Annotated in this window: 49 protein-coding genes (1 of these 49 only partly in view); 23 read left to right on the top strand and 26 right to left on the bottom strand. The window is 74.6% G+C overall.

Translation table 11 applies throughout. The features are described 5' to 3' along the window. Positions 1-614, bottom strand: partial view of an ATP-binding cassette domain-containing protein gene (locus tag ACZ4WV_RS11990; protein ID WP_465745431.1) — the start only. Its footprint begins 1,750 nt before the window's first position; 614 of the gene's 2,364 nt are visible here — the first part of the coding sequence; its start codon is at positions 612-614; its stop codon lies beyond the left edge, outside the window. A 122-nt stretch (positions 615-736) separates the two neighbouring features. Further along, positions 737-1,150 (bottom strand): VOC family protein, encoded by a 414-nt coding sequence (locus ACZ4WV_RS11995; RefSeq protein WP_465745433.1) that lies wholly within the window; start codon positions 1,148-1,150, stop codon positions 737-739. A 163-nt stretch (positions 1,151-1,313) separates the two neighbouring features. On the opposite strand from ACZ4WV_RS11995, the gene ACZ4WV_RS12000 reads away from it, so the two are divergent. From ACZ4WV_RS12000 to ACZ4WV_RS12035, 8 genes are all read left to right on the top strand, one after another. Further along, positions 1,314-1,601: a hypothetical protein gene (locus ACZ4WV_RS12000; RefSeq protein ID WP_465745435.1), complete on the top strand. Its 288-nt coding sequence runs from the start codon at positions 1,314-1,316 to the stop codon at positions 1,599-1,601. A gap of 161 nt (positions 1,602-1,762) precedes the next feature. After that, entirely contained in the window at positions 1,763-3,574 is a 1,812-nt protein-coding gene (locus ACZ4WV_RS12005; RefSeq protein ID WP_465745437.1) for an acyclic terpene utilization AtuA family protein, read from the top strand. After that, complete coding sequence (locus ACZ4WV_RS12010; protein WP_465745439.1) at positions 3,571-5,169, top strand: acyl-CoA carboxylase subunit beta; 1,599 nt, start codon at positions 3,571-3,573, stop codon at positions 5,167-5,169. Before ACZ4WV_RS12005 ends, ACZ4WV_RS12010 begins: the two co-directional genes overlap by 4 nt. Before the next feature lie 14 nt (positions 5,170-5,183). Further along, complete coding sequence (locus ACZ4WV_RS12015; RefSeq protein ID WP_465745441.1) at positions 5,184-7,151, top strand: acetyl/propionyl/methylcrotonyl-CoA carboxylase subunit alpha; 1,968 nt, start codon at positions 5,184-5,186, stop codon at positions 7,149-7,151. Between the two features lie 12 nt (positions 7,152-7,163). Beyond that, on the top strand, positions 7,164-8,336 hold the full coding sequence (locus tag ACZ4WV_RS12020; RefSeq protein WP_465745443.1) for an acyl-CoA dehydrogenase family protein: 1,173 nt from the start codon (positions 7,164-7,166) through the stop codon (positions 8,334-8,336). Between the two features lie 299 nt (positions 8,337-8,635). Continuing rightward, positions 8,636-10,234, top strand: a complete 1,599-nt coding sequence (locus ACZ4WV_RS12025) for a 4-coumarate--CoA ligase family protein (RefSeq protein ID WP_465745445.1) — start codon at positions 8,636-8,638, stop codon at positions 10,232-10,234. 90 nt (positions 10,235-10,324) lie between these two features. Next, complete coding sequence (locus ACZ4WV_RS12030) at positions 10,325-10,945, top strand: TetR/AcrR family transcriptional regulator (protein ID WP_465745447.1); 621 nt, start codon at positions 10,325-10,327, stop codon at positions 10,943-10,945. 145 nt (positions 10,946-11,090) lie between these two features. Further along, a complete protein-coding gene (locus tag ACZ4WV_RS12035) occupies positions 11,091-13,556 on the top strand; it encodes a SpoIIE family protein phosphatase (RefSeq protein ID WP_465745449.1) in 2,466 nt (821 codons plus the stop codon). 104 nt (positions 13,557-13,660) lie between these two features. On the opposite strand, the gene ACZ4WV_RS12040 is transcribed toward ACZ4WV_RS12035, so the two are convergent. The 6 genes from ACZ4WV_RS12040 to ACZ4WV_RS12065 all read right to left on the bottom strand — a co-directional run bounded on the left by ACZ4WV_RS12040 (position 13,661) and on the right by ACZ4WV_RS12065 (position 19,428). After that, on the bottom strand, positions 13,661-15,280 hold the full coding sequence (locus ACZ4WV_RS12040; protein ID WP_465745451.1) for an MFS transporter: 1,620 nt from the start codon (positions 15,278-15,280) through the stop codon (positions 13,661-13,663). Continuing rightward, positions 15,277-15,903 (bottom strand): TetR/AcrR family transcriptional regulator, encoded by a 627-nt coding sequence (locus ACZ4WV_RS12045; protein WP_465745453.1) that lies wholly within the window; start codon positions 15,901-15,903, stop codon positions 15,277-15,279. The genes ACZ4WV_RS12040 and ACZ4WV_RS12045 overlap by 4 nt, the downstream gene beginning before the upstream one ends. Positions 15,904-16,085: 182 nt before the next feature. Then, positions 16,086-16,478 carry a cell division protein SepF gene (locus ACZ4WV_RS12050; RefSeq protein WP_465745455.1) on the bottom strand — a complete coding sequence of 131 codons (393 nt, stop codon included), beginning with the start codon at positions 16,476-16,478 and terminating at the stop codon, positions 16,086-16,088. Between the two features lie 270 nt (positions 16,479-16,748). Next, positions 16,749-17,264: a DinB family protein gene (locus ACZ4WV_RS12055; protein WP_465745457.1), complete on the bottom strand. Its 516-nt coding sequence runs from the start codon at positions 17,262-17,264 to the stop codon at positions 16,749-16,751. Between the two features lie 45 nt (positions 17,265-17,309). Continuing rightward, positions 17,310-18,077 (bottom strand): TVP38/TMEM64 family protein, encoded by a 768-nt coding sequence (locus ACZ4WV_RS12060; RefSeq protein ID WP_465745459.1) that lies wholly within the window; start codon positions 18,075-18,077, stop codon positions 17,310-17,312. A gap of 118 nt (positions 18,078-18,195) precedes the next feature. Continuing rightward, positions 18,196-19,428: an MFS transporter gene (locus tag ACZ4WV_RS12065; protein WP_465745461.1), complete on the bottom strand. Its 1,233-nt coding sequence runs from the start codon at positions 19,426-19,428 to the stop codon at positions 18,196-18,198. Between the two features lie 164 nt (positions 19,429-19,592). On the opposite strand from ACZ4WV_RS12065, the gene ACZ4WV_RS12070 reads away from it, so the two are divergent. From ACZ4WV_RS12070 to paaI, 8 genes are all read left to right on the top strand, one after another. Beyond that, positions 19,593-20,777, top strand: coding sequence for an ROK family transcriptional regulator (locus tag ACZ4WV_RS12070; RefSeq protein WP_465745463.1), 1,185 nt, complete (start codon positions 19,593-19,595; stop codon positions 20,775-20,777). A gap of 101 nt (positions 20,778-20,878) precedes the next feature. Next, positions 20,879-21,295 carry a TOBE domain-containing protein gene (locus ACZ4WV_RS12075; protein WP_465745465.1) on the top strand — a complete coding sequence of 139 codons (417 nt, stop codon included), beginning with the start codon at positions 20,879-20,881 and terminating at the stop codon, positions 21,293-21,295. Between the two features lie 73 nt (positions 21,296-21,368). Continuing rightward, positions 21,369-22,124 carry a glycerophosphodiester phosphodiesterase gene (locus ACZ4WV_RS12080; RefSeq protein ID WP_465745467.1) on the top strand — a complete coding sequence of 252 codons (756 nt, stop codon included), beginning with the start codon at positions 21,369-21,371 and terminating at the stop codon, positions 22,122-22,124. Continuing rightward, entirely contained in the window at positions 22,121-23,242 is a 1,122-nt protein-coding gene (locus ACZ4WV_RS12085; RefSeq protein ID WP_465745469.1) for a winged helix DNA-binding domain-containing protein, read from the top strand. Before ACZ4WV_RS12080 ends, ACZ4WV_RS12085 begins: the two co-directional genes overlap by 4 nt. Before the next feature lie 85 nt (positions 23,243-23,327). Next, positions 23,328-24,419 (top strand): AI-2E family transporter, encoded by a 1,092-nt coding sequence (locus tag ACZ4WV_RS12090; RefSeq protein ID WP_465745471.1) that lies wholly within the window; start codon positions 23,328-23,330, stop codon positions 24,417-24,419. Positions 24,420-24,515: 96 nt separating this feature from the next. Continuing rightward, positions 24,516-25,388, top strand: coding sequence for a virginiamycin B lyase family protein (locus tag ACZ4WV_RS12095; protein ID WP_465745473.1), 873 nt, complete (start codon positions 24,516-24,518; stop codon positions 25,386-25,388). Between the two features lie 256 nt (positions 25,389-25,644). After that, positions 25,645-26,367, top strand: coding sequence for a response regulator (locus ACZ4WV_RS12100; protein ID WP_465745475.1), 723 nt, complete (start codon positions 25,645-25,647; stop codon positions 26,365-26,367). Positions 26,368-26,427: 60 nt separating this feature from the next. Next, positions 26,428-26,838, top strand: coding sequence for a hydroxyphenylacetyl-CoA thioesterase PaaI (gene paaI / locus ACZ4WV_RS12105; protein ID WP_465745477.1), 411 nt, complete (start codon positions 26,428-26,430; stop codon positions 26,836-26,838). A gap of 19 nt (positions 26,839-26,857) precedes the next feature. Here paaI and ACZ4WV_RS12110 read toward each other — a convergent pair whose 3' ends face one another. The 10 genes from ACZ4WV_RS12110 to ACZ4WV_RS12155 all read right to left on the bottom strand — a co-directional run bounded on the left by ACZ4WV_RS12110 (position 26,858) and on the right by ACZ4WV_RS12155 (position 39,220). Beyond that, positions 26,858-28,117 carry a phenylacetate--CoA ligase family protein gene (locus ACZ4WV_RS12110; protein WP_465745479.1) on the bottom strand — a complete coding sequence of 420 codons (1,260 nt, stop codon included), beginning with the start codon at positions 28,115-28,117 and terminating at the stop codon, positions 26,858-26,860. Positions 28,118-28,144: 27 nt separating this feature from the next. Next, a complete protein-coding gene (locus tag ACZ4WV_RS12115) occupies positions 28,145-29,056 on the bottom strand; it encodes an SDR family NAD(P)-dependent oxidoreductase (RefSeq protein WP_465745481.1) in 912 nt (303 codons plus the stop codon). After that, complete coding sequence (locus ACZ4WV_RS12120; protein WP_465745483.1) at positions 29,053-30,501, bottom strand: MFS transporter; 1,449 nt, start codon at positions 30,499-30,501, stop codon at positions 29,053-29,055. The genes ACZ4WV_RS12115 and ACZ4WV_RS12120 overlap by 4 nt, the downstream gene beginning before the upstream one ends. Further along, positions 30,498-31,724, bottom strand: a complete 1,227-nt coding sequence (locus ACZ4WV_RS12125; protein ID WP_465745485.1) for a phenylacetate--CoA ligase family protein — start codon at positions 31,722-31,724, stop codon at positions 30,498-30,500. Before ACZ4WV_RS12125 ends, ACZ4WV_RS12120 begins: the two co-directional genes overlap by 4 nt. Continuing rightward, positions 31,721-32,788, bottom strand: a complete 1,068-nt coding sequence (locus ACZ4WV_RS12130) for an ATP-grasp domain-containing protein (RefSeq protein ID WP_465745487.1) — start codon at positions 32,786-32,788, stop codon at positions 31,721-31,723. The genes ACZ4WV_RS12125 and ACZ4WV_RS12130 overlap by 4 nt, the downstream gene beginning before the upstream one ends. After that, positions 32,785-34,236, bottom strand: a complete 1,452-nt coding sequence (locus ACZ4WV_RS12135; protein WP_465745489.1) for a KamA family radical SAM protein — start codon at positions 34,234-34,236, stop codon at positions 32,785-32,787. The genes ACZ4WV_RS12130 and ACZ4WV_RS12135 overlap by 4 nt, the downstream gene beginning before the upstream one ends. Positions 34,237-34,242: 6 nt before the next feature. Continuing rightward, positions 34,243-35,949, bottom strand: a complete 1,707-nt coding sequence (locus tag ACZ4WV_RS12140; protein WP_465745491.1) for a class I adenylate-forming enzyme family protein — start codon at positions 35,947-35,949, stop codon at positions 34,243-34,245. A gap of 124 nt (positions 35,950-36,073) precedes the next feature. Continuing rightward, complete coding sequence (locus ACZ4WV_RS12145) at positions 36,074-37,432, bottom strand: flavin monoamine oxidase family protein (protein WP_465745493.1); 1,359 nt, start codon at positions 37,430-37,432, stop codon at positions 36,074-36,076. Continuing rightward, positions 37,429-37,671, bottom strand: coding sequence for a phosphopantetheine-binding protein (locus tag ACZ4WV_RS12150; RefSeq protein WP_465745495.1), 243 nt, complete (start codon positions 37,669-37,671; stop codon positions 37,429-37,431). Before ACZ4WV_RS12150 ends, ACZ4WV_RS12145 begins: the two co-directional genes overlap by 4 nt. Continuing rightward, the gene (locus ACZ4WV_RS12155; protein WP_465745497.1) at positions 37,661-39,220 is read right to left on the bottom strand and encodes an AMP-binding protein; all 1,560 of its coding nucleotides are present in this window, start codon (positions 39,218-39,220) and stop codon (positions 37,661-37,663) included. The genes ACZ4WV_RS12150 and ACZ4WV_RS12155 overlap by 11 nt, the downstream gene beginning before the upstream one ends. A 311-nt stretch (positions 39,221-39,531) precedes the next feature. Between ACZ4WV_RS12155 and ACZ4WV_RS12160 the strand changes: the two genes are divergently transcribed. Continuing rightward, the gene (locus tag ACZ4WV_RS12160) at positions 39,532-40,263 is read left to right on the top strand and encodes a class I SAM-dependent methyltransferase (protein ID WP_465745499.1); all 732 of its coding nucleotides are present in this window, start codon (positions 39,532-39,534) and stop codon (positions 40,261-40,263) included. 83 nt (positions 40,264-40,346) lie between these two features. On the opposite strand, the gene ACZ4WV_RS12165 is transcribed toward ACZ4WV_RS12160, so the two are convergent. Beyond that, positions 40,347-42,050, bottom strand: a complete 1,704-nt coding sequence (locus tag ACZ4WV_RS12165) for a sensor histidine kinase (protein ID WP_465745605.1) — start codon at positions 42,048-42,050, stop codon at positions 40,347-40,349. 329 nt (positions 42,051-42,379) lie between these two features. Between ACZ4WV_RS12165 and ACZ4WV_RS12170 the strand changes: the two genes are divergently transcribed. After that, the gene (locus ACZ4WV_RS12170; RefSeq protein WP_465745501.1) at positions 42,380-43,237 is read left to right on the top strand and encodes a universal stress protein; all 858 of its coding nucleotides are present in this window, start codon (positions 42,380-42,382) and stop codon (positions 43,235-43,237) included. A gap of 314 nt (positions 43,238-43,551) precedes the next feature. On the opposite strand, the gene ACZ4WV_RS12175 is transcribed toward ACZ4WV_RS12170, so the two are convergent. Genes ACZ4WV_RS12175 through ACZ4WV_RS12185 form a run of 3 tightly spaced genes read right to left on the bottom strand, consistent with a single transcriptional unit; the run spans position 43,552 to position 46,549 of the window. After that, positions 43,552-44,037 (bottom strand): copper chaperone PCu(A)C, encoded by a 486-nt coding sequence (locus tag ACZ4WV_RS12175; protein WP_465745503.1) that lies wholly within the window; start codon positions 44,035-44,037, stop codon positions 43,552-43,554. Further along, on the bottom strand, positions 44,034-46,391 hold the full coding sequence (locus ACZ4WV_RS12180; protein ID WP_465745505.1) for a heavy metal translocating P-type ATPase: 2,358 nt from the start codon (positions 46,389-46,391) through the stop codon (positions 44,034-44,036). The genes ACZ4WV_RS12175 and ACZ4WV_RS12180 overlap by 4 nt, the downstream gene beginning before the upstream one ends. Further along, positions 46,388-46,549 (bottom strand): hypothetical protein, encoded by a 162-nt coding sequence (locus ACZ4WV_RS12185; protein WP_465745507.1) that lies wholly within the window; start codon positions 46,547-46,549, stop codon positions 46,388-46,390. Before ACZ4WV_RS12185 ends, ACZ4WV_RS12180 begins: the two co-directional genes overlap by 4 nt. A 150-nt stretch (positions 46,550-46,699) precedes the next feature. On the opposite strand from ACZ4WV_RS12185, the gene ACZ4WV_RS12190 reads away from it, so the two are divergent. Further along, entirely contained in the window at positions 46,700-47,134 is a 435-nt protein-coding gene (locus ACZ4WV_RS12190) for a hypothetical protein (RefSeq protein WP_465745509.1), read from the top strand. 46 nt (positions 47,135-47,180) lie between these two features. Here ACZ4WV_RS12190 and ACZ4WV_RS12195 read toward each other — a convergent pair whose 3' ends face one another. The 3 genes from ACZ4WV_RS12195 to ACZ4WV_RS12205 form a co-directional block, all read right to left on the bottom strand. Continuing rightward, entirely contained in the window at positions 47,181-47,582 is a 402-nt protein-coding gene (locus ACZ4WV_RS12195; protein WP_465745511.1) for an NTP pyrophosphohydrolase, read from the bottom strand. A gap of 65 nt (positions 47,583-47,647) precedes the next feature. After that, entirely contained in the window at positions 47,648-48,058 is a 411-nt protein-coding gene (locus tag ACZ4WV_RS12200; protein ID WP_465745513.1) for a PPOX class F420-dependent oxidoreductase, read from the bottom strand. Between the two features lie 29 nt (positions 48,059-48,087). After that, entirely contained in the window at positions 48,088-49,458 is a 1,371-nt protein-coding gene (locus ACZ4WV_RS12205; protein ID WP_465745515.1) for a D-alanyl-D-alanine carboxypeptidase family protein, read from the bottom strand. A 161-nt stretch (positions 49,459-49,619) separates the two neighbouring features. Between ACZ4WV_RS12205 and ACZ4WV_RS12210 the strand changes: the two genes are divergently transcribed. Beyond that, positions 49,620-49,817, top strand: a complete 198-nt coding sequence (locus ACZ4WV_RS12210; protein ID WP_465745518.1) for a hypothetical protein — start codon at positions 49,620-49,622, stop codon at positions 49,815-49,817. Positions 49,818-49,833: 16 nt separating this feature from the next. Here ACZ4WV_RS12210 and ACZ4WV_RS12215 read toward each other — a convergent pair whose 3' ends face one another. Further along, complete coding sequence (locus ACZ4WV_RS12215) at positions 49,834-50,592, bottom strand: TetR/AcrR family transcriptional regulator (RefSeq protein ID WP_465745520.1); 759 nt, start codon at positions 50,590-50,592, stop codon at positions 49,834-49,836. A gap of 79 nt (positions 50,593-50,671) precedes the next feature. Here ACZ4WV_RS12215 and ACZ4WV_RS12220 point away from each other — a divergent pair, with 79 nt between their 5' ends. From ACZ4WV_RS12220 to ACZ4WV_RS12230, 3 genes are all read left to right on the top strand, one after another. After that, a complete protein-coding gene (locus tag ACZ4WV_RS12220; protein ID WP_465745522.1) occupies positions 50,672-51,526 on the top strand; it encodes a siderophore-interacting protein in 855 nt (284 codons plus the stop codon). A 456-nt stretch (positions 51,527-51,982) separates the two neighbouring features. Next, the gene (locus ACZ4WV_RS12225) at positions 51,983-55,414 is read left to right on the top strand and encodes a S8 family serine peptidase (RefSeq protein ID WP_465745524.1); all 3,432 of its coding nucleotides are present in this window, start codon (positions 51,983-51,985) and stop codon (positions 55,412-55,414) included. A 157-nt stretch (positions 55,415-55,571) separates the two neighbouring features. Further along, positions 55,572-56,537: an alpha/beta fold hydrolase gene (locus tag ACZ4WV_RS12230; RefSeq protein ID WP_465745526.1), complete on the top strand. Its 966-nt coding sequence runs from the start codon at positions 55,572-55,574 to the stop codon at positions 56,535-56,537. Positions 56,538-56,569: the final 32 nt, after the last annotated feature.

Here is a 56,569-nt window from a genome sequence, read left to right on the forward strand (position 1 = left end):
TTCCAGCCGGGGATCGTGATCGCGCCCTCGGCGAGCGACTTGCTGTCGTCGTAGAGCTGGGTGAGGTCGATGTCGGAGACGCTGCCGCGGCCCTCGCAGCGCGGGCACATGCCCCCGGTGATGCTGAAGCTGCGCCGCTCCTTGACCGTACGGCCGCCGCGCTCGAAGCTGACCGCGCCGGCGCCGCTGACCGAGGGGACGTTGAAGGAGTAGGCCTTGGGGGAGCCGATGTGCGGCTTGCCGAGCCGGCTGAACAGGATGCGCAGCATCGCATTGGCGTCGGTGGCGGTGCCGACGGTGGAGCGCGGGTCGGCACCCATCCGCTGCTGGTCGACGATGATCGCGGTGGTCAGCCCCTCCAGGACGTCCACGTCCGGGCGGGCCAGGGTGGGCATGAAGCCCTGCACGAAGGCGCTGTAGGTCTCGTTGATCAGCCGCTGGGACTCGGCGGCGATGGTGTCGAAGACCAGGGAGCTCTTGCCGGAGCCGGAGACGCCGGTGAACACGGTCAGGCGGCGCTTGGGGATGTCGACGCTGACGTCCTTGAGGTTGTTCTCGCGTGCACCGTGCACGCGGATCAGGTCGTGGCTGTCGGCGACGTGCGGCTCGGCCATCGTGGTCTTCGCTCCCTGGCTGTCGGGCGGGCTCGGCGGATGAGCGGGTCGGGGGACAAGTGTGTCTTGGGACGAGTGGGTCGGGCCCGCCCCGCGAGGGTGCTCCCGGGGCGGGCGGAGGTTCAGCGCACCTCGTTGAAGCGGATCATGTTGCCCGCGGGGTCGCGGAAGGCGCAGTCGCGGATGCCGTAGGGCTGCTGGGTCGGCTCCTGCACGAGCTCGGCGCCGCCCGACTTCAGCCGGTCGAACACCCCGTCCAGGTCGGCGGTGGCGAGCACCAGCCGCGCGTACGTCCCCTTGGCCATCATCTCCGTGATCGTACGCCGCTCGTCCTCGGTGACGCCCGGGTCGGCGGCCGGCGGTTCCAGCACCACCGAGACGTCCGGCTGGTCGGCGGGGCCGACGGTGATCCACCGCATCGGGCCGCCGCCGACGTCGTTGCGCACCTCGAAGCCCAGCAGGTCGCGGTAGAACGCGAGCGAGGCCTCGGGATCGGTGTGGGGGAGGAAGGTCCAGTGAATGGTGATGTCGTTCATGACGGCAACGCTAGGCGCGCCCCCGGCCGGGGTGCTTCTCGAATCCTGATCGGTCCGTCCGTCCGGGCTCGGGGAGCCTGCGGGTTTCGACCACCGGCGAGCCGGTTAAGCGCGAAAGGCGGGGCCCGGCCCGCGTGCCCGGAACGGAGAAAGCGACAGAACCATGACCGCCGACATCCAGATCGAACCCCTGGGCGACCACGAGTACCTCGTGAGCTTCCCGACCGCCGGCGAAGCCGTCCGCTCCCGCTTCCAGGCGAGCGAGGCCACCGTGAACCAGCTGCGCCTGCCCCGTACGGACGAGGAGCGGATCGTGGCCGAAACCGCCGCCTTCCTGGTCGAACGCCAGTCCACGGCCGATCTCCCGCCGATGATCGACCTCGCCGACGTCGCCGCCGCCTACGGTGACGACTACCTGGAGGAAGTCGGCCGCCGCCTCGGCTCCCCCTGACGGCCGCCGCTGAGCGCCGGGGCGGTCGCCCGCCCGACGCCGTTCAGTGCGCGGGGCACCAAAACAAGCAGGCATGATTGCTTTTTTCGCCGGCCGGTGCCACGCTGCTGCCCGGCGGCGCTCGTACCGAATGGCGCCAACCCACCGGCAGGGGAGGCGCATTGGCGCGCGCACGCTCGGTACTGCGGATCGGCAACGCCTCGGGGTTCTACGGGGACCGCTTCGCGGCGGTGCGGGAGATGCTCACGGACGGGCCGCTGGACGTGCTCACCGGGGACTACCTCGCCGAGCTGACCATGCTGATCCTCGCCCGGGACCGGCTGAAGGAGCCGTCCCTCGGGTACGCCCGGACGTTCCTGCGCCAGATGGAGGAGTGCCTCGGCCTGGCGCGCGAGCGGGACGTGAAGATCGTGGTCAACGCGGGCGGCCTCAACCCGGCCCGACTCGCCGCCGAGTTAGGGGAGTTGGCGCAGCGCCTGGGCGTCCGGACGGCCGTGGCGCACGTCGAGGGCGACGATCTGCTGCCCCGTCGGGCGGAACTCGGCCTGCCCGAGCGCGCGTTGGCTGCCAACGCCTACCTGGGCGGCTTCGGCATCGCCGCCTGCCTGGCCGAGGGCGCGGACGTGGTGGTCACCGGGCGGGTGACCGACGCCGCGCTGGTCGCCGGGCCCGCGATCGCCCACTTCGGCTGGACGGCCGCCGACCTGGACCCCCTCGCCGGGGCCGTGATGGCCGGGCACGTCCTGGAGTGCGGGGCGCAGGCGACCGGCGGCAACTATGCCTTCTTCCGCGAGCACGACGTGACCCGCCCCGGCTTCCCGCTCGCCGAACTGCACGCCGACGGCTCCAGCGTGATCACCAAGCACCCAGGCACCGGCGGCGCCGTCACCGTCGAGACCGTCACCGCCCAACTGCTGTACGAGACCGGCGGACCGCACTACCCGGGCCCGGACGTCACCGCCCGGCTGGACACCGTCCGGCTCACCGGGGACGGCCCGGACCGGGTGCGGATCGACGGCGTGCGCGGCGAGGCCCCGCCGCCCACCCTGAAGGTCGGCGTCAACCGCCTCGGCGGCCACCGCAACGAGGTGGTCTTCGTGCTCACCGGCCTGGACATCGAGGCCAAGGCCGAGCTGGTGCGACGGCAGTTCGCCGCCGCCCTGCCGCCGGAAGCCCGCCCGGCCGAACTGCGCTGGACCCTCGCCCGCACCGACCACCCGGACGCCGCCACCGAGGAGACCGCCTCCGCCCTGCTGCGGCTCACCGCCCGGGACCTGGACCCGGCCAAGGTCGGACGCGAACTCGGGCGGGCGGCCGTGGAATTGGGGCTCGCCGGCTATCCCGGCTTCCACCTCACCGCCCCGCCCGGCCCGGGCGCGCCGTACGGGGTGTTCACCGCCGCGTACGTGGACGCCAAGGCGGTCGAGCACACCGCCGTACTGCCGGACGGGCGCCGGATCGCCGTCCCGCCCGCGCCGGTCAGCTCCCGACCCGAGGCGGTCGAAGCGCGGTTGCCCGAGCCGCCGCCGCCCGGCCCGACCCGCCGGGCCCCGCTCGGCCTGGTGGCCGGCGCCCGCAGCGGCGACAAGGGCGGCGATGCCAACGTGGGCGTCTGGGCCCGCAGCGAGCAGGGCTGGCGCTGGCTGGCGCACACCCTCACCGTCGAGCGGTTGCGTGAACTGCTGCCGGAAACCGCCGAGTTGCCCGTCACCCGGCACCTGCTGCCGAACCTCAGGGCGGTCAACTTCACCGTCACCGGCCTGCTCGGCGAGGGCGTCGCCGCCCAGCACCGCTTCGACCCCCAGGCCAAGGCCCTCGGGGAGTGGCTGCGCTCCCGCCACCTCGACGTCCCGACCGCCCTACTCGGCAGCCCGACCGTGCGCCCGGACAGCCCGAGCACCCACCCGGACAGCCCGACCGCCCAACGCGACGTTCCGCCCGCCCGCCTCGACAGCCCGGAGGCCCCGCTGTGACCGTCCTGACCACCCGCGTCGACCCGGCCGGGCCCGAGTACGCCGAGCACCGCACCGCGATGCTCGCCAAGCTCGCCGAACTCGACGCCGAGCACGCCAAGGCGCTGTCCGGCGGCGGCCCCGGTTACGTGGAGCGCCACCGCAAGCGCGGCAAGCTGCTGGCCCGCGAGCGGATCGAGCTGCTGGTCGACCCGGACTCGGCGTTCCTGGAGCTGTCCCCGCTGGCCGCCTGGGGCAGCGACCACCCGGTGGGGGCGGCGCTGGTCACCGGCATCGGCGTGGTCGAGGGCGTCGAATGCGTGATCACCGCCAACGACCCGACGGTGCGCGGTGGCGCCAGCAACCCGTGGACCCTCCGAAAGGCCCTGCGGGCCAACGAGATCGCGCTGAACAACCGCCTCCCGCTGGTGAACCTGGTCGAGTCCGGCGGTGCCGACCTGCCCAGTCAGAAGGAGATCTTCATCCCCGGCGGCGCCCTCTTCCGTGACCTCACCCGGCTCTCCGCCGCCCGGATCCCCACCGTGGCCGTGGTGTTCGGCAACTCGACGGCCGGCGGCGCCTACGTGCCGGGCATGTCCGACCACACCGTGCTGGTCAAGGAGCGCGCCAAGGTGTTCCTCGGCGGGCCGCCGCTGGTGAAGATGGCCACCGGCGAGGAGGCCGACGACGAGTCGCTGGGCGGCGCCGAGATGCACGCCCGGATCTCCGGGCTGGCCGACCACTTCGCGGTGGACGAGGCGGACGCGCTGCGGATCGCCCGCCGGATCGTCGCCCGGCTCGGCCACCGCAAGCCGGGACCGGACCCGGACCGGTTCGCCGAGCCGCCGAGGTACGACGAGGAGGACCTGCTCGGCATCGTCCCCGGTGACCTCAAGGTGCCCTTCGACCCGCGCGAGGTGATCGCCCGGATCGTCGACGGCTCCGACTTCGACGAGTTCAAGCCGCTCTACGGCACCAGCCTGGCCACCGGCTGGGCCCGGCTGCACGGCTACCCGGTCGGCATCCTGGCCAACGCCCAGGGCGTGCTGTTCAGCGCGGAGTCCCAGAAGGCCGCCCAGTTCATCCAGTTGGCGAACCAGCGCGACACCCCGCTGCTGTTCCTGCACAACACCACCGGCTACATGGTCGGCAAGGACTACGAGCAGGGCGGCATCATCAAGCACGGCGCGATGATGATCAACGCCGTCGCCAACTCCACGGTGCCGCACCTGTCCGTGCTGATGGGCGCCTCCTACGGCGCCGGCCACTACGGCATGTGCGGCCGGGCGTACGAGCCGCGCTTCCTGTTCTCCTGGCCGAGCGCCAAGTCCGCCGTGATGGGCCCCCAGCAGCTCGCCGGGGTGCTGTCGATCGTCGCCCGGCAGTCGGCCGCCGCGAAGGGCCGGCCGTACGACGAGGACGCGGACGCGGCGGTCCGGGCGATGGTCGAGCAGCAGATCGAGGCCGAGTCGCTGCCGGTGTTCCTGTCCGGCCGCCTCTACGACGACGGCGTGATCGACCCGCGCGACACCCGCACGGTGCTCGGCCTGTGCCTGTCCGCGATCCACAACGCGCCGGTCGAGGGCGCGCGCGGCTACGGCGTCTTCCGGATGTGAGAGGGCTACCCACGATGACTTCCAGGACTCCGATCGGCAATCTGCTGGTCGCCAACCGGGGCGAGATCGCCCGCCGGGTGTTCCGGACCTGCCGGGAGCTCGGCATCGCGACCACCGCCGTCCACTCCGACCCGGACGCCGCCGCCCCGCACGTGCGGGAGGCCGACACGGCCGTCCGGCTGCCGGGCGCCGCGCCCGCCGACACCTACCTGCGCGGCGAACTGATCGTGCGGGCCGCGCTGGCCGCGGGCGCCGACGCCGTCCACCCCGGGTACGGGTTCCTCTCCGAGGACGCCGGATTCGCCCAGGCCGTGCTGGACGCCGGCCTGGTGTGGGTCGGGCCGCCGCCGGCCGCGATCGCCGCGATGGGCTCCAAGACCGCGGCCAAGCGCCTGATGGCGGAGGCCGGGGTGCCCGTCCTGGAGGCGCTGGCCGAGCCGACCGAGGCCGATCTGCCGGTGCTGGTCAAGGCCGCAGCGGGCGGCGGCGGCCGCGGCATGCGGGTGGTGCGCCGACTGGCCGACCTGCCGGCCGAGCTGGCCGCCGCCCGCGCCGAGGCGGCGAAGGCCTTCGGCTCGGACGAGGTGTTCTGCGAGCGCTACCTGCCCACCGGCCGGCACGTCGAGGTGCAGTTGCTGGCCGACGCGCACGGCACCGTCTGGGCGGTCGGCGACCGCGACTGCTCGCTGCAGCGGCGCCACCAGAAGGTGGTCGAGGAGGCCCCGGCCCCCGGTCTGCCGGCGGCCCTGCGGGCCGAGCTGCACGCGGCGGCGGTGAGCGCCGCCCGGGCGATCGGCTACGTCGGCGCCGGCACGGCCGAGTTCCTGCTCGCCGAGGACGGGCGGTTCCACTTCCTGGAGATGAACACCCGCCTCCAGGTCGAGCACCCCGTCACCGAGGCGGTCACCGGACTCGACCTGGTCGCGCTGCAACTCGCCGTCGCCGAAGGACAGGAGCTGCCGGGGCCCACGCCGCCGCCGACCACCGGCCACGCGATCGAGGCCCGGCTGTACGCGGAGGACCCGGCCAAGGACTGGCAGCCCGCCACCGGCACCCTGCACAACATCGAACTAACCTGTGACCACCAGGAGTTCGCGGGACCGGGGCTCCGGCTGGACTCGGGCGTGGAGCCCGGCAGCGAGATCACCCCGTACTACGACCCGATGCTCGCCAAGGTGATCGCCTGGGCACCCACCCGGGCCGCCGCCGCCCGCCGGCTGGCCGACGCCCTCGCCCGCGCGAGGATCCACGGCCCGGCCACCAACCGGGAGTTGCTGGTCCGCGCGGTGCGGCATCCGGCCTTCCTGGCCGAACGCCTGCACACCGGCTTCCTGGCCGAGCACGCGGCGGAGCTGACCGCGCCGGACACCAAGGGCGCCGAACTCGCCGCGCTGGCCGCCGCCCTCGCCGACGCCGCCGCCCGCTCCACCGCGCTGCCCTCCGGCTGGCGCAACCTGCCCTCCCAACCCCAGCTCAAGCGCTACCGGACCACCGACGGCCGGGAGTTGGAGGTTCGCTACCGCCACACCCGCTCCGGCCTGCTGGCCGACGGCCACCCGGACGTCGAACTCGTCGAAGCCGGCGCCGACCACGTCGTGCTGCGCGAGGGCGGCGTCCGGCGCCCCTACCGCGTCGCCCGCTACGGCGACCGGGCCGGCCGGGTGTACGTCGACACTCCGACCGGCGGCACCGTGCTCACCGCGCTGCCGCGCTTCCCCGACCCCACCGTCCACACCGACCCCGGCGCCCTGCTCGCCCCGATGCCCGGCACGGTGCTGCGCACCACCGCCGCCGTGGGGGACGCCGTCACCGCCGGACAGCCGCTGCTGGTGCTGGAGGCGATGAAGATGGAGCACCGCGTCACCGCCCCCGCCGACGGCGTGCTCGTCGAACTCCTCGCCACCCCCGGCCGGCAGGTCGAACTCGGCACCCTGCTCGCCGTCGTCCGGACCACCGAAGCGCAGCCCGTCCAAGAGGCCTGAGGAAGGACCCGCATGTCCGCGATCGGCAGTCAGCTCCTCGAAACCCCCGAACGCAAGGCCCTGCGCCAGGCCGTCGGCGACCTCGGCCGCCGCTACGGCTCCGCCTACTACCTCGCCAAGGCCCGGGCCGGCGAGCCCGCCGCGGAACTGTGGGCGGACGCCGGGAAGGCCGGCTACCTCGGCGTGAACCTCCCCGCCGAGTACGGCGGCGGAGGCGGCGGCATCACCGACCTCGCCATCGTGCTGGAGGAACTCGGCACCGCCGGCTGCCCGCTGCTGCTGCTGATCGTCTCCCCGGCGATCTGCGGCACCGTGATAGCCCGCTTCGGCGCCGAGGAGCAGAAGCGGAGCTGGCTTCCCGGACTCGCCGACGGCAGCCGCACGATGGCCTTCGGCATCACCGAACCCGACGCCGGCTCCAACTCGCACCGGATCTCCACCGTCGCCCGCCGGGACGGCGCGGACTGGCTGCTGACCGGCCGCAAGGTGTTCGTCTCCGGCATCGACCACTGCGACGCGGTGCTGTTCGTCGCCCGGACGGAGGACGCGCGCACCGGCAAGCTCAAGCCCTGCCTGTTCGTCGTCCCGCGCGACACCCCCGGCTTCGAGTACCGGGCGATCCCGATGGAACTCATCGCCCCCGAGAAGCAGTTCCAGGTCTTCCTGGACGACGTCCGGTTGCCCGCCGACGCCCTGGTCGGCGACGAGAACGCCGGGCTGCTCCAGCTGTTCGCGGGCCTCAACCCCGAGCGGATCCTCACCGCCGCCTTCTCGCTCGGCCTGGCCCGCCAGGCCCTCGGCAAGGCCGTCGAGTATGCCAGGACCCGCACCGTCTGGTCCACCCCGATCGGGGCCCACCAGGGGCTGGCCCACCCGCTCGCCCAGTGCGCGGTGGAGATCGAACTGGCCCGGCTGATGACCCAGAAGGCCGGGCTGCTCTACGACGCGGGCGAGGACGTGGCCGCCGGGGAGGCCGCCAACATGGCCAAGTACGCCGCCGGGGAGGCCGCCGCCCGTACCGTCGACCAGGCGGTGCAGACCCTCGGCGGCAACGGCCTCACCCAGGAGTACGGGCTGGGCGCGCTGCTGGCGGCCACCCGGGTCGGCCGGGTCGCCCCGGTCAGCCGTGAGATGGTGCTCAACTACGTCGCCCAGCACACCCTGGGCCTGCCCAAGTCGTACTGACCGGTCACCGGCGCGGCCGGCGCCCGGGGGGCGCCCCGCGGGGGCTGAGCGCGGTCGGGGATGCTCCGGGGCCCGGGACAGCGCCCGGGGCTGGGACGGCGCCGGGGGGCGGGCGGTCGTGGTGCAACACCGAACGGGCGAGCGCCCCCGGGGCGCACCTGTGCGGCGCGGGCACCGTGCCCGGTTCGCGGCAATGGCGCAGCGATCGCCCTGCCTGTCCGTATGCTCCTGAGCGCGCCCCGCACCGGCCCGCGTCACCGGTTTTGTTGCAGCATCGACTTCACTGCTGGAGGCATGCCTTGGTGTTCCGAAGCGACTTCCCCGACGTGCCCGTGATCGACCTGCCGATCCACGAAGCGGTGCTCGGCGGCGCCGCCGAGTACGGCGACCGGCCGGCCCTGATCGACGGCCTCACCGGGGAGCAGGTCAGCTACGCTCGGCTCGCCGCCTCCGTCGAACGGGTCGCCGCCGGCCTGGCCGAGGCAGGGGTGCGCAAGGGCGACGTGGTGGCCCTGTTCAGCCCCAACTCGATCACCTACCCGATGGCCTGCTACGGCGCCACCCGGGCCGGCGCCACCGTGACCACGGTGTCCTCGCTCTCCACCCCCACCGAGCTGGCCGGCCAGCTCCGCGACAGCGGCGCCCGCCGGCTGATCACCGTCTCCGCCTTCCTGCCGACCGCCCGCGCGGCCGCCGAACAGCTCGCTGCCGACGGCCGCCCGCTGGCCGAGACCATCGTGCTAGACGGCGCCGAGGGCCACCGCTCCCTCGCCGACCTGCTGGCCGCCACCGCCCCCGCCCCCGAGCCCGCGTTCGACCCGGCCGAGGACATCGCCGTCCTGCCCTACTCCAGCGGCACCACCGGCCTGCCCAAGGGCGTGATGCTCACCCATCGCTCGATCGCCACCAACCTGGCCCAGACCGACGCGCTCTACCGCCCCGCTGTCGGTGAACGGGTGCTGGCCGTCCTCCCGTTCTTCCACATCTACGGGCTCGCGGCCCTGCTCAACCAGCCGCTGCGGTGCGGCGCCACCGTCGTCGTGCTGCCCCGCTTCGACCTGGAACAGTACTGCCGCGCGATCGAACAGCACCGGGTGCAGGCCCTGGTGGTGGCCCCGCCGATCGCCCTCGCCCTGGCCAAGCACCCGGTCGTCTCCCGCTTCGACCTCTCCTCCGTCGAGTACCTGCTGTGCGCGGCCGCCCCGCTGGACCCGGACCTCGCCGCGGCCTGCGCCCGGCGCCTGGGCCTGCCGCACCTGCTCCAGGGCTACGGCATGACCGAACTGTCCCCCGTCACCCACGTCATGTCCCCGACCGAGCGCGACCCGTCCCCGGGCTCGGTCGGCCGGATGGTCCCCTCCACCGAACTGCGGGTCACCGCCCTGGACGGCAGCGGCGACCTGGGGACCGGCGAGCGCGGCGAGCTGCTGATCCGCGGCCCGCAGGTGATGAAGGGCTACTTCGGCCGCCCGTCCGACACCGCCGCCGTGATCGACGCCGAGGGCTGGCTGCACACCGGCGACGTCGGCTACGTGGACGGGCGCGGCTACCTGCACATCGTCGACCGGGTCAAGGAACTGATCAAGTACAAGGGCTACCAGGTCGCCCCCGCCGAACTGGAGGCCGTGCTGCTCGGCCATCCGGAGATCGGCGACGCCGCGGTGATCGGCGTCCCGGACGCCGACGGCACCGAGTGCCCCAAGGCCTTCGTGGTACGCGCCCCCGGTAGCACCCTGACCGCCGAGGAGGTCACCGGCTACGTGGCCGGGCAGGTCGCCCCGTACAAGAAGGTGCGCGCCGTGGAGTTCGTCGACGCCATCCCGAAGTCCGCGGCCGGCAAGATCCTCCGCCGCGAACTTCGCGCCCGCGAGGCCGCCCGGGCCGCGGCCACGGCCTGAATGGTCGCCGACCCCGCCGGGCCAAGACCGCGGCCCGTCTGTGAGGATCGACCCGTCGCGCACCGACCGGAACAGGAACCGCCGCCCGCCATGACCAGCCACGCCGTCGCCCGTACCCCCCAGCAGGACCGCAGCCGCGCGACCCGCGCCCGGCTGCTCGCGGCCGCCGTGGACTGCCTGGCCGAACTCGGCTGGCAGGGCTCCACCGTCGCCGTGGTGGCCGAGCGGGCCGGCGTCTCCCGGGGCGCGGCCCAGCACCACTTCCCCACCCGGGAGGACCTCTTCACCGCGGCCGTCGAGTACGTCACCACCGAGCGGCTGGCGGCCGTCCGCGCCCACGCGGACGAACTGCCGGCCGCCGGCCCCGACCGCACCCGGGCCGTGGTCGACATGATCGTGCGCCTCTACACCGGCCCGGACTTCCGCGCCGCCCTGCACCTGTGGACGGCCGCCGCCACCGAGGAAGCCCTCCGGGAGCGCATCGTCGCCCTGGAGGGAAGGGTCGGCCGGGAGGCCCACCGGGCCGCCGTGGAGTTCCTCGGCGCCGACGAGACCCGCCCGGGCGTGCGCGAATCGGTGCAGGCCACCCTCGACCTCGCGCGCGGGCTCGGCCTGGCCAACCTGCTGACCGACGACAGTGTTCGACGATCCCGGGTGATCGGGCAGTGGGCGGGCCTTCTGGAGAGTACGCTGCGCCCGGTACGCCCATGACGCCCGTACAACCGGAGCGGCCGGACGCCCCTGACCAAGGGGTCGCCGGGCGGCCGATGTCCGTGCAGTCTGGAGAAGAAACCCGGCCGGCACCTACCGCGAGGCCCACCCGGTCGGGCACGAGCCGAACCGGGGTGCTGCCTGAATGCACGGACACGAGTGGGACGCGACCGACGCCGCCGGCCTCGCGCAGGGCGGCGCCTCCGCGCGTCCGGACGGCCACCGCCTGGTCCCGCTCGCGACGGCCCTGCTCCAGTCCGACGGCCTGATCCTCCACTGGAGTGAGGACGCCGAGGTCCTGCTCGGCTACACCACCGAGGAAGCCGTGGGCAGCTACGCCGCCCAGCTGCTCACCGACGAGGCCGACCGCCCGGACGTCCTCGACCTCTTCCGGCGGATCATGAGCGGTACCGGCCGGTCCTTCGTCTTCCCCGTCCGCCACCGCGACGGCCACCGGGTCGAGCTGGAGTTCCGCACCTACCCGATCACCGGCCCGAACGGCACCCTGCTGCTGCTCGCCACCGCCTCCGACACCCAGGCGCTGCACGAGGTCGAGGCCGACCTCGCCGTGCTGGACGGCATCTTCGGCCGCTCGCCGATCGGCATGGCCGTCTACGACACCCAGCTGCGCTACGTCCGGATCAACGAGGCGCTCGCCCGGATGAACGGCGTCCCGGCGGCCGCCCACCTCGGACGCCGGATATCCGCCGTTCTGCCCGGCATCAACACCGTCGAGATCGAACAGACCATGAGACAGGTCCTCAGGAGCGGCAAGCCCGTCGTCGACGCCCGCTCGCACGGCCGCGTCCCGGGCGACCCGAAACGGGACCGCGCCTGGTCCGCCTCCTACTTCCGGCTGGAGGACTCCACCGGCCGGGTCTTCGGCGTCGCCTCCTCGATCATCGACGTCACCGAGCGCTTCCAGGCCGAGGCCCGCGCCGCCCGCGCCCAGGAACGGCTGGCCACCATCGCCGAGGCCACCGCCCGGATCGGCACCACCCTCGACCTGCAGCGCACCGCCGAGGAGCTGATCGAGGCGGTCGTGCCCCGGTTCGCCGACTTCGCCACCGTCGACCTGCTGGAACCCGTCCTGCGCGGCGCCGAACCCACCCCGATCCCCGCCGACCGGGCGGTCACCCTGCGCGCCGTCGCCGTCGGGGAGAGCTACGAGACCGGCCTGGCCCACGCCGTGGACGTCGTCGGCGAGGTCTCCGAGTACGCCCCCGACCGCAGCTACACCCAGTGCCTGCGCAGCGGCCGGCCGCTGGTGCGCGCCCACGTCGACGAGGAGGTGCTGCGCGGACTGGTGTCCAGCGAGGACCGGGTCGCCCCCGGGATGGCGGCCGGCATCCACTCCTACCTGATGGTGCCGATCACCGCCCGGGGCATGGTGCTCGGCGGCTCCGAGTTCATCCGGATGCGCAACTCCGAGCCCTTCACCGACGCCGACGTCGCGCTCGCCGAGGAACTGGTCGCCCGGACGGCGCTGGCCCTCGACAACGCCCGGCTCTACCGGCGCGAGCGGGAGACCGCCCTCACCCTGCAGCGCAGCCTGCTGCCGCAGGAGATCCACCGCACCCTCGGCCTGGAGATCGCCTACCGCTACCTGCCCAGCAGCGTGGTCAGCGAGGTCGGCGGCGACTGGTTCGACGTGGTGCCGCTGTCCTGCGGGCGGGTCGCCCTGGTCGTCGGCGACGTCATGGGTCACGGCATCCGGGCCGCCGCCACCATGGGCCAGCTGCGCACCGTCGCCCGCACCCTGGCCACCCTGGACATGCCGCCGGAGCAGGTCCTCACCCGACTGGACGAGACCGCCTCGGGCATCGGCGAGGGCCAGTTCGCCACCTGCATCTGCGCCGTCTACGACCCGCTGGAGCGCACCGTCCAGGTCGCCTCGGCCGGGCACCTGCCGCCGGTGTGGGTGGGCACCGACGGTACCGCCCGCAAGATCGACGTGCCGCCGGGCGTGCCGCTGGGCGTCGGCGGGGTCGGCTTCGAGTCGATCGAGTTCATCCTGCCCGAGGGCGGCACGCTCGCCCTCTACACCGACGGCCTGGTCGAGCGGCGCGGCCAGGACCTGGACGACGGCATCGACCTGCTCGCCCGCACGCTCGCCCGGACCGGCCGGACGCTGGAGGAGAGCTGCGACGCCGTGCTCGGCGCACTGGTCACCGACGGCACCGAGGACGACATCGCGATGATCATGGGCCGGGCGCTGCCGCTGCCCGCCGACCGCGTCGCCGAACTCCCGCTCACCGGCGGCGGCAAGCTGCCCGGCAAGGCCCGCCGGTTCACCCGCGCCACCCTGGAGGCCTGGGGCCTGAACGCGCTCTCCGACTACGCCGAACTGCTGGTCAGCGAGCTGGTCACGAATGCCCTGCTGCACGCCGAGGCACCGCGCCGACTGCGGCTGTTCCGCGACCGGGTGCTCACCGTCGAGGTCTCCGACGCCGGCGGCCAGACGCCGCAGCTGCGGCCCTTCGCCGAGCAGGACGAGGGCGGACGCGGGATGTTCCTGGTCAGCGAGCTGGCTCAGCGCTGGGGCAGCCGGCTCACCCGGGACGGCAAAGTGGTCTGGGCGGAGCTGGAGCTGCCCTTCGGCGTGTCGTAGGCCTCGGGAGCCGGGGGCCGGGGCCACGGCCTTTCGGCAGGCCGAGAACGGCCGCTCCGGAAGGGAACGGCCGTCCTCGGGAGGAGTCCCGCGCGTCGGAGCCGTCAGGCGTCGAGCTTCTGCGGCTCGACCGGCTCGACCGACCGGACTGGCTGGACCGGCTGTCGCGGCTCCACTGGCTGCGCCGCTTCGGCGGCCGTCGGGGCGGAGAGTCCGCGCAGCAGCCGCCAGGCCAGCGCGGCGGCAGCGACCAGCAGCACCCCGGCGAGCAGCCCGGCACTGTTCATGCCGTGCAGGAAGGCGTCCTTGGCACTGGTCAGCAGCGGCTCGGCCACCGCCGACGGCAGTTCGTGCGCCGCCTCCACGGCCGAGCCGAGCGACTCGCCAGCCCGGGCGGCGGTCTCCGGGGAGGCCCCGGCCGGGACGGTCAGCCCGTTCGCGTAGATCGAGCCGACCACCGAGCCGACCAGCGCGATGCCGAGCGCGGTGCCCAGTTCGTACGCCGTCTCGGACACCGCCGAGGCGGCGCCGGCCCTGTCGGCGGGCGCGGCGCCCAGCACCAGGTCGGCGCCGAGCGTGTACACCACGCCCTCGGCCGTGCCGGTCAGCAGGAAGGAGACGGCCAGCAGCAGGTAGGCGGTGTCCTGCTGGAGCCAACCCAGCACGCCCGCGGCGAGGCCCATGGCGAGCAGGCTGACGGCCAGCGCCTTGCGAGCGCCGAAGCGCCGCGCGATGCGGGCGGTCAGCAGGCCGCCGACCACCGAGCCGGCGAAGGCCGGCAGCTCCGCCAGGCCCGCCTGGAGCGGTTCGTAGCCGCGGACCAGCTGGAGGTACTGCGAGACCACGAAGATCACGCCGCTCAGGCCCACCAGCGAGATCAGCGAGGCCGTGACGGCGGCGGTGAACCGCCGGTCGCGGAACAGCCGCACGTCCAGCAGCGGGTTCTCCAGCTGCAGCTGGCGCCGGACGAAGGCGGTCAGCGCGGCGGCGCCCAGCGCGAAGGTGACCGGGACGTCCCAGCGGGCCACGCCGTGCGCGGCCGCCTCCTTCACCGCGTAGACCACGCCGATCACGCCGGCCATCGACAGCGCGACGCTCAGCACGTCCCAGCGGCCGGGAGCAGGGTCCCTGGACTCCGGCAGCAGCCAGGCGCCGAGCACCAGCAGCAGGAGCAGGATCGGGATGTTCAGCAGGAACACCGAACCCCACCAGAAGTGCTCCAGCAGCAGCCCGCCGACCACCGGTCCGAGCGCGGCGCCGGCGGTGGCGGCCGCGCCCCAGATGCCGATCGCGGTGGCCCGCTCCCGGTCGTCCGGGAACAGGCTGCGGATCAGCGACAGCGTGGAGGGCATGATCGTCGCGCCGGCGACGCCGAGCAGCGCGCGGGCCAGGATCAGCCAGCCCGGGCCCGGTGCGTAGGCGGCGAGCAGCGAGGCGGCGCCGAAGCCGGTGGCACCGCAGAGCAGCAGCCTCTTGCGGCCGATCCGGTCACTCAGCGCGCCCATGCTGACCAGCAGGCCGGCCAGCACGAAGGAGTAGGAGTCGCCGATCCAGAGCAGCTGGGTCCCGCTGGGGCGCAGCGTCTCGCTGATGGACGGGATGGCGAGGGACAGCACGGTCGCGTCCAGGGCGACCACGGTCACGGCCAGCACCAGGACGGCGAGGCCGGTCCAGCGCTGGCGGTCGGTCGGGGTGGTCAGGGGGTGCCGAGCCGTCAAGCTCATGGAGTATCGGTTTCCGGTTTCCGGTCCGAGGTGCGGTGGGTGGGGTCGGGGGGCGGGGTGGCAGAGGTGGCAGGGCTGACCGGTCGGCGCAGCGCGCCGCCGAGGAACAGCTCGGCGAGCGAGAAGGCCGCCTCGCGCGGGGCGAGCCGGCCGTCCTGGATGGCCCAGCCGATGCCGGCGACGAGATCGAAGAAGGCCTCGCTCAGCCAGGCGGCGCTCAGCTCGATCCGGAAGACGCCCTCCTGCTGGCCGCGCAGGAAGAGGGCGTGCAGCCGGGCGATCTGGACGTCCCAGAGGTCGTTGATGTCGTCGTCCTCGTAGAGCTGGTTCTCGCCGGCCAGGAAGGCGCAGAGCATGGCGTCCGGGACGGCGGCGTCGACCAGCCGGCGCAGGGCCGCCTCGGCGTCGCCCTGCTCGGTCGCGGCGGTGTCCAGGGCGGCGGCGAAGCGCTCCAGGCCGAGCCGGCCGACCTCGCGGATCAGTGCCTCACGGCCCGGGAACAGCCGGTGCAGGGTGGCCCGGCTGATCCCCGCCGCGCGGGCGATCTCGTCCATGTGGGCGGTGGGACGGCGGGACAGCACGCCGACGGCGGCTTCGAGGACGGTGTCGCGGTCGGTGGCCATGAACCAAGCCTAGCCCAACTGAGACATTAGTGTCTCAAAATTTCTTTGTGAGTCTCAAATGCTTCGATCGGGGCTTCTCGGCCGGCCGGCAGAGGCGCTCCGCGGCCGGGCAGCAAAAAACCGGGGACGGCGGGTGTGCCGTCCCCGGTCAGGGGCGCTGGAGGGCCGGGCGGGCGGCCGACTCAGCTCTGGTTGTAGAACCCGGTCTCGTCGAGCGGGCGGTCGATCACCATGACCTCGACGTCGGCCGGGGTGAGCAGGAAGACCCGGCGGGCGATCCGCTCGATGCCCCCCCGGGTGCCGAAGATCAGACCGGAGGCGAAGTCGACCATGCGCTTGGCCTCAGCCTCCTCCATCTCGGTGAGGTCCATGACCACCGGGGTGCTCGCCCGGATGTGCTCGCCGACCGTGCGCGCCGCCTCGAAGCCCGTCGGCCGCAGGGAGACGATCTTCGTGGGCGCGGGGACCGCGGGCACCGTCTCCTGATCGACCCACTCGTCGTCGTACACGGCGGCCGGGTAGTTCCCCGAGGGCATCAGCCACCCGTTGTGGTGCTCGTCGCGAAGTGCTCCCATGCCGCGCCTCCCTGCCTCGTCCCGTCCTGGTCCCCCGGGGGCGCGTGTCTTTTTTGACACGGCATCCACTCGTCGGAACTGTCCGAGTATCGCACTGTTCACCGGTCCCGCGCCCGCTCGCGACCCCCGTACGAGTCGTGCCGCGCCGAAAGCCCGGGCGGACCCGGACAAAGGAAGCGACGCGGTGGCCTGCCGTGCGGTTGCGCGCGTAGACCATATCGGTAGCGGTCACCGCGTAATTGACCTTCTGTCAACAATGCGGAAACGATTTCACTCGCCGGTGGAGCCGTCGATGAGTTCGCGCAGGAGGTCGGCGTGGCCGTTGTGCCGCGCGTACTCCTCGATCATGTGGACGAGGATCCAGCGGAGCGTCACCTCCTGGCCGCGGCGCGGCCGCTTGCCGACGGTGTCCAGCGGCAGGCCCGCCGCGGCCTCCCGGGCGGCCTGGATCTCAGCGCGCCAGGTGGCGAAGTCGGCGGCGACATCGGCGGTGTCGACGTGGTCGAAGTCGCCGTCCTCGTCGTCCTCGGTCCAGTAGTGGCCGGTGGTGATCTCCTCGCCGCGCAGGATGCCCTGGAACCAGTGCCGTTCGACCTCGGCCATGTGCCGGACCAGGCCGAGCAGGGACAGCGTGGACGGCGGGACGGAACGCAGCCGCAGTTGGTCGTCCGTCAGGCCCTCGCACTTCAGGGCGAGGGTGCTGCGGTGGAAGTCGAGCCAGGCGGTGAGCATGGCGGCCTCGTCGGCGGCCATCGGCGGGTCCACCCGCGGGTTCGGTTCGGTCATGGTCACCATCGTCGCGCCCGACGGCCCGGTGGCGCGAGCGGTTTGTCAGCGGGCCCGCGCCCGGCGGCGGGCGGCGGCCGCGCGTCCCAGGCCCACCAGGCTGCCGAGCACCAGCAGGGCGATCACCCCGGCCGAGACCAGGAACGCCGCCGAGCCGGGCTGGTCCGCGCTGGCGGCGGCGGTGACGTAGACCGCGGTGGTCGGTACCACGCCGATCGCGGTGGCGAGGAGGAAGGGGAGGAAGCGGACCCCGGAGAAGGCGGCGCCGTAGTTGCCGGCCTGGAAGGGCAGGCCGGGCAGCAGCCGCAGCACCAGGACGCTGCGGAACCCCTGTTCGGTGAAGCGCTGGTCGAGGGCGCCGAGCACCTTGCCGCGCAGGTAGGGCTTCAGGGCCTCCCGGCCGAGGCCTCGGCCGAGGGCGAAGGCCACGGCCGCGCCCAGGGTGGTGCCGAGCACGGCCAGCAGCACCCCCTGCTGGATGCCCAGCAGCAGCCCGGCGGCCGCGTTGAGCGCGGGGCGCGGGACGAAGGCGAGGGTGCCGACGGCGTAGACGACGGTGAACAGCGGGGCGAACCAGTAGCCGGGCATCCGGTCCGCGAGGCCGCCGGAGAGTAGGTCCGTCGGGCTCCACAGCAGCAGCGACCCGGCGCAGGCCCCCAGCAGCAGCACCAGCAGGCCGAACCGCCACCAGGGCGACCCGGCCCGCCGCCCGGCGGCGCTCACGAGGTCGCTGTCGAGGGCGGTCTCGGCGGAGCTCACGGTGGCGTTCTCGGCGACGCTCGGCACCGGGGAGGTGGTCAGGGCTTCGGGCACCGCCCGAGCGTAACCGGTTGTCGGGCAGCGCCGGCGCGCCGGTCCTGGGGCTGCGGGCGGCCGTCCGGCGGTCGGCGGTGGAGGCATGGGTCCGCGTAACGGGCCGGGGAGCGGGCCGTCACAGGGCGGAGAGGTCCTTGCCGGGGGTGTGGTCCGGCGGTTTCGGGGTCGTCCTCGCGGCGGGGAAGTCCGGCTCGGCCCGGCGCAGTGCCCCGGCGCTCAGCAGGAGGGCGAAGGCCAGCAGGGTGACCAGGCCGAAGGAGACGGTCAGCGAGGTGGCCTGGGCGAGGGCGCCGATCACGGCGGGGGCGACCAGGCCGGAGGTGTAGGTGACGGTGGCGACGCCGGCGATGGCCTGGCTGGGGTTGTTGCCGATCCGCCCGGCGGCCGCGAAGGCCAGCGGGACGATCACCGCGATGCCGACGCCGATCAGCGCGAAGCCCGGGATGGCCAGCGCCGGGTGGTCGGCGGCCACCACCAGCAGCCCGCCGACGGTGGCGACCGCTCCGCCCAGCCGGGTGGTGCGGACGGCGCCCAGGCGGCGGATCACCGCGTCCCCGGCGAGCCGGCTGACGGCCATGGTCAGCGAGAAGGCGGTGTAGGAGGCGGCGGCGACGGTGGCCGAGGCGCCGGTGATGTCGCGCAGGTAGACACCGCTCCAGTCCATCGAGGCACCCTCGCCGAACACCGCGCAGAAGCCGACCAGTCCGATCACCAGTGAGCTGCGCGGCGGCAGGGCGAAGTGCGGCGGCGCCTGCGCCTCCTCGGGCGCCCGCAGCTCGGGCAGCCCCCGGCAGATCGGCTGGGCGAGCGCGAGCAGGACCAGCGCGGTGACGGCCAGCTGGAGCCGGGCGTCGAGGTCGAGGTGGGCGGCCAGGATGCCGAAGCCGGAGGCCAGCAGGCCGCCCGCGCTCCACATCCCGTGCAGCCCGGACATGATCGAGCGGCCGAGCCGCTCCTCGATCTCCACCCCCTGGGCGTTCATCGCGACGTCCGCCATGCCCGCCGTGGCGCCGTACAGCAGCAGCAGTGCGCACAGCACCGGCAGGGACGGGGCGAGCGCGGGCAGCGCGAGGGCCAGGCACCAGAGCGCGATCAGCCCGCGCACCGCCGCCCGGCCGCCGTAGCGGTGGACGAAGCGCCCGGCCAGCGGCATCGCGAGGGAGGAGCCGATGGCGGGCATGACGAGGGCCAGGCCGAGTTGGCCGGGGGAGAGGTCCAGGCGGTCCTGGATCCACGGGATGCGGGTGACGAAGCTGCCGCTGACGGCGCCGTGCACGCCGAAGACCAGGGCGATGCTCGTCCGGGCCCGGCGTGGGGCGGTGAGTGGTTCGGGTGTCGTCATGGTCATCCGGCATTCCCTCCCGGTCGCGCGCGGTGGGGCGCGACGGTGCCCTGTGGGTGGTCTACGTGCCGCCCGGGCGGTCCGCGCGGTGGGCGCGGCCGTCCGGCCGACGGTTCGATAAACTATCAGGAAGGGACCCTGATAGAAACACTCTGGAAGGATGAGCGGCCATGACCACCGCGCGTACGGCCACGCCGAGCACCGCCCGGGCGATCAACGACCGGCTGGCGCTCAACCTCCTGCTCGAACAGGGCCCCCTCACCGCGACCGAGCTGCGCGACCTCACCGGCCTGTCCCGGCCGACCGTCGCCGACCTGCTCGACCGCCTGCAGCGCACCGGCCTGGTCGCCGTCGTCGGCGAACGCGGCGAGCAGCGGCGCGGCCCCAACGCCAGGGTCTACGCGCTGGTCGCCTCCCGCGCCCACATCGCCGCCTTCGACGTCCGCTCCGGCGGCGCGAGCCTGGTCGTCGCCGACCTCGCCGGGCGCACCCTCGCCACCGCCGAGGTCCCGGTTGAGGGCGACGGCGCACCCGACACCGCCGAGGCCATCGTCGCCACCCTGCTGGAGACCGCCCGCGGCGCCGGCGTCGGCCGGCTGCACACCGTCGCGGTCGGCGCCCCCGGGCTGGTCGACCCCGCCACCGGGCGCCTGCACAGCACCGGCAAGCTCCCCCGCTGGCACGCCGAACTGCTCGCCGCCCTGCGGGAGCTGCCCGACACCGAGGTGATCCTGGAGAACGAGGTCAACCTGGCCGGCCGGGCCGAGTACCGGGTCGGCGCGGCCCGCGACCGCGACACCTTCGTCCTGATGTGGCTCGGCCACAGCGTCGGCGCCGCCGTCATCCTGGACGGGCGGCTGCGCCGTGGCTTCTCCGGCGGCACCGGCGAGATCTGCTTCCTGCCCGTCCCCGGCACCGCCGGGCTGCCCAGCGCCGACAGCTGCGAGGGCGGCTTCCACGGCCTGGTCGGCAGCGCGGCGATCTGCGCACTCGCCCGCGCCCACGGGCTGCCCGCCGACCCGGCCGGGGACGCGGCCGCCGCCGAGGCCGTGGTGCGCGCCGCGCCCGCCGCCGGGGCCCGGGGCGAAGCGTTCCTGGACGAGCTGGCCGAGCGGATCGCGCTCGGTGCGGCCGCCGTCTGCGTGGTGCTCGACCCCGGCTGCGTGGTGCTCGGCGGCGAGGTCGGCCGGGCCGGCGGTGCCGGACTCGCCGGGCGGGTCGAACGGCGCCTCGCCGGCTTCTCCCCGCTGCACACCGAGGTGCGGGCCGGTACGGCGGGTGGCGGCGCGGTGCTCGCCGGCGCCGTCCTCACCGCGGGGGACGCGGTCCGGCGGGACCTGTTCGGCGAACCGTAGGGGCGTTTCCGGTCGGTGTCCCCGGTGCGGCAGGATGGCGGCGGGGGCGCGTGGCCCCCCCCCACGTCCACCGCATCCCGAACCATCGTCAGGAGTCGCACATGGGCCAGCCCGGGCCGCCGGTCAACCCGTACCGCATCGGCGAGGCGGCGGCGCTGCTCGGCGTCAGCGCGGACACCATGCGGCGCTGGGTCGACGCGGGGAAGGTCGCCGCCGTGCGGGACGAGCACGGGCACCGGATCATCGCCGGCGCCGAGCTGGCCGCCTTCGCCCGCGAACTGGCCCGGCCGGAGGTCGCCGAGGCCGAGGGGCGGCCGTCCTCCGCCCGCAACCGGTTCCCCGGGATCGTCACCGACGTGGTGCTCGGCGACGTGGCCGCCCAGGTGGAGGTGCAGGCCGGGCCGTTCCGGGTGGTGTCGCTGATCAGCCGGGAGTCGGCGGAGGAGCTGAACCTGGTCCCGGGCGCACCGGCCACCGCGGTCATCAAGTCGACCAACGTGATGATCGAACGGCGCTAGCCTCTGCCTGCCGAGCCCCACCCTGCCCGGCGAGAACCTCCGCCACCGACCCCGGCCCTCCTGGACTGATGTGATGAGCCCCGCCCGTACCGCCTCCGCCTCCGCCCCCGCCTCCGCCTCCGTGCCCGCCGACCGCCGCCCGGTGCTCGCCGTCGCCCACCGCGGCGACCCGTACCGGTACCGCGAGAACACCATCCCCTCGATCGAGTCCGCGCTCGCCGCCGGGGCCGACGCCGTCGAGGTGGACGTCCAGCTCAGCCGCGACCAGGTGCCCGTGCTGCTCCACGACCGCACCCTGGAGCGGCTCTGGGGCGACCAGCGCGCCGTCGACCGGCTCACCGTCGAGCAGCTGGACGAGCTGCGCCAGGGCGAGCTGGCGATCCCCACCCTCGCCGAGGCGATCAAGAGCGTCGCGGCCGCGAACGGCCCCCGGCTGCTGATCGACCTGGACGAACCCGGGCCGGCCGCCGCCACCTGGTCCGTCGTCACCGGGCTCGGCGCGGAGCCGCTGGTCGCCTTCTGCGGCCACGTCACCGCCATGCTCGCCGTGCGCGAACTCTCCCCCGACGCCTCGATCGCGCTCACCTGGAAGCAGCCCCGGCTGCCCGCCCCCGCCCTGCTGGCCGACCTGCGCCCGGCCTTCCTCAACCCGCCGTTCGGGCTCGTCACCCCCGACTTCGTGGCCGCCGCGGCGGACGCCGGCCTCGCCGTCTCCACCTGGACGGCCGACCTGCGGCGCACCATGCGCCGGCTGCGCGACACCGGGGTCGACTCCATCACCACCAACCGGGTCTCCCTGCTGCGCACGGTGCTGGACGGCCGCCGGTGACGGTCCTCGGCAACCGGGCGCTCGGCCGGGCCCTACTCGCCCGTCAGCACCTGCTCGCCCGCACCGCCGCGGAGCCCGTCGAGCTGATCCACCACCTCGGCGGACTCCAGGCCCAGGCCGTGCCGCAGCCGCCCTACCTCGGGCTGCTCTCCCGGCTGGACGGCTTCGCGGCGGCGGACCTGAGCGCGCTGATCGAGCAGCGGGCGGTGGTCCGGATCGCCCTCCAGCGCGGCACCATCCACCTGGTCACCGCCGAGGACTGCCGCACCCTGCGCCCGCTGCTCCAGCCCGTCCTGGACCAGGCGCTGCGCACCACCTTCGGCAAACAGCTGGCCGGGCTGGACCTCGGGGTGCTGGCCGCCGAGGCCCGGGACTTGGTCGAGGAGGAGCCGCGCACCTTCCAACAGCTCGGCGCCCTGCTGGCCGCGAGCCGGCCGGATCGCGACCCGGCCGCGCTGGCCCAGGCGGCGCGGTGCCTGCTGCCGCTGGTCCAGGTGCCGCCGCGCGGCCTGTGGGGGCGCAGCGGACCGGCCGCGCACACCACCGCCGAGGCCTGGCTCGGCCGCCCGATGGACCCGGCGCCCGCGCCGGACGACCTGGTGCTGCGCTACCTGGCGGCCTACGGCCCGGCCGGCGCCGCGGACCTGAAGAAGTGGTGCGGCCTCGCCGGGCTCGGCCCGGTGCTGCGGCGGCTCGCGCCGGGGCTGCTGACCTTCCGGGACGAGCAGGGCCGGGTGCTGTACGACCTGCCGGACGCGCCCCGGCCGGAGCCGGACGTGCCGGCGCCGGTGCGGCTGGTCGCGCCCTTCGACAACCTGCTGCTCTCGCACGCCGACCGCGGCCGGGTGCTGCCGGAGGAGTACCGGGCGCGGGTGATGAGCAGGAACGGCCTCGTGCCCGGCACCCTGCTGGTGGACGGGCTGGTCGCCGGGGTCTGGCGGCTGACGGGGGAGCGGGAGGTCGTCGTCCAGCCCTTCGTACGGTTGGCGCGGGCCGACCGGGAGGCGGCGGAGGCGGAGGCACGGCGGGTGCTGGCCTTCGCGGACCAGGATCGGAACAGGAACGCGGGCGGGGGGACGGGCGGGGATGCGGTGGTGCGGATCGAGGCGGCGGAGTAGCCGGTCCGCAAAACGGGCAGATCGTCACGTTCTCTGCTGAGATGGGTCGGTTCGGACTCAACGACGACCCCCGGCGGAGGTGGCCGTGTCCCCGGAGCGCCCGCCCGGTGCCCGACCCGACCACCGTCGGCCGTACCTGATGCTGCCGCCGGCGGTGCGGCGGGCGGCGGCCTGGTCGGTGGCGGTGATCCTGCTGATCACCGTCGGTTCGCTGGCGGTGTTCGCGCTGGTCGAGCTGCGGGCGGCGACCGTGCCGTTCATCCTGGCGCTGCTCGGGACCTCGCTGCTGTACCCCGTGGTGCCCTGGCTGGTCCGGCGGGGCGTCAGCCGCGGCCTGGCGGCCGGGCTGACCTGCGTGGTGCTGGTCGCCGCGGTGGCCGGGGTGATCGTGCTGCTGGTCAACTCCCTGGTGCACAGCGCCCCGCAGATCGCCACCTCGCTCCCGGCGGCGGGCAGGCGGCTGGCCGACTGGCTGGGCCCGTTCGGGCAGAAGGTCCAGCACGCCCTGAGCAACGCCAAGGGCGAGACCAACTCGCTGGTCTCCACCCTCACCGGCAGCGTGCTCTCCGGCCTGGGCCTGCTCACCCAGCTGATCACCGGCGGGGTGCTGGCCCTGGCCCTGGTCTTCTTCTTCCTCCGGGACGGCCACCGCACCGGTGACGCCATCCGTTCCCACCTGCCCGGGCGCGGCGCCGAGACGGTGGTCGCCTGTGCCGAGCGCGCCTTCGAGGCGATGGCCGGCTTCATGCGCGGCACCTCGCTGATCGCCCTGATCGACGCCGGCTTCATCACCGTCGGCCTGGTCGCCCTCGGCGTGCCCGGCGCCCCGGGGCTGGGCGCGCTGGTCTTCCTGGGCGCGTACATCCCGTTCGTCGGGGCCTTCCTGTCCGGCACGGTGGCCGTCCTGGTCGCCCTCGCCGACGGCGGTCTCGGTACGGCGCTGTGGGCGCTCGGCGTGGTGCTGACGGTCCAGATGATCGAGGGCAACATCCTGCAGCCCGTCATCCAGAGCCGCACGGTCGAGCTCCACCCGGCGACGATCATGGTCGCCGTGGTGGCCGGCTCCGGCATCGCGGGCATCATCGGTGCCCTGCTCGCCGTCCCGGTCTGCGCGGCGGCCACGGGTGTCGTCTCGGTCCTGCGGGGGCTGGCGCAGCCGGCGGAGCAGGGGGAGTAGTGGGCCCGGGGGTGGCCCATCCGGTTGCCGGCGGGTCGGGGGGCGTGGCAGGATCTCTAACGCGACGGAGGTCGCAATAGTGTCCGAGGGGTGTGGATGGAACTGTTCGAGGTGGCGGAAGCCGGGGCCGGGCCGTACGGGGTGGCCGTGGGCCCCGACGGGGGTGTGTGGTTCACGCTGGTGCACGCCGGGGAGATCGGGCGGCTGTCCGGGGACGGGGAGGTCCGGCGGTTCACGCTGGGAGCGCCGGGGTGCGGGCCTTCGGTGCTGACCGTGGGGCCGGACGGGGCGCTCTGGTTCAGCCGGATGCGGGACCACCGGATCGGGCGGATCACCGTGGACGGGGAGGTGGCCTCGTACGGGGTGGCGACCGAGAACGCCGGACCGTACGGGATCGCGTCCGGGCCCGACGGGGCACTCTGGTTCACCGAGCTGAACGTCGACCGGATCGGGCGGATCACCGTGGACGGGGAGGTGACGGACCACCCGCTGCCGCTGGCCGGGGCGTTCCCCTCACTGATCACCGCCGGGGCGGACGGCGCGCTGTGGTGCACGCTCAACCAGGCGGACGCCGTCGCCCGGGTGGACGTCGACGGCGCGGTGACCGTCCACCGGCTGCCGACCGAGGGCACCGCGCCGGTCGGGATCACGGCCGGGGCGGACGGCGCGCTCTGGTACGTGGGCATCGGCGGCGGCCTGGTCGGGCGGATCACCGTGGACGGGCGGGTGACGGAGTACCCGCTGGCCGACCGGGCCGCCAAGCCGCACGCGATCGCCGCCGACCCGGCCGGGCGGCTGTGGTTCACCGAGTGGGGCGCGGGCCGGATCGGGGTGCTGGCCCCGGACGGACGGCTGGACGGGTACCAGATCCCCGGCCCGGGCGCCGAGCCGCACGGCATCGCCGTCGGCCCGGACGGCGCGGTGTACGCGGCCCTGGAACGCGGCCAGATCGCCCGGCTGGCCGGCTGAGCGCCGGCTGACGGGCTGAGCGCCGGGGCCGCCGGGCATGGGCCGGTTCGGCCCGGCCGGCGGGGCGGCGGTGGCACTGGTGTTCCTGCTGCTGGGACTGCGGAAGGTGCGGCGCTGGGGTCGCTGACGCGCCCGAGGGGGCGTCAGCGCCGACCGCGGATGGGGTCGTTCGGCCCTGGGCGCCCGCCCGGGGGCGGGAGATGATGCCCTGGGCCCCGCTGGGAGCGTGCGGGGGTGACGAAGGTGGAGCCGAACGATGGCGACCAAGGCGGCGGGTACCGAGGACTCGGCACCGGTCCGGGTGTTCCTGCTGGACGACCACGAGGTGGTGCGTCGCGGGGTGCACGACCTGCTGGACGGCGAACCGGACCTGGAGGTGGTCGGTGAGGCGGCGACCGCCGAGCAGGCGCTGGCGCGGGTGCCGGCGCTGCGGCCCGACGTCGCCGTGCTGGACGTCCGCCTGGGCGACGGGGACGGGGTGACGGTCTGCCGTGAGCTGCGCTCGCGGCTGCCCGGCCTGGCCTGTCTGATGCTGACCTCCTTCGACGACGAGGAGGCGCTGCTGGACGCCGTGATGGCGGGCGCCGCCGGGTACGTGCTGAAGCAGATCAGCGGCACCGACCTGGTCGCCGCCGTCCGCACCGTCGCCTCCGGCCGCTCGATGCTCGACCCCGGTGCGGCCACCCGACTGCTCAACCGCCTGCGCAGTGACGCCGAACCCGCCCCGGCGGCCCCCGTCGGGCCGGGGCTGACGGCACGCGAGCAGGAGGTGCTGGCGTTGATCGGGGAGGGCCTGACCAATCGGCAGATCGGCGCGCGGCTCTACCTCGCCGAGAAGACGGTGAAGAACCACGTCTCCCGGCTGCTCGCCAAGCTCGGCGTGGAGCGCCGGGTGCAGGCGGCGCTGATCGCCACCGAACGGCGTCAGGCCGCCACCGCGCAGCCGTCCGTGCTGCGGTCGGCCCCGTCCGGCCGGTGACCGGAGGCGGCCCGTCCCCTACGCTGGGCCGGACACCGCCGACGGAGGGACCGCGACGCCATGTTCGACCCCGTGATCGCCGCGCTGTACGAGCGCGACGAGACCAGCCGGACGCTGGGCATCGCCCTGGAGGAGGCGTCCGCCGGACGCGCGGTGATGCGGATGACGGTGGCCGCGACGATGGTCAACGGGCACGGCACGGCGCACGGCGGCTTCCTCTTCCTGCTGGCCGACGCCGCGTTCTCGTACGCCTGCAACAGCCACGGCCCGGTGACCGTCGCCCAGGCGGCGCAGGTGGCCTTCCTGGCCCCGGCGGCCGTCGGGGACGAGCTGGTCGCCGAGGCGGTGGAGCGCTCGCGGGCCGGGCGCAGCGGGATCTACGACGTGACGGTGCGCCGGGCGGACGGCCGGGTGATCGCCGAGTTCCGCGGGCAGAGCGTCGTCATCGGGGGCCGGCCGCAGGCCGGTTGAGCGGCCGGCCCCGCCCGGCTCATTCCCGCGGACGCTCGTCCAGGACCTGCTGGAGCTTGCCGGTGCGCGGGTTGGTCACCAGCTGCGAGCGCGGCACCCACTCCACCGTGAGGGGGTGGATGCTGCCGAGGGCGGCCTCGGACGGGTAGAGCGGCAGGGCCGTGTACACCGCGTCGACGAGCCGGCCGGCGAGGTCGGCGGGCGGCGGCTGCTCGACGTAGCCGAGCCGCAGGACCAGGCCGTCCCGGCCGTCCCAGCGCCGCTGCACCAGCTGCATCCCGGCGATGTGCCGGCCCGGGTCGGCGGCGATCAGCACGGCCCGCACCTCCTCGGTGGGCAGGGCGACGGTGCCGACCCGGGCGCCCTCGCTGGAGCGGCCGAGCAGGCGGAAGCGGCGGCGCTCGCCGTCCACCCACTCGGCGCGGTCGCCGGTCGGGTAGCGCAGGATCGGCATCAGGGTGCGGAACAGGTTGGTGACCACCACGCGGCCGGGCGTGCCGGGGGCGGTGACGACCTCGCCGGTCACCTCGTCGAGCAGTTCCACCACCGTGCGGTCGGCGAAGGCCTCGTGGACCCGGACGTCGCCGCCGGGGACGGGCGCGCCCACCAGCCCGGCGTCGTTGGAGGCGTAGCCGACCGAGGCGACGGCCGCCTTCGGGAAGGCCCGGGCGAGCAGCGGGCGCAGGTCGGCGAAGAGCAGGTCGCCGCCGAACAGCAGCAGCTCCACCCCGTCGGCGCGCTCGCCGCGGGCGATCAGGCACTCGGCGACGGCGCTGAGCTTCATCGGCTCGCCGGCCAGGACGTGCACGCCGAAACCGGCGATCAGGTCGGCGATGTACCCGTTCGGGGCGGCGCCGCCGACGGCGAGGCGGACGTTGTCCACCGGTGCGTGGTGCAGGGCGTTCTCGATGTAGAGGAAGCCGCCGTAGAGTTCGCCGGCCGTGAAGAGGTTGGCCACCCGGTGCCCGGGCCGCAGACCGGCCCGGACGAGCCCGGCGCCGAAGGCGGTCACCGAGTCGGCGTGTTCGGTGCGGGTCCAGGGCGAGAACTTGGGGACGCCGGTGGTGCCGCCGGTCCGGTAGACGCCGGCGTCGGTGAGCGGGCCGGTCAGCACCCGGTTGTCGGGCCAGGTGTTGGCGGCCCAGAACGCGGTCTGGTCGATCACGGGGAGCTGTTCGAGCCGGTCGACGGCGGACGGCAGGTCCCGGTAGAGCTCGGCGTAGAACGGCGAGTTGGCGCGGGCGAACCGGATCAGCTCGGCCAGGGGCTTGGTGGGCATGGGGGGCTCCGTGGGTCGGGAGGCGGTTCAGGGGGCGGGACGGGAGGTGGGTGCGGCCGCCCCGAGCCAGGTCCGGGCGAGGGCCTGGACGGCGGAGCCGTCGGGGTCGGCGAGCTTGGCGGCCAGGTAGTCGGCGGCCCACGCGTTGGCGGGCACCCGGAACGGCGGCCGCCGCTCGCGCAGGGTCCGCACCACGACCTCGGCGACCTCCCGGGCCGGCTGGCCGGCCGACTCCCAGCCCTGGCCGCCGACCCAGTCCAGGTAGCCGGCGAAGGTCGGCGCGTACGGGCCGGAGGCGGCCTGGATGGTGGTCCGGTCGATGTCGGGGAAGACCCCGAACTCGGTGTCGGGGACGAAGCCCGGCACCACCACCGAGACCCGGACACCGTGCGCCGCGGCGACCGGGGCGAGCGCCTCCATGAACCCCTCGACGGCGAACTTGGCGGCGCAGTAGGCCTCGTTGAACGGCTGGCCGATCACGCCGTGCACGCTGCCGACGGTAAGCAGCCGGCCGCCGGCGGCGCGCAGCAGCGGCATCGCGGCCCGGCTGACCGTGACGACGCCGAAGAAGTTGACGTCCAGGTTGGCGCGCAGCGCCGCGTCGGTGGACATCTCCAGGGTGGGGTCGGAGTTGGAGACGCCCGCGTTGTTGACGACGGCGTCCAGTCGCCCGTACGTCCACCGCACGGCGTCCAGGCAGTCGGTGACCGACTCGGCGTCGGTGACGTCCAGTCGGCGGACGTCCACGGCGGTCCCGGCCGCCCCGGCGGCGCTGCGCAGCGCCCCGGCCCGGGCGGGGTCGCGCATCGTGGCGACCGTGGTGTACCCGGCCCGGGCCGCGGCGACGGCGGTGGCGAGGCCGATGCCGGAGGAGGTGCCGGTGATCAGCAGGACCCGTCCGACCGGGTCGGTGAGCTGGTGTCGGCCGGGGTCGTTCACTCGGCGTCCTCCGTGAGCGGTTCGGGGCCGGCGCCGTCGTGCCCGGCGCCGTCGTGCCCGGTGGCGGCCCCGGTGGCGGCCTCGTCGCGCGCGGCGGCGTCCAGCAGCGGCTGGAGGCCGAGGGCGGGGAGGAAGGAGCAGGCGGCGAGCAGGGTGCCGCCGGCCATCACCGCCCGGGCGGCGTCCAGGATGCCGAGCGGTCCGGTGAGCAGGGAGACGGCCAGGCCGCCGACCAGCGCGGCCAGCGGGATCACCCCCCAGGTGACGGTCCGGAAGGCGGCGTGCATCACCCCCTGGTTGCGCGCGGACATCCGGGACTGCCGGGTGGGTGCGCTGCACACGTTGATACAGGACATGAAGAAGCCGTAGCAGCCCATGGTCACCGCGATCACCGGCCCGGCCGGCAGCGCGGGGGCGGCGAGCACGCCGAGGCCGACCAGGCAGTGCAGCAGCAGCGACCAGGCCATCGTCCGGCCCGGGCCGAACCGCCCGGCGAGCCGGGGCGCGACCACGGCCCCGGCCAGGGCGCCGAGCGCGGCGACCGACATGGCCGCGCCGAAGACGCCGACCTCCACCCCCAGGCCGCGGTAGGCGAGGACGGGCAGCACGGTGACGAAGACCGGCCCGCCGCAGTTGAGGGTCACGGCCGCCAGCACCACCCGGCGCAGCACCGGGTCGGCCCAGTTGAGCCGGAAGCCGCGGGTCAGCCGCTCCCGGATCGAGCCCTCCTCGACCGTCGGCTCGCCCCAGGGCCGCATCCAGCGGAAGCAGACCGCCGAGACCAGGTAGCTGGCGGCGTCGACCAGCAGGGCCGCCACGCCGAGCGCGCTGTACAGGGCGGCGGCGATGGACGGCCCGGCGACCTCGGAGACCGAACCGCTGCCCTCCAGCCGCGAATAGGCGCGGACCATGCCGTCCGGCGGCACCACGGCGGGGACGGCGACCAGGTAGCCGACGTTGAAGAAGATCGTCGCGCCGCTGATGACGGCCACGCAGCCGAACAGCAGCGGGGTGGAGAGGACGCCCAGCGCGTACGCGAACGGGATCGCCGCGACCGCGGCCAGCCGGACCAGGTCGCAGGCGAGCATCGTGCGGCGCTTGTCCCAGCGGTCGACCAGCACCCCGGCGATCGGCCCGAGCAGCGGGATGCCGAGGTACTGGGCCATCGCGACCACGCCCACCTGGAGGGCGGAGGCGTGCAGCACGAAGATCATCAGGGTCGGGACGACGAACACGGTGACCTTGTCGCCGACCAGGCTGACGGTCTGTCCGGCCCAGAAGAGGGAGAAGCTGCGGCCGAGCGGGGCGGGGCGCGCCGGGCCCTCGGCGTCGGTCTTCGTCGGGTCAGGCTTCGTCAGGTCGGCCGTCGGCAGGCCGGCCTTCGTCGGGTCGGGCTGCGCCGGGTGGTCCTTCGTGGGGCCGGCCTGGGCGGAGTCCGCCGTCATGACTCCTCCCGGCGGACCAGGGCGGCGGTCTTGCCGGTGCGCCCGTTGCTGACCAGCTCGTCCACCGGGCGCACCCGGAAGGACCGGGGGTCGTGCTGGAAGGCGGTGCTGAGGGTGAAGGTGGCCGTGAACAGTTCCTTGCGCAGCCGCTCGACGTCCGGCGCCGCGTCGGGGCCGGCGGCCAGCACCAGCAGGTCGAGGCCGGTGGCCCGGCCGCCCCGTTCGGTGAGCACCACCTGCGCCCGGGCCACCCCCGGCTCGCGCTCCGCCCGGGCGATCAGCTCGTCCACGTCCAGCCCGAGGCCGCGCACCTGGACGACGCTGTCGCGCCGGCCCAGGACGCGCATCGCCGGCTCCGGCCGCCCGCACGGGCAGGGGGCCAACTCGCCCGCGTCGCCGGTGCGGTAGCGCAGCACCGGGTTGAGCATCTCGGGGTTGAGGGTGGTGAAGTCCAGCAGGCCGTCGGCGTCGGCGTGCACCAGCTGGTCGGGCAGCGGGTGGAAGACGTCCGCCGGGCACTGCGGAGTGTTGGTGCCCACCACCCAGGTCTCGGTGCTGCCGAACATGCCCCAGCGCCGGGCCTGCGGCGCCACTGCGGCCAGATCCTCCTCCAGTTGGGGCTGCCAGGCCTCGCCGAGCCACAACACCTTGCGCAGCGACGGCAGTTCGACCCCGGTGGCGCGGGCGTGCGCGAACCAGAGCCGCAGCACGCTGGGGGTGCCGCCGATGGCCGTCACCCGGCGTGCGGCCAGGAAGGCCAGCCAGTCCCCGTACTCCTCCTTGGCGACCGAGCCGAGCGCGATGATCCGGCAGCCGGACAGGTCGGCGAGTGCGGCGGCGAGGAAGTGCGCGCCCCACATCCGGCCGGCGCCCCAGGCGTTGACGAAGACGTCGGTGCGGTCGAGCGGCTGCCAGTGGGCGTGCACGCCCGCCATGTAGAAGCCGCTGGGGGCGTAGCCGACCTTCGGGGCGCCGGTGCTGCCGCCGCTCTGGAACAGCCAGGTGGCGGACTGCTCGGCGGCCGGTTCCAGGTGGGCGAGGGCGGTGTTGAGGTCGTCCTTGGCCAGCGGCGGGAGTTCGGCGAGCCGGTCGAGGGATTCGGCGCCGAGGTGGTCCGGGTAGCGCGGGGCGAGGCCGGGGACGGACCGCAGCCGCTCCAGGGTGCGCCGGGCCGCGTGCAGCCGGGGCGCGGCGGCCTCGGGGGCGAGTGAGAAGGCGGTCATCGGGGGTCCGTCCGGTGGTCGGAGCTGAGGGCGGCAGCGGCGCGGGGGCCGAGGTCGAGGGTGAGCGGGCGGCCGCCGTCGGCCAGCCACTTGGCGTGGCCGTCCCGGTAGGCGGCGAAGCGGGCGCGGGTGACGTCGCGCTGGAGGGCGCGGTCCGGGTCGGCGAGGTCCGGGGCGATCACGCCGTCCGGTTCCAGCTCGGAGAACCAGTACCGTTCGCCGTCGTACAGGAAGTCGACGCAGAAGAACGGGATCGGCAGCCGTTCCGCGAACCAGGCGGTGGCGGCGGCGAGTTCGGGCGGCACCGGGGGGAACTCCATGGTGCCGCCGCGGCTGGCGTTGGCGACCGGCGAGCCGGGCTCGGGGGTGCGCTTCATCACCGCGTACGGCCGGCCGTCGACCACGTACACCCGGTAGTCGATGGTGCCGTCGCCCAGGTAGGGCTGGATCACCAGGGTGGTGTCGCCGCCCTGGGCGAGGCTGGCCAGGCCCCGGACGTCCTCGGGGCCGCGGGCCAGGTTGATCCCGCCACCGCCGCACCAGCCGGCCGGTTTGACGATCGCCGGGTAGGTCATGGACCCGAGCGCGACCTCGTAGACGTGCTTGCTGATGTCCCGGCCCGTGCCGATCCGCACGGTCGGGACGGTGGGCACCGGGGAGCCGGCCAGGAACAGCAGGGTGGCCAGCTTGTCGTTGCCGATCAGCGACACCTGCGGAGGGAACGGCAGGTAGAAGCCGGCCTGTTCGAGCACCGCGTAGAGCGCGTACTGGTTGAAGACGTCCATCGACTGGTACGGCAGCGAGTAGAGCGCGGTGATGAACAGGGTGTCCTCAGGGGTCACCGGCTCCTCGTCCACGTACACCCGGGGGCGGCCGGGGGCGGTGGCGTCCACGGTGACCGCGTCCGGGGCGTGCCGGCTCCAGCGCAGGCCGAGGTCGGCGGCGCTCTCGGCGTACAGGTCCCAGAAGAAGCCGTGCCACATCTCGGCCATCCGGGAGGACTCCCGGTCGGGGAAGATCCAGCACAGCCGGCGCAGTCCGCCGGCCGGGTCGGGGGTGCTCATCGGGCTCCTCGCGGTGCGGGTGCGGCGGACGATCCGGCCCACCAGCGGCGGCCGGCCTCGGGGAGGGTGTCCACCGGGTCGTAGTAGGGGTGGCGCCGGGCGAGCGCGGCCTGCGGGCCGCCGTCGCCGGCCGCGGCGGCCTCGCAGGCCTCGCCGGTCTCATCGGCTTCGGTGGTCTCGCCGGCGTCCAAGCTGGTGCGGTAGTTCTTGGTCCAGTACGAGATGCCGCGCTCGCGGTCGTACTCCACCGCCTGGTGCACCCAGCGCTTGCCGACGCGCGGGACGTCGCAGACCAGGCGGGGCGTCGCATAGCCGGGCAGGTAGCCCATGATCGCCTCCTGGAGGTACTGCGCCCGGTGCAGCGGGGTGCGCCAGTGCTCGGCGCCCGGCACGACATCGCAGAGGTAGAAGTAGTACGGCAGGACGTTCGCCTCGCCCTGGAGCGCGAAGCACAGGTCCAGCAGGTCCACCGGGGTGTCGTTGACGCCGCGCATCAGCACGCCCTGGTTGCGCACGTCGCGCACGCCCGCGTCCAGCAGCGCCCGCGCCGCCTCGGCCACCAGCGGGGTGACCGACCGGACGTGGTTGGCGTGGGTGTGCACCGCGAGGTTGACGGCGCGGCGGGCGGCGATCCCGGCGACCCTCGCCACGCCCTCCAGGACCGTGGGCTGGAGCCAGTGCTGTGGCAGGCCCACCACGGCCTTGCTGGCCAGCCGGATGTCGCGCACCGTGCCGAGGTCCAGCAGCCGCAGCAGGAAGGACTCCAGGCGCGGCCAGGGCACGTTGGCGAGGTCGCCGCCGGAGACCACCACGTCGCGCACCGAGGGGGTCCGCTTGAGGTAGTCGAGCATCTGCTCCTGCCGGTCGGCGGGGCGCAGCAGCAGCCGGGTCTTGGCCACCTGCGGGGTGGAGGTGCCGACCAGGTCCATCCGGGTGCACTGGCCGCAGTACTGCGGGCAGGTGGCGGTCAGTTCGGCCAGCACCTTGGTGGGGTAGCGGTGGGTCAGGCCCTCGACCGCCCACATGTCCGCCTCGTGCAGCGAGTCTCGTTCGGCCAGCGGGTGGCTGGGCCAGCGCGGGTGGCGGTCGCTGCGCACCGGCAGCATGTAGCGGCGCACCGGGTCGGCGAGGAAGGCCTCGGTGAAGGCCTGCGGTTCGGCCGGGGCGTCGGCGGCCATGGTGTTCAGCACCTGCGGTGGCAGCAGTATCGGCATGGTGGCGAACTGGGCCTGGTCGGCGGCGAGTTCGTCGTAGAATCGGTCGGTGAGCAGGGAACCGACGACCGCCCGCAGCTGGCGGGCGCCCTGGACGGAGTGGGCGCGCTGCCACTGGGCGTCGCGCCACTGCGCCTCGGTGACCTGCCGCCAGCCGGGCAGTCGGCGCCAGTCCGGTTCGATCAGCGCCGTCCGCACGTACTGGTACGGCTGGCGGAGCACGGTGCGGGCCACGGCGTGCTACTGGCCGGTGAGGAGGCCGGCGTGGCGGGTGCGCAGCTCGCGTTTGAGCACCTTGCCGGTCGGTCCCAGGGGGAAGTCCTCCGGGGTCCGGGCGATCCGGACGGCGGCGAGGGGGGCCAGGCCGGCCGCAGCCAGCGCCGCGTTGGCGGCGGCCCGTACCTGCTCCGCCTCGGTCTCGGCCGCGTTTGTCTGCAACTGCACGACACCGATCGGGACTTGGCCGAGCCCCGGGCCGGCCGGGACGCCGACCACCGAACAGTCCCGGACGAGGTCCGCGCAGTCGGCCAGCAGCACCTCCTCGATCGGCAGGCTGTAGACCGGGCCGCCGGCGGTGTCGATGACGTCCACCGTGCGGTCGAGGTGGTAGTAGCGGCCGTCGGCGTCGCGGCGGGCGACGTCGCCGGTGAGCCAGTAGCCGGCCAGCTCGAAGCCCGCGGTCAGCCGCTCGTCGTTCCAGTAGCCCGGGGTCAGCGAGGGGGAGTCCACGGCCAGCAATCCGACGGTTCCGTCCGGGAGTTCGGTGCCGTCGTGGTCCAGTACGGCGGCCCGGCGGACGACCTCCAGCGGCTTGCCGACGCAGCGGTCGTCGCGCGCGCTCTCCGGGGTGGTGACCTGGCCGAAGAGCGCCATGCCCATCTCGGAGGAGCCCAGCCCGTCGATGAACTGCGAACCGGGCAGGGCGGGTTGCTCCTCCTTCTGCTGCGGCAGCAGCCAGGGCCGGATCAGCCCGGCGGGCCGCTCCCCGAGGGTGACCAGCCGGCGGACGTGCCCGTGATGGGCGCTGTCACCGGTGTTGAACCAGGAGTGCACCCGGGCCGCGCCGCGCACCGGCAGCTCGCCGGTGGCGAGTTCGACGAGGGTGCGCGGGAAGGAGGCGACCATGGTCGGCTGGAAGGCCTCCATCACCGGCTCGACCACGGCGCGCCGCCAGTCGGACATCACCACGGTCGGCAGCCCGAGCAGCACGGCGGTGAGGAAGTAGCTGAGGCCGCCCGCGTGGGTGTGCGGCATCAGTGACATCAGCCGGTCGTACGGCTCGGCGGGGAAGCGCACCATCCGCGGCTGCTTGCCGTCCCAGAAGCCTCGGTGTGCCAGCATCGTGGACTTGGGGGTGCCGGTCGTGCCGGAGGAGTGGATCAGTGCCACCACGTCGTCGGGGTCGTGCCGGTACGGGTAGTCGGCGGGCAGCTCGACGGCGTCGGCGTCGAAGGCCCGCACCTCGGCGGCGAGGGCGAGAAAGCGCGGGCGCCGCTGCGGGTCCCGGCGGTAGGCGGCGGCCAGCCGGGTGGTGTCGTCGGCGACGGCGCCGACCACGCCGACGTGGTCGAGGTAGCGCACCATGACGTCGTGCCGCATGGCGTCGTTGACCAGCGCGGGGACGGCGCCGAGCGCGGTCAGTGCGAGGAAGTGCAGCAGCGGCTCCAGGCCCTCGCCGACCACGACGGCGACCGGCTCGCCGGGGCGCACCCCGTTGGCGTGGTACCAGGTGGCGTAGCGGTCGCGCAGGGCGGCGAGGTCGAGCAGGCTGTGGCCGCGCAGCAGGATCTCGCCGCGGTGGTCGGTGCGGTGGGTGAAGACGACGGGGGCGGAGCGGTGGGGGTTCGCCGCGACCGCGTGGTCGAGGAAGTTGCCCGCTCCGAGGTTCGGCTCGGTCATCAGCCGTTCTCTGGCGGCGAGGGGCGCGATGGAACTGTGATCGCTCATGGCGGTCTCCGGACGTGGGTGCCGGGCGCGGGTTCTCGTGGAACCGGCGTCCGGGAGCGGTGAGGGGCGCCCGCGGGCCTGTCGGCGCGGGCGGGGCAGAGCGGGAGAAGAGAGGGGGCTCGGGCTAGGCGCGGTCGAGGATCTCGGCGACCACCCGGTGGCCGGAGCGGACGGCGCCCTCCATCAGGCCGAAGAACGCGGTGCTGGTCTCGGTGCCGGCCCAGTGCACCCGCCGGTGCGGCTCGGTCAGCGTCGGGCCGAGCCGCGTCCAGTCGCCCGGCCCCATGAGGGCGGCGTAACAGCCCCGGCTGAACGGGTCGTCGAGCCAGTCGGTGACGTGGAAGCCGGACGGTTCGGGGAGCATCGGGAACAGCCGCGCGGCCTGGGCGAGGGCCTCGGCGCGCTGCTGACGCGGGGTGAGCGCGCCGAAGCGGTGGGCCTCGGCGCCGGTGACGAATCCGGTGAGGACGCCGATCCCGGCCGTGGGGGAGTCGTCCACGGTGGAGAGCAGCGGGCCCCGGGCGTTGACGGACCAGCCGGAGAGGCCGTGGTCGCGCCAGAGCGGCGCGGGGTAGACCAGGTGGACCTTGACGGCGCAGCCGCGGGCGGTGTGCTCGCCGGCCCGGGGCGTCGGCAGGGCGGGCTCGTACGCGATCGCGTCGGCGAGCAGCGGGGGCAGGGCCATGACCGCGACGTCCGCCCGGTACGCGCCCCGGTCGGTGTGGGCGGTGACCGACCGGTCGTCCTGGTGGACGGCCCGGACCTGCTCGCCCAGCCGGACCCGGCCGCCCAGCCGTTCGGCCAGCCGCTCGCACAGCTGGTGGGCGCCACCGTCGACGCGGTCCTGCTGGGCGCCGCCGGCGAAGGCGTTGAGATAGCGCAGCCCGCCGCCGGAGCGCAGGTAGAAGGCGAGGTGCAGGACGGAGATGTCGGCGGGGTCGGCGGCACACATCTCGCCGAGGAAGAGCGGGAAGAAGAGCCGGGCGTCCGGGTGGGTGAGGTGCCGGTCGGCCCACCCGGCGGCGGTCAGGGTGTCCAGCCGTTCGGCGTCCGGTGTGAGCCAGGGGGCCTCCGGCCGTACGGCGGCGGTGAGTTCGGCGAGCCGATCGAACAGGTCGCCGAGGGCGACGGCGTTGAGCGGGGGGAACCGGCCGTCCCGGGTGGCGGCCTCCTCCCCCTCGCCGGCCGGCGCTCCGGTGTGCAGGGCGAAGCGGCTGGCCCCGAGCATCGTGGTGGGGGTGGTCTTGAGGCCTGATTCGGCTAGCAGGAAGGCGAGTTCGGTGTGCTGGTCGCCGAGGTAGGCGGCGCCGGCGTCGACCCAGGAGCCGGGGGCGGCCTCGATGCCGTGGGTGCGTCCGCCGACCCGGTCGCGGGCCTCCAGGACGGTGACGCCGTATCCCCGGGCCGCCAGTCCGGTCGCCGTGGTGAGCCCGGCCAGGCCGGCGCCGACCACGAGCGCGGTGGATCTGTGGTCCTCGCTCATGCGGCGGCCGTGATGCGCTGTGCGAGGCCGGCCGGGGTGGGCGCGAGCAGGAAGTCGTCGAAGGTCAGCTCGACGCCGTGGGTGCGGGCGACGGCGCTCAGCACCCGGGTGGCGAGCAGGGAGTCGCCGCCGAGGTCGAAGAAGTCGGCGTCGTCGGTGATGTCCTCGCGCTCCAGGACGCGCCGGAAGACGGCGACCATGGCCTGGGCCGTGGCGGGGGTGGTGAGGTCAGTGCTCAAGGGAGGTCTCCTTCGACCTGTCGGGGGCGGGCGCCGCGTAGCGCAGGTGGCAGCCGGCCCGGTCGATCTTTCCGCTCGGGGTGTGCACCAGCCTGGGCACGACGGTGATCCGGCCGGGCACCAGGTGGCCGGGGACCCGGGCCCGCAGGTAGGCCAGCAGGTCGCGGTCCAACTGCCGGGCCGGCTGGTGGGGGCGCGCCACCACGTACGCGACCAGGGTCGTGCGGCCGGCCGCGGTGGTGCCGGTGACGGCGGCCGCGGTGACGTCCGGGTGGCCGGTGAGGTGCGCCTCGACCTCGGCCGGGTCCACCCGGATGCCGCGTACCTTCAACTCGCCGTCCAGGCGGCCCCGGTGGGTGAGCAGCCCGTCCGGATCGCGGCTCATCCGGTCGCCGGTGCGGAAGTACCGGCCGCCGTCCAGGGTGACGAACCGCGCCGCCGTCGCCTCGGGCAGGCCGAGGTAGCCGAGCGCGAGGGCCGGGCCGCCGATCAGCAACTCGCCGCTGTCGTCGAGGCGTTCGACGATGTGCGGCAGGGCCCGTCCGATCGGGGCGCGAGCGGTGCCGTCCCAGGTCCGCCCGGACGCGAGCGGACCGGCGAGGTCCACGGCGTGGGTGATCTGGGTGGTCTCGGTGCAGCCGTAGGTGTTCAGCAGCCGGATGCCCCCGGTCGGCAGCCGGGCCCAGTCGGCCAGCCGGGCCGGGCCGGCCGCCTCCCCGCCGATCACCAGCAGGCGCAGGCAGGAGGGGAGCCGGTCCCCCGATTCGACCAGGTGGTGGACCAGTTCGTGCCAGAAGGCGGTCGGCAGGTCCAGCACGGTGATCCGCTCGCGTTCCACCAGCCGCAGGAAGCGGGGGAAGGAGCCGCTGTGCGCGTCCCGGTCCATGACCAGGGTCGCGCCCGTGGTGAGCGTCGGAAGGATCTCCTCGAAGCAGGTGTCCCAGTTGAGCGAGGCGAACTGGAGCACCCGGTCCTCGGGGGTGAGGTCGAACAGTCCGCCCAGCTCGTGCGCGGTGGCCGAGACGGCCCGGCGGGGCGTCACGACGGGTTTCGGCTGCCCGGTCGAACCCGACGTGAAGAGAATGTAGGCCGGTCGTTCCGGGATCGCCCCGGCCGGGTTCCTGGGGGGACTTCCCGGGGGGCCGTCGGAGAATTCCGTCGGCCCCGGTAACTCCACGGAGCGGGCGTTCAATTGGAGCACGTCGCCGGACCTTCCGGACAACGCGGTGCGGCACTGCGCGGCCCCCGCCATGGCTTGTCGGCGGGCCGCGGGGAATACCGGGTCGACGGGGCAGTAGATGCCGCCGGCGGTCAGCACGCCGAGGAGTGCGACCACCGTTTCCGGCGTGTGGACCGCCGGTACGGCGACCGTGCCGGGCTCCGGACCCAGGCGCGTGGCCAGGGCGTTCGCCGACTCCTGGAGCCGGCGGTAACTCAGGGCGTGTCCGTTGTGGACGATCGCCGGACGACGGGGATTTCGACGTGCGATATCACTGAACACGTCAAGTAGGTCGGGAGCGACCCGAAGGGAACGGTGATTGTTTGACATGCTCGCCCCAAATGGCGCCGAGAGCGCCGAGAACTGCTCATCCGTGCTCGGCGAACGGCGACTCTACCTTCGAACATGCGTGGCGACAATGGATGTTGAGGGCGTTCTTCCAAGAGGCCGTGGCGGAACTGTGAACCGCGCCCGCCGCTCCGGTCGTTCGAGTAGGGACGGTGCGCGCACGGTGATGTGATGAGGAGTCAGTGGCGTTCGACACGGCGGCCGAGCCGGCCCTTTCCGCGGCGATCCGCGCCGAACACTTGCCCGACCGCCCGGCGGTTCGCTTGACTACCCGTCGGACCAGGGGAGGGCGGATGCTCGACTACGACGCCGAGGCGCTGGAGTACGACGCCTCGCGCGGGGGTGAACCACGAGCGGAGGCCGCCGCGGAGGCCGTCGAGCGGCTGCTTCCGGCGGAAACCGGCACGGTGGTGGACGTCGCGTGCGGAACGGGCATCGTGACCGCGCGGCTGCTCCGGCCGGGCCGGGCGGTCCTCGGCGTCGACCGCTCGCCGGGCATGCTGCGCCTCGCGGCGCGGCGCCTCCCGGGCGCGGTGGCCCGCGGTGACGCCGCCCGCCTGCCGGTCCGGACCGGCAGCGTGGACGCGGTACTGCTGGTCTGGCTGCTCCACCTGCTGCCGGAGGCCGCCCCTGTCCTGGCCGAGGCCCGCCGGGTGCTGCGCCCGGGCGGGGTGCTGATCACCACCGTGGACAAGAACGACGCCTACTTCACCGAGCCGAGCGACCTCGCCGAACTCACGGCGCCGCTGCGTCGGAGCCACGCGCCGCAGGTGCCGGACGGCGCCGAGCGGCTGACCGGGCAGGCGGCCGCCCTCGGCCTCCGCCCAGCGGGCTCCACGGCCTTCCCCGGCACCGGGCAGGGCCGCAGCCCGCGCGCCTGGCGGCAGGCCGTCGAACGGGGGCGTATCCCGTGGTGCGCCGACCCGGCCGACGCGGCCGCCACCGTACGGGCCCTGGCGGGCCTGCCCGACCAGGACCGGCCGCGCCCGGACCCGCGCTACCGCGTGCTGGCCTTCCGGGCCTGAGCGGGCGTCAGCGTCCCGACGGCGGCCGGCGGCCCGGGCTTGGGCGGCCGTCCGGGCCGTAGGTGGCTGTCCGGGGCGGCCGCTCAGGAACCGAGCGGCGCCTCCCAGACCAGCCGGGTCCCGCCGCCCCCGCCGTCCGCCGGGCCGAGGGCGAACGCGCCGCCGACGCGCTCGGCGCGCTCGGCGAGGTTGCGCAGCCCGCTGCGCCGGCCGCCCTCCCGTACGCCCACCCCGTCGTCGGTCACCGTGAGCACCACCCGCCCGGCCAGGGCGCGCAGGGTCACCTCGACCCGGGTGGCGCGGGCGTGCCGGGCGGCGTTGCTGAGCGCCTCGGCGAGCACGGCCACCACGTGCTCGGCCAGCTCCTGCGGGACGTCGGTGTCGAGCAGGCCCTCCATGCTCAGCCGGGGCGCGAAGCCGAGCGGCCCCTGCGCCTCGGTGACGACCCGGGTGGCGCGGGCGCGCAGGCCGCGGTCGGGCTCGCTGTGGGCGCGCAGCCCGAAGATCGTCGAGCGGATGATCTTGATGGTCTCGTCCAGGTCCGCCACCGCCCGGGCCACCCGGTCCGCGGCGGCCGGGCTGTCGATCAGCCGGCCCGCGCTCTGCAGTGTCATCCCAGTGGCGAACAGCCGCTGGATGGCCAGGTCGTGCAGGTCCCGGGCGATCCGGTCGCGGTCCTCCAGCAGGGTCAACTGCTCGGCGTCCCGCCGCCGTTCGGCCAGCTCCAGGGCCAGCGCCGCCTGATCGGCGAAGCCCAGCAGCGGGCCGGTCTCCTCCGGCCCGAAGGGCGGCCGCCCCTGCGCCCGGGCCAGCAGCAGCACGCCGCGCCCGTACCCGGAACCGGTGCCCAGCGGCACCGCGACGGCCGGGCCCAGCCCGTCGAAGCGGCCCGCCGGCCCGGCCGGGAAGCGGGCGTCGCCGGCCAGTTCGTCACTGGTCACCGGCGAGCCCGAGAGGTACGCGGCCCCGGACAGCGTGCCGTCCACCGGCACCGTCACACCCAGCCGGGCGTCCGGTGCGCCGCCGAGCGCTACCTCGACCGTCAGCTCCTCGGCCCGCTCCTGCGGGCCGGCCAACGCCACCGAGACGTCCGCCAGCTCGGCGCCCGCGATCTCCCGGGCCCGCCGGGCGATCAGCTCGACCACCTCCAGCCGCGGCGCGCCCGACAGCAGGCTGCGAGTGATCTCGGTGCTGGCCCGCAGCCAGCGCTGGCGCAACTGCGCCTCCTCGTACAGCCGGGCGTTGTCGATCGCCACCCCGGCCGCGACCGCCAGGGTGGCGATCACCGCCTCGTCGTCCTCGTCGAAGTCCAGCCCGCCGCGCTTGTCGGTCAGGTAGAGGTGGCCGAACACCTCGCCGCGCACCCGCACCGGCACCCCCAGGAAGGTGTGCATCGGCGGGTGGTTCGCCGGGAAGCCGACCGAGGCCGGGTGGTCGGACAGCACCGGGCAGCGCAGCGGCTGCGGCCGGTGGATCAGCTCGCCGAGGATGCCCCGGCCGGACGGTGGCGGGCCGATCTCGGTGATCTGCGCCTCGGTCAGACCCACCGTCAGGAACTGCGACAGCGAGTGCCCGTCCGGGCCGATCACCCCCAGCGCGCCGTAGCGGGCGTCCACCAGGTCGGCGGCGGCCGCCACGATCCGGTGCAGCGCCTGGGCGAGGTCCAGCTCACGGCCGACCGCGAGCACCGCCTCCAGCAGGCTGTGCACCCGGTCCTGCGTCCCGCGCGCCGCGTCGATCCGCCACTGGAGTTCCTCCAGCAGCTCGTCCAGGCGCAGTCGGGGCATCCGCGCCCCGCCGCCCACCGCCCCGCCGTCCGCTCCGCTCACCGCTGTCCTCCTCGTTCCCGCCCGACCGCCCGACCGCCCGCCGCTGTCGGCCGGTCGGATCCGGCGCCGTCCGACCAGCGGCGATGCCCGGCTCCCACGCTAGTGCCCGCGTGTCGGCCGGTCAGCGGGCGGGGTCGCGTAGGGTTCGACCCGGACGGGTCTTTCGTCCCGCGAGCGGGGGGCTTGCGGCCTCTGGTCGAGCGCGGGCCCGAACCACAGGGTGGGGAGCAGGAGCGGACGGGCCGTCAGGGCGCGACGGTCCCGCCGCCGACACGATGGAGGAACACATGACGTCAACCGTTGCGGCCGGGATCGACGGCTCGCCCACCAGCACGGCCGCAGCCCATTGGGCCGCCGAGGAGGCCGTACGGCGCGGGGCGTCGCTGCGGCTGGTGCACGCCTGGCCGTGGCTGACCGACGGGGTGGCCTCCTTCGCCGAGCCGGACGACCTTCCCGAGGCCGCCCAGCGCACCCTGGCCGCGGCCGCCGAGGGGATCCGCGCGCGCCACCCGGAGCTGACCGTGCACACCGACGCCGTCCTGGACGCACCCGTGGACGGGCTGGTGGCCGCCGCCGAGGACGCCGACCTGCTGGTGCTCGGCTCGCGCGGCCTCGGCGGCTTCGCCGGGCTGCTGCTCGGCTCGGTGAGCATGGCCGTGGCCGGGCGCAGCGCGACGCCCGTCGTGGTGGTGCGGGAGCCCGCTACGGAACAGCCGGCCTCCGGCGAGGTGGTGGTCGGCGTGGACGCCCACGGCCCCGAGGAGGAGGTGCTGGCCTTCGCCTTCCGCGAGGCGGCGCTGCGCGGCGCCCGGCTGCGGGCGGTGCACGGCTGGGACCTCCCGCCGCTGTTCGGCTACGCCGGCGGCGCCGTTCCGGCGGCGGAGGTCGCCCAGCTGGAGGCGCTGGAGGCCAAGCTGCTGTCGCTCGCGCTGGCCGGTCAGCGCGAGCAGCACCCCGAGGTCGAGGTGGTCGAGGACGTCCGGCTGGGCGCGGCTCGCGGCCTGGTGGAGACCTCCGCCGGGGCCGCCCTGGTCGTGGTCGGCCGGCGCGGGCGCGCCGTCGAGCTCGGCCCCCGGCTCGGCCGGACCGCGCACGCGGCGCTGCACCACGCCGAGGCGCCGGTCGCGGTCGTTCCGCACGGCTGACGCATGACTGACGCACGGCTGACGCACGGCTGACGCAGCGCGGCGGTGACGACCGGTCGGCGGTGGCGGGACCTTGAGCCCTGCTGCCTGCCCGGTCGTCTGCCTCCTTCGGCCCGTGGTCGGTGCTGCGGGCGGGCCGCGGGCCGCCCGCAGCCGCCATGCCCGGCGGTCGGTCGAGGACGCGCTCGACGGGGGCGGCCGGCAGCCCGCCCGCGTGAAGTGGTGTGCGGCCGCGCCCCACACGGGCCGCCCACCACTCACCTCAACGTGCGCCGGCACCGCCGGGGTTCATCCGGGTCCTCGCGCGCGGCGCCTCAGCGCGGCGTCGCGCCCGGGGGCAGCACCCGGGCGACCAGCCGCAGCGGCGGGCTGTGCCGGAAGGTGAGGGTGAAGCCCACCCACTGGCCGGTCCGCAGCGGCGGCGGGGCGGCGATCATCAGATCGGCGTCCTCGGGGGACATCGCCAGCTCGCCCCGGGCGGGCACCGGCAGCGCGGCGACCGGCTCCCAGCGGCCCGCGGCGCCCTGGTGGACGTGCCGCTTCAGGGTGATCGGTCCACCGAACTCCCAGGTGGCACCGGTCAGTTCGTCGGGGACATCGCCAGGGTTGCGGACCGTGAAGAAGGCCGCCGTCGCGGCGGACGCGCCCGCCGTCGGCAGCAGCACCCAGCCCGCGTCGGCCTCCACCGGCCGGGCCCCGCCGGCGCCGCCGACCGCCGTCCAGCCGGTGAGCAGGGCCAGCGCGAGCGCCGCCGCGCCCACCGGTGGGCCGACCGCCCCGAGCCGGTCCAGCCGCCTCATCGCCGCTCCCCCTCGCGCCGACCGCCGTACCGGCCACCGCCGCGGGAGCCGTACGGCCCGCCGCCCCCGCCGCCGTGTCCGCCGCCGCGCCCCGGCTGCCAGGTGCGCAGCCGCAGGCTGTTGCCCACCACCAGCAGCGAACTCAGCGACATCGCGACCGCCGCCAGCATCGGGTTCAGCAGTCCGACGGCCGCCAGCGGGATCAGCACCAGGTTGTAGCCGAAGGCCCAGAGCAGGTTGGCCCGGATCGTCGCCAGTGTCCGCCGGGCCAGCCGTACGGCGTCCACCACCGCCTCGATGTCCCCGCGCACCAGGGTCAGCCCGGCCGCGCCGATCGCGGCGTCACTGCCCGAGGCCAGGGCCACCCCGAGATCGGCCGAGGCCAGCGCCACCGCGTCGTTGACGCCGTCACCGACCACCGCCACCGTCCGCCCCGCGGACCGCAGTTCGGCCACCACCTCGGCCTTGCGCTCGGGCGAGGCCGAGGAGTGCACCCGCTCGATGCCCAGCTCGGCCGCCACCGCGCGGGCCGCGCCCGGGCCGTCGCCGGTCAGCAGGACGGTCTCCAGGCCCATCCCGCGCAGCCGGTGGAGGGCTCGCCAACTGCCCGAGCGCACCGTGTCACCGACCGCCAGGACGGCCGCGGGCCGCCCGTCCAGCTCCACCAGTACGGCGGTGCGGCCCGCGGCCCCGGCGGCCGTCACCGCCTCGGCCAGCTCCGGTGGCAGCTCGGCCGATTCCGGCCGCACGATCCGGACGGCGCGGCCCTCGACCGTGCCGGACACCCCGAGGCCGGGGGTGGCCGCGAAACCGTCCACCGCCGGCAGGGCCCCGCCGCAGCGTTCCCGGGCGGCCGCCGCGACGGCCCGTCCGATCGGGTGCTCCGAGCGGTGCTCGACCGCCCCGGCGAGCCGCAGCAGCTGTTCCCGCGTGAGCGCCCCGGGCGCCGCGTCGGCCAGGCCGCCGGCCGGATCGCCGGCCAGGTCGCGGGCCGGCGTCACCGCGGCCAGCTCCATCCGTCCGGTGGTGAGCGTGCCGGTCTTGTCCATCACCACGGTGTCCACCCGGCGCAGGCTCTCCAGCACCTCCGGGCCGCGCACCAGCACACCCAGTTCGGCGCCGCGTCCGGTGGCCGCCAGCAGCGCGGTCGGGGTCGCCAGACCCAGCGCGCACGGGCAGGCCACCACCAGCACCGCGACCGCCGCCGTGACCGCCCCCTGCGGGGCCGCGCCGGCTCCCAGCCAGAAGCCCAGCACGCACACCGCGACCGTCAGCACGCACGGCACGAACACCCCGGCCACCGCGTCCGCCAACCGCTGGGCGCGCGCCTTCCCGGCCTGGGCGTCCGCCACCAGCGCGGCGATCCGGGCCAGTTGGGTGTCCGCCCCGACGGCCGTCGCCCGGACCACCAGCGTGCCGCCGACGTTGACCGTCGCACCCGCCACCTGGTCACCCGGACCGACCTCGACCGGCATGCTCTCCCCGGTCAGCAGGCTCAGGTCAAGCGCCGAACCGCCCTCCACCACCACCCCGTCGGTGGCCACCCGCTCGCCCGGTCGCACGACGAACTCCTGCCCTGGCAGGAGGAGTTCGATTGGGATCAGCCGCTCCTCGCCGTCCGCCTCGCGCACGCACACCTGCTTGGCGCCCAGCTCGGCCAACGCCCGCAGCGCGGAGCCGCTGCGCCGCCGCACCCGCCCCTCCAACAGCCGCCCGGCCAGCACGAACAGCGGCACGCCGACCGCCGCCTCCAGGTAGACGTGCGCGGTGCCGCCGCCGTCGGCGGTCAGCGAGAACGGCATCCGCATGCCCAACTGCCCCGCCCCGCCGAGGAACAGCGCGTACGCGGACCAGCCGAAGGAGGCCACCACGCCCAGGCTGACCAGGGTGTCCATGGTCGCGGCGGCGTGCCGCAACCCCTGCCACGCCCGGCGGTGGAAGCCCGCCGAACCCCAGGTCACCACCGGGAGGGCCAGCGTGAAGCACACCCACTGCCAGCCGGTGAACTGCGCCGCGGGCACCATCGACAGCACCAGCACCGGGACGGCCGACAGCGCGGTGACCAGCAGCCGCCGGCGCTCGTCCGGCTCCTCCTCCGGCAGCCCGCCGGGCGCCCCCTCGGTGACCAACTCGGCGGTGTAGCCGGCCCGTTCGACGGCGGCCACCAGGTCCTCGACGGACACCCCGGCCGGGTGCAGCACCCGGGCGCGTCCGGTGGCCAGGTTCACCCCGGCTGTCACCCCGTCGATCCGGGCCAGCCGCTTCTCGACCCGGCCCACGCACGCCGCGCAGGTCATCCCGCCGACCGCCAGATCGGTGGACACCAGGGCGCCCGCCTCCGTGACCGGGCTCATCGCATCCCGCCCATGTCGTGCCCGCCCGTCCCGGGCGACGCACCGCGCCCGTCACTCGGCCGGAGCCCCGGCGCCACCGGCCCCGCCTGCCGGCCCACCCCGTACGCCACCGCGAACACCACCACCAGCAGCAGGGCGAACCCCACCAGCACACTCAACGGCCGGACACCCGGCGATTTCGCACTCACCCCCCAGCAGTCGGACGGGGATCGCGAGTGGTTCCCGTACGGTCGGGGATTCCCGAGGTGACACCCGCCACTGTCGTTTCTCCGCCGTACGATCCCTTCGTGTGCCGAGGACCGGCACGGATGCGTCAACAGCAGGGGGACGAGGATGAAGCGTACGAAGCGGGCATTCGCGGCGGCGGCGCAGCCGACCGATCCCGAGGTGTCCACTCGCCCGGGCAACTCGGTCGGCCGGGAACGGGTGAGATCCTGCCCCGCCCGGAGACGGAGGACACCCTGCTCTGGATACCGGACTGGATCGGGGACGGCGGCGCGGTGACGGCCTCGGTGATCCCCACCCTGCCGTTCACCGTCACCGTCGGCTGCCGGGGCGGCGGTTCGGTGCGGGTGCACGTCGGCAGCCTGGCCCCGGCCGACTTCTCGGTGGAGTGCCCGGTGGAGGGCACCGGTACCGGCTCCGTGGAGATCTTCGCCCGCGAGGGCCGGGACCTGCAGTTCACCGTGGAGACCTCGGACCCGTCGATCCACTGGGGCATGTACGCCGTCCAGCCCCGCTGACCCGGGGCCCGCTGACCCGCCCCTCTGTTCCGGTGACCCGGCCCGGTCAGGGCCGCACGCTGCGCGGGCCGGTGACGGCGGCGCCCAGCGCGCCGACGCGGGCGCGGAGTTCGCGGTCGGCGGTGACGACCAGGCAGGGCCGCTCCGGGCGGTCGGCGCGGGCCGCGCGGACCAGTTCCACGATCCGGTCGTCCCCGCTGCCGCTCGCCGCGACCACTCGCACCTCGGGCAGGGCGGCCACGCCCCGTGCGGCGCCCTCGACGACGAGGACCACCTCCACCGGGCCGGGCAGGTCCGGCAGGCCCCGGGCCGCGAGCGGGACCAGGGAGTCCCGCAGCCGCTCGGCGGCGCCGCGCCGGTCACGCCACCAGCCGTCGGGCACCGATCCGACCACGTTCGCGCCGTCCACCACCAGCAGGGGCGGCGGCGCGGTCTCGTTCTCGTCCATGACCGCCAAGCCTGCCAGCTCGCCCGCCGCCCGGCCGAACCGGTGGCCGCGCGGCCGAATCGGGGTCAGCTCAGGGTGATGCGGATGCCGACGGTGCCGCGCTCGCCGCGGCGCAGTCGGCTGCCGAGCAGGGTGAGCACGCCGAGCAGGCCGTACTTCTGGCGCAGCAGGGTGCGGTAGGCGGCGGTGCGTTCGGGGCCGAGGATCTCGGCGGTGGCCGGGTACTGCCGGCCGGTCGGCCGTCCCTTGACGTCGCAGGGGCCGACCAGGACGTCCGCGCGGTTGCGGATCCGCTTGACCTTCCAGGAGTCCGCGACGGTCCAGATGCCGAGCGCGTCCCCGTCGCGCACCACCCAGACCGGGGTCGGCACCGCGGTGCCGTCCTTCCGGTAGGTGGTGACGAGCAGGTAGCTCCCGGAGGAGAGGCTGACGAGCCGGGCGAGCCGGTCCGCGGCGGCGGGGTCGGGCGTGGTCATGGCCCGAGTGTAGAGGGAGCGCCCACGGGTCAGTGCCTGCGACGGGGGCGGCGGCCGTGCAACAGGGCGCGGACGCGGCGGGACAGGCGGCGGTTGTCGCGGCCGCCGACGGCGGTGGAGCCGATCGCGACGGCCCCGCGGGTGGAGGCCGCTCCCGACGCGGGGGTGGTCCGGCGGCGGGCGGCGACCCGGGCGGTGCCCCAGGCGGCGAGGGCGGCACCGAGGATGCCGGCCGACCAGAGGGCGGGGGCGAGACCGGGCCCGTTGTTGTGGAGGACGGGCGTGCGGGCCCACGGCGGCACCTGGGCCCCGGCCTCGGCGTCCGCGACCTCGGGCGAGGCGTCGGCGGAGGCGGTCTTCGGGGCGCCGAGGTCGTCGGCCAGCCGCCCGACCGGCTGGACCTTGCCGGCCGCGGCGAAGCCCCAGTCCAGCAGGCTGGCGGCCTCGTCGTAGACGGTGCCCTGCGCCTCCGGGTGCATCACGGTCACCAGGAGGGTGCGGCCGTCGCGTTCGGCGGCGCCGGTGAAGGTGGCGCCCGCGTTGGTGGTGTAACCGTTCTTGACGCCGATCAGGCCGGGGTACTTGCCGAGCAGTCGGTCCGTGTTGGCGATGTCGAAGGAGGTGCGCTGGCCGGTGTTCTTGTCCAGGCCGCCGGGGAAGCGGGCGGTGCGGGTGGAGCAGTACGAGCGGAAGTCGGCGTTGCGCAGCCCGGCACGGGCGAACAGGGTCAGGTCGTAGGCGGAGGAGACCTGCCCGTCCATGTCGTAGCCGTCGGGGGAGACGACCTTGGTGTCCTTCGCCTGGAGGGACTGGGCGCGGGCCTGCATCTCGGCGACGGTCTGCCGGACGCCCCCGTTCATGTTCGCCAGGACGTGCACGGCGTCGTTGCCGGAGCTGAGGAAGACGCCCCGCCAGAGGTCCTCGACCCGGTACGGCAGGTTCTCCTTGACGCCGACCAGGCTGCTGCCGGCGCCGAGGTCGGCGAGCTCGGCGGGGGTGACCTTGTGCTCCAGGGCGCGGTCGAGCTTGGGCAGCACGGTGTCCGCGAACAGCATCTTGAGGGTGCTGGCCGGGGGCAGCGGCCGGTGGGCGTCGCGGGCGGCGAGCACCTCGCCGGTGCCGGCGTCGGCGACCAGCCAGGAGCGCCCGCTCAGCCCGGCGGGCAGGGCGGGCGCACCGGCCAGCGGCGCGACCTGGACGTCCGGGCGGCCGAGGCGCTCGCCGCCGACGGTCGTGGAGGCGTCCCGGCCGGGGGTCGCGGAGGCGGAGGGGCTTCCGGCACCCCCGCCGCCGCCGAACGCGGCGGGCGCGGCGACGGCGAGCACCAGGGCCGAGGCCGCCGAGGCGGCGGCGAGCCCGGTGACGGAAAGTGACTTCTGCTGCACACGCTTTGACTGCACACCGCGAACGTACCGGCGCCGCCGTCAGCCCGCCGCGCCTGCTGCTCCGTCCGGAGAAACCGCACCGAGGGGCGCGGCGGGCGGGGGCCGCGACTTTGGTGTCCCTGGTCCACGCCGAAAGTGGGATGAGCCGGCGGCCGCGGATTCCTAGGCTCGGGGGTGTGAAGACCCTGTTCGGCTACCTCGGTTTCGTGCTGATCCTCGGCTCCGCCTCCGGCCTGCTGGCCGACCATCTCGGGGGCTTCCGGCTGTTCGGCTTCGTCCGCTTCCTGGTGCCGGACGGCCACGAGACCGTCGGGTACGCGGCCCTCCTGGTGCTCGGCGTGCTGCTGTCGATCCCGGCGGCCCGCCGCGAGTAGGGCGTGTCAGACACGCCTAGCGGGCTCCGGAAGCCACCCCGTCGAGCAGTACCGCGAGCCCCGTGCGGAAGGCCTCGCGGCCGCTGTCCTCGGGGGAGCCGCCGGTGGCGCCCTGCAAGGCGGTCAGCAGGGGGAAGCGCTCGGGAAAGTCCGGGGCGAGTTCGGCGAGTCGGGCCGAGCGGGTGGTCCACCAGTCCTCGTCCGCGATGCCGGTGGCGGCCGCCGCGCCGCGGGCGTCGGCGGTGGTGGCGGCCATGCCGCGGACGAACTGCCAGAGCGCGGCGACCGTTCCGCGCAGCCGCTCCGGCGCCAGTGCGGCCGGCTGCAGGACGGTCAACAGGCTTTCCATCGCGGTCAGTTCGGCGGGGCCGAGGACGGGGCGGGCCTGCGAGACCTGGAGCATCCAGGGGTGGCGCAGGTAGCAGGCGTACAGCTGCTCGGCCCAGGTGGTGGCGGCGGCCCGCCAGTCGTCGAACAGCGATGGGGCGCCGGGTAGTTCGGCGAGCGCGCGGTCGTGCATCAGGTCGAGCAGCTCGGCCTTTCCGGGGACGTACGTGTAGAGCGCCATCGCGGTGCGGCCGAGCCGTTCGCCCACGGCGCGCATGGACAGTGCGGCCATCCCCTCGGCGTCCGCGACGGCGATTCCGGCGGAGACGATCGCGTCCACACTCAGGCCCGGTTTGGGGCCGCTCCGGCCGGGGCGCGGGTCCTCGGGCGCGCCCCAGAGCAGCGCGAGCGAGCGGTAGGGGTCGCCCTGCCCGGCGTAGACGGTCATCCACATCTCCTTATGCCGTAAAGTATCCTCGCACCAGCAATCCTTTATGCCGTAAGGTTACCGAACGAAGGGGCCCCCGATGACACTGCCCGTCACCGTCCTCGACGTCGTGGCGGTCCACCGGATCACTCCGCGCACCGCCCGGATCACCTTCGAGGCCGAGGCCCTCGCCGACGGCGTCGGCACCACGCCTGACCAGCAGCTCAAGCTGTGCTTCCCGCGCTCCGGCCGGCGCGAGCCGGTACTGCCCGCGCAGCAGGACGACCCGATGGGCTGGTACCAGGCCTACCTGACGATCCCCGAGGCCGAGCGCCCGCTGCTGCGCAGCTTCACCCTGCGGCGCCGCCAGCCCGGCACCCGGCGGATCGACATCGACTTCGTGCTGCACGGCGACACCGGGCCGGCCGCCGCCTGGGCGCTGCGGGCCGCGCCGGGGGACCGGCTCGGCATGGTCGGCCCCTCCGCGCTGTACGCCCCGTCGGTGCCGTTCGCCGAGGCCGCGGCGGCCGCCGACTGGGTGCTGCTGGCCGGGGACGAGAGCGCGCTGCCAGCCCTCGCGACGCTGGTGGAGGCGTTGCCCGACGGGGTGCGGGCGCTGGCCTGGATCGAGGTCGCCGACGCGGCGGAACGTCAGGAGCTGGTGAGCCGTGCCGACCTGGAGGTGCGGTGGCTGTGCCGCGACGGCGCGGCCCCGGGCTCCGCGCTGATCGCGGCGTTCCGGGGCGCCGAGCCACCGGCGGGCGAGCCCTTCGTCTGGCTGGCCGGGGAGGCGGGGGCGGTGCGGGAGCTGCGCCGGGGCCTGGTGGAGGAGTGGGGGGTGCCGAAGTCGGGCATCGACTTCACCGGGTACTGGCGCCACCGGCTGACCCAGGACGACGCGCCGACCGCCGAGGACCTGGCGGACGCTCAGGAGCGGCTGGCGAGCTGGTCCTGAAATCCGCGTTTCGCCCGCGGCCGACCGGGAAGGACGGGTCGAAGTGTCGACAAGTAGGCAGCGCGTGGGAATCCGGTGGGCCCGAGGTGGCGGTGTTCCGCCAGTGTCGAGAGTTCGCCATGTGCATTTCCGCTGCCTCGGTAGCCGGTTTCGACCGTCCCTGACCGGCTCTGATCGGTGAAAAAGGGACGGGCGCGGCGCGATTTATACTGTGAATTTTACTTTCTGATGGTCATTTTTACTTCCTGATGGGAATTTCCCCTCTTGTCGGGGTCCTGCCGGATGCGCTGGAATGCGTCCGCTGTCGGGACGCGCGGTCCGGAGCAACCACGCGTCCTACCAGGATCCGCGTACCCTGGGCTGCGCAACCTGACGTCTCATCAGACGAAAGGATGTCCATTGATCGGCTGGCGGAAGACTCAGCTTGCAGCCGCCGTCACGATCACCGCCGCGTCCATGGTTCTCAGCCTCGGGACCATCGCCGACGCGGCTCCGGCCCAGGATCCGCAGAACGCCCAAGCGGCGTCCGCGGACGGGGCGCCGGCGCCGGTGATCGTGATTTTGAAGGACCAGATAGCGGACGCCCCGGCCGACCACGGCCACCTGGGCGCCCGCCAGCAGAAGGCCGCCGGCTCGCAGGCGCCGCTGCTGCAGACGGTCAAGGCCAACGGCGGCACCGATATCAAGAGCTTCGTGGTCGGCAACGCCTTCTCGGCCACCGTGAGCCCGGCCCTGCGCGCCAAGCTGCAGGCCGACCCGGCGGTCGCCGCCGTGGTGGCGGACACCGCGGTCCAGGTGGCCCCGGTCGCCGCGACCACGGCGAAGAAGGACGCCGAGGCGGCCACGGCCACGTCGGCCAAGACCGGCACCGCTCCGAAGGCCGTTCCGGGCAGCAACGGCCAAGCCGAGGAGAACGCGACCAACGCGGTCTGCCCCTCGGACCCGTCGAAGCCGCTGCTGGAGCCCGAGGGCCTCTATTCGGTGCACGGCGTGAGCGGCAACGGCCAGCCCGGCGCGGCCGACCTCGCCACCGGCAAGGGTGTCAAGGTCGCCTACATCGCCGACGGCCTCGACCCGGACAACCCGGACTTCATCCGGGCCGACGGTTCGCACGCCGTGGTCGACTACCAGGACTTCGCGGGTGACGGCTGGGCCGCACCGACGGGTGCCGCCGAGGCCTTCGGCGACGCCTCTGCGGTCATCGCCCAGGGCCGCCAGACCTACGACGTCTCGCAGTTCGTCAACTCCTCGCACCCGCTGCCGGCCGGCTGCAACATCCGCATCAAGGGCCTCGCCCCGGACGCGGACCTGGTCGCCCTGAAGGCCGGCGGCGAGGTCATGTCGAACTCGTCGATCCTGCAGTCCATCGACTACGCGGTGCGGGTCGCCCACGTCGACGTGCTGAACGAGTCCTTCGGCGGCAACGTCACTCCGGACAGCGGCGCGCACGACACCATCTCGCTCTTCAACGACCAGGCCGTCAAGGCCGGTGTCACCGTCTCCGTCTCCTCCGGTGACGCGGGACTGAGCGGGACCGTCGGCACCCCGGCCACCGACCCGAACGTGATCGCGGTCGGCGCCTCGACGGACAACCAGAACTACCAGCAGACCGGTTACGCGGCCGCCCAGTTCTCCAACAAGACCTGGAGCAACAGCCGCATCTCCGCGCTGTCCTCGGGTGGCTTCACCCAGGCCGGCCGGACCGTCGACCTGGTCGCCCCGGGTGAGTCGGACTGGGCGCTGTGCACCCCCGACACCGCCAAGTACACCGACTGCACCGGCTTCAACGGCAAGCCCTCGCCGATCCAGCCCTTCGGCGGGACCAGCCAGGCCGCCCCGTTCGTCACCGGTGCCGCGGCCCTGGTCATCCAGGCCTACCGCGACACCCACGGCGGCGACTCACCGTCCCCGGCGCTGGTGAAGAGGTTCCTCACCGGTACGGCCACCGACCTCGGCGTCCCGGCCGAGGAGCAGGGCGCCGGTCTGCTGAACGTCCGGGCCGCCGTCGAGGCCGCCCGCGGCTACGACGACGGCGACGGCACCGACGGTGCCAGGACCGTGGTGGTCGACACCGGCCAGCTGACCATCGCCGGCACCCCCGGCTCCACCCACACCGCCGACGTCTCCGTCACCAACACCAGTGACGAGCCGCAGACGGTGAGCGCCGCGACCCGCAGCTTCGCCCCGCTGGCGGACAACCGCCAGACCGTGAAGCTGGACGCGGCCGCCAAGGACACCTTCAAGTACGCCACCAACGGCTCCGACTGGGTGCAGAAGCAGGTCAAGTTCACCGTCCCGGCCGGCGCCGACCGCCTCGCGGCGTCGATCGCCTGGCACGGCGGCCCGAACCCGGTCACCAACGGCCCCGTGGTCCGCATGACGCTGCTCGACCCGTCGGGCCGCTTCGAGACCAACACCCGTCCGCAGGGCGGCGCCACTCCGGCCAACTTCGGCCTGGTGGACGTCCCGCACCCGGTGGCCGGTGAGTGGACCGCGATCCTCTACACCCCGGCGGGCAAGGCCGGCTTCACCGGCGACGTCCAGCTCGGCACCTCCACCCAGCGCGCGGTCCCGGCCGGCGCGGTGAGCCCGAACAGCACCGAGCTGCGGCCCGGTCAGACGAAGACGCTGAAGGTCCAGGTCACCACCCCGGCGACCAGCGGCGACTCGAGCGAGGCGGTCACCGTCTCCAGCGCGAACGGCCACACCACCAGCGTCCCGGTCGTCCTGCGCAGCCTCGTCCCGGTCACCAACGGCACCGGCACCTTCACCGGCACCATCACCGGCGGCAACGGCCGTGGCTCCTCGCCGACGCAGAGCTTCACGTACGGCTTCGACGTGCCGAAGGGCCAGCAGGACGTGCGGGTCGGCGTCACCGTCGCCAAGGACGCCAACCTGCTCATGCAGGGCGCGCTGATCAGCCCGAACGGCACCCCGATCGACATCGAGAGCAACGCGCTGTTCGACGCCCAGGGCAACCTGACCGGTAGCGGCAACGGCGTGTCGGCCACCACCGTCAACCCGGCCGAGGGCCACTGGCGGTTCGTCCTGAACGTCCTCGGCCCGGTCAGCGGCCAGGAGCTCGCCCAGGACTTCGCCGGCACCATCGCGTTCAACCGCGACCAGGCCACCGCGGCCGGTCTGCCGAACGACGGCCGCACCAAGCTGGCGGCCGGCAAGCCGGTCACCGTCCAGGTGAACTACACCAACACCACCGGGGCCACCCAGCGGATCGCCGCCGACGGCCGGCTGGACAAGCGGGTCGACCTGCCGCTGGTGCCGCAGGGCGCCTCGGCCTCCGTCAGCCTGCCGCTGAGCCTCACCTCCTCGGTGCCCGGTTTCCTGGTGCCCCCGGGCACCGACCAGCTCAAGGCCGTGGCGGCGTCCTCGACGCCGGCGCAGCTCGAGCTGAGCGCCACCACCGGCTCGCCGGACGTGTTCGGTGACCTCAAGAAGGCCCAGGACGGCTCGACCATCTCGGTCGTCGCCGACAAGGGCAGCGCCGAGCAGCCGGTCGTCCCTGGCTCCTGGGGCACCTTCCTCCAGCAGATCGGCCCGTTCGGCAACGGCGGGGCGCCGACCGGCACCTCCACCATCACCGCCACCGCGCACACCCTGGCGTTCGACCCGGCGCTGGCCTCCAGCACCGGCGACCCGTACGCCTCCGGTGTCAACGCCTCCGCCCCGGCCGCCAACCCGGTGACCGTCGCGCCCGGCGCCACCGGCTCCCTGCAGGTGACCGTCACCCCGACGGGCCCGAAGGGCAGCACGGTCAAGGGCGTGCTCTACCTGGTGTCCGGCCCGAACTTCGTGCCGACCGCCAACAACGTGGTGGGCACCACCGGTTCGGTGCTCGCCGCGATCCCGTACAGCTACACGGTGAACTGACCTCGAACGGTTCAGCGCAACAGCCTGAGGCCGAGGCCGCCCCGGAACACCGGGGCGGCCTCGGCTGCTTTCCGCGCAGGCCCGAGGTTCCGCACCCGCCCGGCTGGGCAGGGTCGATTCGAACTGACCTTTCGTCTGACCGAACCGGGGAGCGGATGTGAACGACGCGATCAAGCACAGCCACGTCGAGGTGAACGGTGTGCGGCTGCACCTCGCCGAACAGGGCGAGGGACCGCTGGTCCTGCTGCTGCACGGCTTCCCGGAGAGCTGGTACTCCTGGCGGCACCAGTTCGCGCCGCTCGCCGAGGCCGGGTACCGGGTGGTCGCCCCCGACCAGCGCGGGTACGCCCGCAGCTCCCAGCCCGAGGACGTGAACGCCTACTCCCTGCTGCACCTGGTCGGGGACGTGACGGCGCTGATCGGCGCGCTGGGCGAGGAGCGGGCCGTGGTGGTCGGGCACGACTGGGGCGCGCCGGTCGCCTGGGCCACTGCCGCGCTGCGGCCCGACCTGGTGCGCGGGGTGGCCGGACTGAGCGTGCCGCCGCTGCCCACCGGGCCGGGGCCGCTGCAGGCCGCCCGGGAGAACTTCGGCGAGGGCTTCTACCAGATCTACTTCCAGGAGCCGGGCCGCGCCGACGCCGAGTTGGCGGCCGACGTGCGGGCCAGCCTGCGTCGCGTCCTCTGCGGTGTCCAGCCCGACGGCGAGCCGCGGCCCTGGGTCGTCCCCGAGGGCCGCAAGCTGCTGGACACCCTTCCTGAGCCGGAGCGGCTGCCGGACTGGCTGACCGAGGCGGACCTCGACGCGTTCGCGGCCGACTACGCCCTGCACGGTGAGCGGGCCTTCACCGGGGGGCTCAACTGGTACCGCAACATCGACCGGAACCACGAGCTGATGACGGCGTTCGCCGGCCGGCGGATCGACGTGCCCGCGCTGTACGTGGCCGGTGAGCAGGACCTGGTGAACGCGATGATCGCGCCCGAGGTGTTGGCGTACCTGCTGACGGAGCTGACCCCCCGGCTGCACCGGCACGTCCGGCTGCCGGAGACGGGCCACTGGACGCAGCAGGAGCGCCCGGCCGAGGTGACCGAGGCGCTGCTCGACTTCCTGAAGTCCCTGGACTGAGCCGTCCCGGGCGCGTTCGGCGGCGGTCGCCG

This window comes from Kitasatospora sp. NPDC029312 (assembly GCF_055569215.1).

Bases quoted from the DNA above. Each gene is read 5' to 3' on its own strand.
- ACZ4WV_RS11995 (WP_465745433.1), bottom strand. From the start codon at position 1,150: ATGAACGACATCACCATTCACTGGACCTTCCTCCCCCACACCGATCCC.
- ACZ4WV_RS12000 (WP_465745435.1), top strand. From the start codon at position 1,314: ATGACCGCCGACATCCAGATCGAACCCCTGGGCGACCACGAGTACCTC.
- ACZ4WV_RS12015 (WP_465745441.1), top strand. From the start codon at position 5,184: ATGACTTCCAGGACTCCGATCGGCAATCTGCTGGTCGCCAACCGGGGC.
- ACZ4WV_RS12020 (WP_465745443.1), top strand. From the start codon at position 7,164: ATGTCCGCGATCGGCAGTCAGCTCCTCGAAACCCCCGAACGCAAGGCC.
- ACZ4WV_RS12030 (WP_465745447.1), top strand. From the start codon at position 10,325: ATGACCAGCCACGCCGTCGCCCGTACCCCCCAGCAGGACCGCAGCCGC.
- ACZ4WV_RS12035 (WP_465745449.1), top strand. From the start codon at position 11,091: ATGCACGGACACGAGTGGGACGCGACCGACGCCGCCGGCCTCGCGCAG.
- ACZ4WV_RS12040 (WP_465745451.1), bottom strand. From the start codon at position 15,280: ATGAGCTTGACGGCTCGGCACCCCCTGACCACCCCGACCGACCGCCAG.
- ACZ4WV_RS12045 (WP_465745453.1), bottom strand. From the start codon at position 15,903: ATGGCCACCGACCGCGACACCGTCCTCGAAGCCGCCGTCGGCGTGCTG.
- ACZ4WV_RS12050 (WP_465745455.1), bottom strand. From the start codon at position 16,478: ATGGGAGCACTTCGCGACGAGCACCACAACGGGTGGCTGATGCCCTCG.
- ACZ4WV_RS12055 (WP_465745457.1), bottom strand. From the start codon at position 17,264: ATGACCGAACCGAACCCGCGGGTGGACCCGCCGATGGCCGCCGACGAG.
- ACZ4WV_RS12065 (WP_465745461.1), bottom strand. From the start codon at position 19,428: ATGACCATGACGACACCCGAACCACTCACCGCCCCACGCCGGGCCCGG.
- ACZ4WV_RS12070 (WP_465745463.1), top strand. From the start codon at position 19,593: ATGACCACCGCGCGTACGGCCACGCCGAGCACCGCCCGGGCGATCAAC.
- ACZ4WV_RS12075 (WP_465745465.1), top strand. From the start codon at position 20,879: ATGGGCCAGCCCGGGCCGCCGGTCAACCCGTACCGCATCGGCGAGGCG.
- ACZ4WV_RS12080 (WP_465745467.1), top strand. From the start codon at position 21,369: ATGAGCCCCGCCCGTACCGCCTCCGCCTCCGCCCCCGCCTCCGCCTCC.
- ACZ4WV_RS12095 (WP_465745473.1), top strand. From the start codon at position 24,516: ATGGAACTGTTCGAGGTGGCGGAAGCCGGGGCCGGGCCGTACGGGGTG.
- ACZ4WV_RS12100 (WP_465745475.1), top strand. From the start codon at position 25,645: ATGGCGACCAAGGCGGCGGGTACCGAGGACTCGGCACCGGTCCGGGTG.
- paaI (WP_465745477.1), top strand. From the start codon at position 26,428: ATGTTCGACCCCGTGATCGCCGCGCTGTACGAGCGCGACGAGACCAGC.
- ACZ4WV_RS12110 (WP_465745479.1), bottom strand. From the start codon at position 28,117: ATGCCCACCAAGCCCCTGGCCGAGCTGATCCGGTTCGCCCGCGCCAAC.
- ACZ4WV_RS12120 (WP_465745483.1), bottom strand. From the start codon at position 30,501: ATGACGGCGGACTCCGCCCAGGCCGGCCCCACGAAGGACCACCCGGCG.
- ACZ4WV_RS12125 (WP_465745485.1), bottom strand. From the start codon at position 31,724: ATGACCGCCTTCTCACTCGCCCCCGAGGCCGCCGCGCCCCGGCTGCAC.
- ACZ4WV_RS12130 (WP_465745487.1), bottom strand. From the start codon at position 32,788: ATGAGCACCCCCGACCCGGCCGGCGGACTGCGCCGGCTGTGCTGGATC.
- ACZ4WV_RS12140 (WP_465745491.1), bottom strand. From the start codon at position 35,949: ATGAGCGATCACAGTTCCATCGCGCCCCTCGCCGCCAGAGAACGGCTG.
- ACZ4WV_RS12145 (WP_465745493.1), bottom strand. From the start codon at position 37,432: ATGAGCGAGGACCACAGATCCACCGCGCTCGTGGTCGGCGCCGGCCTG.
- ACZ4WV_RS12155 (WP_465745497.1), bottom strand. From the start codon at position 39,220: ATGTCAAACAATCACCGTTCCCTTCGGGTCGCTCCCGACCTACTTGAC.
- ACZ4WV_RS12160 (WP_465745499.1), top strand. From the start codon at position 39,532: ATGCTCGACTACGACGCCGAGGCGCTGGAGTACGACGCCTCGCGCGGG.
- ACZ4WV_RS12165 (WP_465745605.1), bottom strand. From the start codon at position 42,050: ATGCCCCGACTGCGCCTGGACGAGCTGCTGGAGGAACTCCAGTGGCGG.
- ACZ4WV_RS12170 (WP_465745501.1), top strand. From the start codon at position 42,380: ATGACGTCAACCGTTGCGGCCGGGATCGACGGCTCGCCCACCAGCACG.
- ACZ4WV_RS12175 (WP_465745503.1), bottom strand. From the start codon at position 44,037: ATGAGGCGGCTGGACCGGCTCGGGGCGGTCGGCCCACCGGTGGGCGCG.
- ACZ4WV_RS12180 (WP_465745505.1), bottom strand. From the start codon at position 46,391: ATGAGCCCGGTCACGGAGGCGGGCGCCCTGGTGTCCACCGATCTGGCG.
- ACZ4WV_RS12190 (WP_465745509.1), top strand. From the start codon at position 46,700: ATGCGTCAACAGCAGGGGGACGAGGATGAAGCGTACGAAGCGGGCATT.
- ACZ4WV_RS12195 (WP_465745511.1), bottom strand. From the start codon at position 47,582: ATGGACGAGAACGAGACCGCGCCGCCGCCCCTGCTGGTGGTGGACGGC.
- ACZ4WV_RS12200 (WP_465745513.1), bottom strand. From the start codon at position 48,058: ATGACCACGCCCGACCCCGCCGCCGCGGACCGGCTCGCCCGGCTCGTC.
- ACZ4WV_RS12215 (WP_465745520.1), bottom strand. From the start codon at position 50,592: ATGACCGTCTACGCCGGGCAGGGCGACCCCTACCGCTCGCTCGCGCTG.
- ACZ4WV_RS12220 (WP_465745522.1), top strand. From the start codon at position 50,672: ATGACACTGCCCGTCACCGTCCTCGACGTCGTGGCGGTCCACCGGATC.
- ACZ4WV_RS12225 (WP_465745524.1), top strand. From the start codon at position 51,983: ATGGTTCTCAGCCTCGGGACCATCGCCGACGCGGCTCCGGCCCAGGAT.